This window comes from Flagellimonas amphidinii, from assembly GCF_013090115.1.
GTDB classification, from domain to species: domain Bacteria; phylum Bacteroidota; class Bacteroidia; order Flavobacteriales; family Flavobacteriaceae; genus Flagellimonas; species Flagellimonas amphidinii.
Map to the genome: position 1 here is coordinate 1 of NZ_JABFNN010000041.1, position 57,671 is coordinate 57,671.

Consider the following 57,671-nt stretch of genomic DNA (forward strand, 5'->3'; position numbering starts at 1 on the left):
GCAATTACGGCGGATTCGACTACGTCCGAATCCACTCGGAATTGCTAAGGCTTGCGACCGAACCGAAAACAAACGCCAAAATCCCGTAACTTCGGTTATACGAACCGTTGTACACAAGCTAAATGAACATTTACAGAATAATTATAAATCGGATTCTATTTCGCTTTCTTCCCATAATAGGGCTTTACATTTTTATTATTTACTACAAGGAAATAACCTTTGATAACATCCTAATAAAGTTCGACTTTATGGACTGGATTGTAATTGGACTATTTGTGTTTTTCTGCTATGATTTGGTAAAACTTATCAATAAAGCAATGGAAAGGAAAAAAAAGCTCCGTCAAGCACAACTAAAGGACATTCCGACTCAAATTGATTTACCAAATAAGTTGAACTTTTTAAATAAAAGGATTAGCATTAACGAAAAGAGCATTGATGTATTTTCAAAAAACAAGGTCATCCTTCATTTAAGCAAGGTCAAAAATCAAATAGAACTTAGAAAATCAATGGGTAATAAAATATTGAAATTCAACGACATACATTTTCTATTTCTTGAATACAATCAATATGAAAAAGACACCTTAATAGACTCTTTTTCCTCTGGTTCATCGTATGACAAAAACGTTTGGAATAATTCAATAATGGCTATGCTCAAAAACGGACAACAAGTAAAGCTTTTTGAAGCTAAACTGGAGGAAACCAATTATGAACAATTGGTCGATTATCAAATATCGGGTAAATACGAAGAGAAATCGTACTTAGAGAATGGAAAAAAAATAGTATGTCTTTTTAGTCACTATACGAACAAAAAATATTTGATAGTAAATAACACTGTATAGAAAGCCAGTGTACAACACAACCTATAAACAATACGGACTTCGTGCTTAATCGCAGGGGTTGTGTATTTTTATGATGTCCGAAAAATCTTTGGGATTTTGCTTTTTAGTGAGACAAAAAAAAAAAAAAAACCAAAAGATTTCGCTATGTGAGTGGCGGAAAGCTAACGTTAGTTTGCTCCCGTACTGTTCATAGCTAAACCGTTGTACGTAAGCTGAAAAGAACAGCTAGTAGAATTTATGAGTTTAGAAAAACAAATAGCACAAGTTTTTAACCTAAAAGGAGACAGTTGGTTAAAACACGCAAATCCTTGGTCTATATGGACAAGGTTTGCCACTTTGCCATTTATAGTTTTAGCTATTTGGTCAAGAGTTTGGTTAGGTTGGTATTGTCTAATTCCAATATCAATTCTCGTTATTTGGTTAATCATCAATCCGACATTATTTAGCAAACCAAAAAGCCTTGAGAGCTGGGGCTCAAAATCAGTATTAGGCGAAAAATATTGGTCTGAACGCAAGGAAAATCCAGTTCCGAAACATCACAATACACCAGTTCTTATTTTAACAGTTTTGCAAACGATTGGCGGAGTTATTCTAATCATTGGATTATGGAAACTTGAAATAAACTGGACAATTATCGGAACAATAACTGTGTATCTAACTAAAATGTGGTTTTTAGACAGAATGGTTTGGATATTTGAAGATATGAAAAATGAAAAAACAAAATTATAGGCTAGAGAGCGGAAAAGCATACGCACGACAATACGTATAGTGCATAATGCCACAACACCATACACGAACCGTTCGTGGCAAATTGACTGCGTCACGCACTAGTATTTTTGCAAGCAAAAACACCCCCAGTGCTAATACGCCACTCTAACGGCATCTGACACTACTCCCCGTTGGCCCCAAATCCAAGAAGATTCCATAATTTAGTGCGTGAGCAGTAATACAACAAAACAACTTGCCACAACATTGTATATGACCTACGGGACGCAGTGATGACGACCTCCGAGGCTGTGCCCCACTCCCCATATACAGGTGGTGTTAGCTGTAATTGACCAAAAATGAAAGAACAACATAAAATATGGCAAAATGAATGGAGACAGATTATGGGAAAAACTATAGATGTTGACGTTGAGCCTGATTGTGATTTTGATTTGCATTTTGATATTTGGGATTTAGAAAAAAAGGATTTTTTTAAACTCTTTGAGAGATTTGTCAATGGTGCTGAAATAGCTCAGCGAGCCTATCAATTAAGATGGGGGGATTTAGGAGATTTGAATAAAAAAATGACTGATGAAGAACTAATTCAACAGACAAAAATGACTATTGAAATATTACAGAAGATTCAACCATCTGACGAATTAATTGACCCAAAAATCATTATTAAAAAAGGTGATGACAAATTGCGTTTAGACTTATTAAGTCATGCGGATTCAATATCAAGTGAAGTAGATGATGAATTTTCGACATATGTTAAAAAATCAACTGGTGACCTAGGGCATAATGCATACTTCTTTTTAAAAGAACCAATGTATCGAATGTCATCTTCCTATATTCCATGTAATTGGATTTTATGGTGTTTAACTGATTATCATAATCTAAATCCTTACACTCCATTATTGAAAATGGAATACAACGGATGCGATGTTGCTTTAACAAATGATGGAGTCTTGATTTATCAATTAGTAAATGAAAAATAAAAACACCTAACACTATGTAAAAATGCATTAAAACTCATTTTATATTTAACGTTGTACACCATTTGTTTCTAAATCTTTCCTAAAATGTTTTAGTTTTCTTTCTTAGTAAATATCAAATTATTGAAACTGATTTGATGACATTCTCTAAGGTTTCCGATGTATATAAAACATCCTTTTATGAAAACCAAAATTATTTTATTAGCTCTATTAGTCATCGGAATTTGTTCTTGTTCTAAAGACGATAATTCTGAATTAGTATCTCAACCAAATCTCACATTAAATGTATCAGGTATGCCAGAAATAGTTCTGGAAAATGTTGGTGGTCCAGTTGTTGGAAGTAATTATGAAGCTGGAAATACGGAATCTGTACAAATAATTGCTACGAATGATTCTAATGATTTAACAGTAACTATCAACTTAATTGACAACGATAACAATACCCAAGCTATACAATCCGGAAATACAATATCAATTGACGCTACGCAATCAACTGATATATTTGCAACCTTAACCATTATTGATGGCATGACATTATATGAGGCAATATCTGGAACTGTAAGTATTTCATTTTACGATTTGCAATCGCCAAATTCCAATATCATTGTCATCTCTGGAAGTTTTAACACTTCTGATGGAACTAATTCTGCTACTGGAACATTTTCTAATATAGAGCTAATATGCTCCGAATGTGGTGCATAGTAAAATGAAGATCAATTATTCTTAATTAAAAGTTTCAAATCATTAAGAAATTAGGCTTTATTATTACTTAACTAAACAGGGTACAACAAAGAACATAAAGTCATAGTGGACAAGTGCTTCACTATGGCTTTTTGCATATTAAAACCAAAGTATTATCCTTCTCTTCTAAGGATGCAATTTAGAATACGCCTCCAAAGCCTGCTGAAGACTATCTTTCCAATGTGGAATTGCAATCCCAAAAGTATTTTTGATTTTTGATTTGTCCAACACACTAAATTTTGGACGTTGGGCAGGTTGTGGATATGCTTCAGAACGAATGGGTTTCAGGTCAATATTGATACCTGAACCTTCAAAAATGGCTTGGGCAAAATCATACCAACTGGCCACTCCTTCGTTGCTATAGTGGTACAATCCATAATTGTTGCTTTCGGCATGAATAATTTGAACTAGCACACGGGCAAGGTCTAATGCGTAGGTAGGTGTTCCAATTTGGTCAAAAACCACCGACAGTTCTTCACGCTCATGGGCCAAGCGAATCATGGTTTTCATGAAATTATGACCATATTCTGAGTACAACCACGAAGTTCTCAAAATAAAATGCTCTTCCAACATATTGATGATTGCCCGCTCTCCCTTGTATTTGGTGTCACCATACACTCCAATGGGCCGGGCAATATCTTCTTCGGTATACGGGGTCTCCTGAAAGCCATCAAAAACAAAATCCGTGGAAATATGAATCAAGATTGTGTTGTTTTCTTTACAGCCAAGGGCCAAATTCTTGGTTCCAACCACATTGACTTGATGGGCCAGTTCTTTATGGGTTTCGGCATGGTCCACAGCTGTATACGCCGCACAATTGATGCAATAATCGTAGTTCTTGGACTTCAGCTCCTCCTTTACGGCTTGGTAATTGGTAATATCCAATTCTTTGGCAGATCTGAAATCGAAAACTAGATTTTTGGCCAATCCCTTTTCTGCAAGTAGTTGAATACAACTTGCCAATTGTCCACTGCCCCCGGTTACCAAAACATGCTTCATACCTAATAGTTTCACTTATAAATTATCCAACTCTTCCTTTAGTTTTTTTGTCAAGCCTGAAACCACCAAATCATAGGAATGTCCCATCAACTCTTGAATCAAATTTGGAGATAGATTATCTAGAAAAAGAGTGTTCCAATGTTTCTTGTTCATATGATACCCTGGGATAATATCTCCATCATATTCTTCTCGAAGCTCAATGGCTTTTTCAGGGTCACATTTAAGATTGCATTGTGGTGGCAAACGGTTTAAGGCCACTAAGGCAAACATTTTGCCCATAACCTTAAACACCAGTGTATGTTCATCAAAAGGGAATTCCTCTGTAACTCCTTTTTTTAGTAGGCAAACATGTCTAAATTCTTCTACGTTCATTCAGGCAACCCGTAAGAATCATACACAATAACTTTTTCCCATAAATCTTTACATTCTTCAATAAAAATCAAGTGTGCTTCTTCTGCTTGGTAGGCAGCTTGTGCTTCAGCAGATTCAAACGTAACAATAAGGGAATAGGTAAAAGATCCATCCACCACATCGCGTATGGCCTTTGGTGGAGTACCAATGAAATTGGTCTTTGCGTATTTCGAATTTTTCAAAAACTTTTTTAACGAAGCTTCAAATTTGGTTTTATCCGCATGGTTATCCGGATTTTTGAACCAGAAATAGACCGTATGCGCAAAGGCTGGATCAAAGGTTTTCATGTTGTCTTTGGTTTGTGCAAAACTGATGGAAACCATTCCCATCAATAGCAAGGTTATGATCTTTGTTTTCATATTGGTTTTATTCTTCTAAAAAGTGCTTTTCCCTATTTGAAATTTCCAGTGCAGAGTAGTCCAGCGTCCAACCGATGGTCTCCACGATCTTCTCTACCAAAAGTACCGCTTGTAATGCTTCTTTCTTTGCGGTTTCCATTAGGCCACTTTCTGGTATTTTTTGTTTGATATGCTCCTTGGCCTCTTGATTCAAGTTAGTTAAATCATCTGGCGAAAAACTGTTGAAAAGGCCATTTTTGATATCATAAAACTGTAGATCAGGCTCAATGGACAACACTTCTGGTTCTGGAAAATTGCCTAAGATAATTTTCCTGTTTTTATTATCTGCCTTTAAATCCAACTTGGTCAGATCATACCCGATCTGGGCCTTTGCATTTACTACGATAAGTGCCTTTTTCTTGCTTCGCAAGAGACTCATCAGGCCTTCCTTGGTGTTTTCATAGTGGTAAATTTCAGCAAACTCGCCTTCAACAGAAACCAATTTGCAAACACTACGGATTTTGTCCAACAAAACCGTGGATTGCTGTTTGGTGAGTTCCTTGTTCTTTTTCTTTCGGAATAACGAGAAGAGCCAATACATCAATATTGCCCCTAGAACAAGACCCAAAAACACTTCTATAATATCATGCATCTTTTTTACCAATTTCCCCTAGATGGGTGTACTTGAAGCCTTTGTCATATTTTAATCCATAACCCAAAGCTCTGTCAAAAGCTGAATGGGAGAAAATGATTATTCCCACTATCTGTAATAGGGTTGAATCAAACAGCAACGCCCCCATCAAATAGAGCAATATCCCAACCCCTTTGTGATGAAACAGATTGTACAGGGCCGCTCCCACCTTATTACCGAAAAGATAGCCCATCATGCCTATATCCGGAGTCAAAATCAACACTAAAAACCACCACCACTGCACATCTAATTGCATGAAGATGTAGCATCCCAACAATAACATCATTACCTCTTCGAGCTTCAAAAGTGTTTTCATTTTAATTTTCAATTTTATAGAGCACTGGCCTGCTTGGACTGGCATCATTTTCAAATGGAGCCACTTGAAGATTCAAAAAATAGGTGCCATCTTCCACATCATTGGGCACATATATGAATTCTGTAATGGTAGCCGGTATTCTTGGCGCACCCTTAATGTCCCAAAAAGCATTATGCGCCAACAAAGCGCCACCATCTTTTTCTTTGTCCACCGATGGCAGGTCTACCAGAACATGTTGAATCTCCTTCTTTACCATGTATATTGCCGCCTTTTCTAAAAGATAGGGTGGGTTGGCATTCGAATATTTTTTGGAACATTTATCCTCTAAATTAGGCAATGTTCTGATTACCAAAGCCTCTCTTTTCTTATTGCCCAAAGCATATTGCACCTGTTTTTCTGAAATTACAAAATCCTCCCCCATTTGCTCAGGGGCTACGGTTATCACTTCAGCCAAAAAGAAAAATTGTCTCAACTTTTGGTTTACGGAATGAAACTCCTCAGTAATATGACCCAAACATTCGGTGTGTGTCACATGAGAGTGCGGGTTGAACCAAATATCATTGAAGTTGGTAGAGCCTCCTTCAGAAACCTTCCCTATAAATCCATCTTCCCGATGTGGTTCTATATTGGGACTGTCCAAATACCATGCATTTATATTTTCTTCTCCACCTTTTAAAGGAATGGAGATATCCAAAGGTTTGGACAAATCTATTTTATAGTTTCGGGAGTTGTGTTTAATCGTGGTAATCATCATCCCAAGTTAACCATAAAAAGGTCGGAAGCAATCCCGTCCACCAAAAACTTTCCTTTTTTGGTGGCCAGTAATTTTCCATCTTTCTCAAAAAGCAAATCTGATTCTATGTGCTTTTTGGATTGTTGGTGCAAGTACTCCAAATAGTTGCTGCCAAAATCCGCTTTGATTTTTTCCAAAGCAACACCCCAAATGGTCCGGAGGCCGGTCATTACGCATTCATTATATCTATCCGTTTTGGACAAGGTTTCCACTTCACTTGGGAGTTCATTTTTTTCCAGCGCTTTAATGTATTGTGTATTGTTACGCACATTCCAACTTCTATGCTCACCATCAAAAGAATGGGCAGAAGGCCCAATACCCATATATTTCTTTCCTTGCCAATAGGAAGTATTGTTTTTTGAAAAGAAGCCCGGTCTTCCAAAGTTGGAGATTTCATAATTTACAAACCCTTCTTTGTGTAGTCTGTCCACCAATATGTAAAACTGTTCTTGTGCCTGTTCGTCATCCACATCCTTAACTATACCTTTTTCTATAAACGATTTTAAAGCGGTTTTGGGTTCCACCGTCAATGCATAACTGGAAATATGAGGAAGTTGAAAATCCAAGGCCTTTTCTATATTACTCTCCCATCTTTCGTTGGTCATTCCAGGGATGCCATAAATAAGGTCGATAGTGATATTCTGAAAATGTTCTTGAGCTTCTTTGATACAATTTTCAGCCTCTTGGGCATTATGCGCCCTGTTCATAAACTTCAAATCTTCTTCAAAAAAGGATTGAATGCCTATACTTAATCTATTTACACCTGCGTTTTTGTAGGCCTTCAATGGACCTCTCGACTGTGCTCGAGGTGACATCAAATCATCAGGATTGGCTTCCAAGGTGATTTCCGGACTGCCAATCACATCGTAATTCTGGTATACCGATGCGATTAAGCCTTCTATTTCCTCTGTATTCAAAATAGATGGGGTACCTCCTCCAAAATAAATGGTTTCAATTTGTTCATTTTGAAATTCCTCTTTGCGCAGTTCCATTTCTTTTTGAAGCGCAACAATCATAGCTCCCTTTTTCTTCAATTTGGTAGAGAAGTGAAAATCGCAATAATGGCATGCCTGTTTGCAAAAGGGGACATGGATGTAGATTCCGCTCATATCAATGAAAAATTATCAATTTATAATGACCAGTCGACAATTATCAATCATCAATGTACAATGAATCATTTATTAATTCTTGTAGTTTTAAGAATTGCAAACATTATTTTGCAAAGTTCATCGGCATCTTCAAATTAATCCATCAGCTTCTGAAACATTTGCTCCAATCGAGGTTCCCGACCGCAACTACTGTTTGGATAAAATGTATTCTCTTTTTTTCTTTATTTAGTCTTTTGTGCAGTTGGATAATTTTCAAAGCAAAATCATAGGATTTTTTCCATAATACGTTCTCTGATTCCATAATAGTAGGTTTGACTGGGATGTATTATTTTATTCTTGATTACTATTCATTGGCAATTGCCCATTGTTTACTTTTCATTGTTACTTTACCTTATTGGGATTTTGCTTTACAAAAGCCTCCCAACCCGTATAGCTTTTGCCTACATTCAATTTTCCTTCATTGTAGTAATGACAAACAGCAGCTGCCAGCCCATCCGTACTGTCCAAGTTTTTGGGTAAGGTCTTTAGTTTAAGCATACCCTGTAACATTTTGGCCACTTGCTCCTTACTTGCATTTCCATTACCGGTAATGGACATTTTTATTTTCTTGGGCATGTATTCGGTAATAGGGATTTGACGGGAAAGTCCGGCTGCCATGGCCACACCTTGCGCCCGACCTAATTTTAACATCGACTGTACATTTTTACCATAAAAGGGAGCTTCAATGGCAATCTCATCTGGGTGATAGGTATCGATCAACTCCAATGTACGTTCAAAAATAAGCTTGAGCTTGGTATAGGGGTCTGCATACTTTTTGAGCATGAGTTCATTCATCTGCACAAAGTGCATTTGTTTATTGACCACCTTAATGATACCAAAACCCATGACTGTTGTCCCTGGGTCAATCCCTAAAATAATTTTTTCGCTTGCCAAAGGTTTAATTGGTGTTAATAACAATGGGGAGCTTAAATCGCAAACTTACAGGGTTCCCTCGTTTTAAAGCTGGGGCAACCGTTAAATCTTTCAATCTACTTTTGATTTGGATATTGAAATTCGAAATTTCATTCAGAATCTCTGGACTGTCCTTTATTTGTTCTACGGTAATAAAGCCATGTTCGTCCACTTTGAATTCTATGACCACTGTATCATTCAAATCATTTTGAACTTCAAACTGCAAACTATCCAAGGCTTGTTCAGCAATCCGTAACATACCGTTCTCAAAACACTCTCGCTGGATTTGTTTCGGCGCTGTTTCGTCACAATTGTCAAAAAGTGGGTATTGATCTACATCATTCCAATCTATGGCCAAAAGTTCATCATTGACCAATTTTTGGGTCTGTTCTTCCTTGGACATGAAAAGCTCGCAAGAAGCAAACAAAGCAAAACAGGAAAAGAACAAAAACTTCCGCATGATGACCCCAAAGAATTTGGCTGAAATTACGATTTTTTTGACGAAGAATGACAAACAACAAAAGGCCTGAAACAAATTCAGACCTTCTATCTTAGCTATACTTTTAAAATTATTGTAGCTTAAACGTAATTGGAATGGAAAATGGCACCTCTACCAATTTACCTTCATGTTTTCCGGGTTGCATTTTTGGAAGTCTCTTGATGATACGCTCTGCTTCGGCTTCCAAAATAGGGCTTGGCCCCCGGGTTGCAATATCAACAATATCTCCATTCTCATTTATAATGAAAATTAAATTGACCCTTCCCTGTATCCCTTGTTCCTGTGCTTCCTCTGGGTAATTAAAATGTTTGCGGATATGTTCCTGGATTTTGTCCCTAAAACAGTCCCGAGTGTCCGAAGCATCTTCGCAACCTGGAAAAATGGGAGATTCATCAACTTTTGCAAATGGTATTTTTGTGGCATCGGATACATACTTTGCATTACTATTTTTATTCACAATAACACTCTGTACCACACCATTTTCAACTTCAATCTTAATGGTTTGCCCTAACTTATCGGTCATTTCTATTATGGCCGTTTCCTTATCTTCTTCTACACTGTTTAAAAGTTCCGCCTGTTTTTTCCTATCCTCCTCGGTCAATTCATTCAAATCATCAACATCAAATGAAAACGTTTTGATGTTGTCCTTATACCCCACTTTGACCTCTTCTTCTCCTGAAACGCTTCCAAAAAAATCTTCCTTACTGTTTTCTTTCTGGGTCTCGCAAGAAGTATACAGCAACATTCCCAATACCAAGGGTAATAACAATGCATACTTTAGTTGATAAATTCTTTTTGATTTTTCTTTAGTTAACATGACTATTCGTTTTTTGATTAATGATTGTTTAAAAAATTGATTGACAAAACTGATATATGGTGTGCCAAATGCTTCTGACAACAAAAGTTGATATTGCTTCTTTTTATCATTTTTAGCCACTTGGGCATCTGCGATAAATTCATGAAGTTCTGAAATACGACTTTGGTAAACATAGACCAAAGGGTTGAACCAAAAAGCAATACGAGCCAATTCGAAAAAGAGCAGATCCAACGAATGCCATTGCTTTATATGCACCAATTCATGGGCTATGATATCGCTCTCCTTTTCTTTTTGAATATCTCTACCAAGGAAAATATTTCGGAAAAATGAAAAGGCAAGCTCACTTTTTTCAACGGTCACTTTAGTGAAGTTGGGAAATTTACTGACCAGACCATTTGCTCTCAATTTTTGAATTTGGAACAATTTGTATCCAAACCATATAGTGGCAACCAAACTTCCAAAAACCATCACCCAATAATACCAAGGCAATTGCTCCAAAATATTGACTTTAACTTCCTCAGATTCCAATACCACTTCATCTAACTGAACAAGAAATACAGATACGTTTCCAAGTTCGAAAGGGACTGTGGTTTTAAGAGTTTCCAGCTTAACCCAAGGTAAAATCAGGGAGCATATAAAAGTGATTATCAAATAGACCCTGTTCCACTGAAAAAAAGTCTCTTTCTTTAGAAAGAGGTCGTATGTCAGCAAAAAGATTAATTGAAATGCAAGTATTTCTAATATGTACTGTACCATGACCCAATTTTGTTTGTCATTTCGAAATGAACGTAGTGATTGAGAAATCTCCACTGGATTTCTCACATTCGCTCGAAATCACACTTATTTTTCTTCTTTAATCTTTTTCATGATTTCTTCCAGTTCGGCCAAGCTGATGTCGTTCTTTTTCATAAAAAAGGATACCATGCTTTTAAAGGAGCCCTGAAAATACCCATCAACCAACTTGTTGATACTTTGATTACTATAGTCCGATTTTTTGACCAAAGGGAAATACAAATGTCCTTTCCCCACTTTTTCATGATCCACAAAACCTTTGTCCTCTAGAATCCTTACAATGGTAGAAACGGTATTGTACGCCGGTTTTGGCTCCGGCAATTCATCTAGTATGGCTGCTACGTTGCACTTTTCCAGTTGCCATAAAATTTGCATGACCTCCTCCTCTGCTTTGGTAAGTTGTTTCATTTTTTAACTAACTTTTTAGTTCATTATGAAACAAATATAACTAAATATTTAGTTTAAACTATTTTTTTAGTTAAAAAAGATGAAGAAATATCCGCTGGGGCATGCCCCAGCGGATTTCTCATTAAAAGGTAACGGCTATTTTTCCTCTTAAATAAAAGGGCATTCCCGGTGTAAAGTGAATTTCTTCCACAGATGCTGTCTCATTAAAGAGGCGACTCTCGGTAGCAAATTGTGTTTCGTTCCATTCCGTATCAAATAAATTCTCCACAATCAAACTGAACGTCCAATTCTTAGAAGAATAATTCAACGTAGCATCGGTAACAAAATATCCTTCTGCCACTATGGAGTTGTCTTCATTTGCAGGTCTGTCATCCACATATCTATAGTTGATTCCTCCTGAAAATCCTTGACTTTTACCCAAAGACAACCCACCCACCATGGTGAAATCCGGGGCCAAAGGAATATAATTTTCCCCATCTGGCTCCTCAGTACTGCGTCCATGGGTAAAAGTGGCATCCGTATAAAGGTAAACCCCGTCCGTAGGCTGGTACCTTCCACCTATCTCAATTCCCAATCGTCTTGTTTTTCCACTGGGTTCCACAATACCTGCATCGCCCACATACACAAACTCTTGGTCCAAGAACAACGTCCATATTGTGGCATTCACCACCAGTTTATCCATTGGCTTTAAAATGGTCCCAAAATCCACCCCGTAGGCCGCAGGCAGTATCTCCTGACCCTCATTGGCCACCACCACCCTGGTATCGTTGGAGTGGAAACCAATTCCTGTCTTTAAGAAAAGCTGTGCATTCTCATTTAAACTATAGATGGTATTGAACTTAGGGCTGAATGCCACTTTTTCTTCACTTTGGCTATCGTATGTTCCGCTCATTTTATTGATATAATCAAACTTAAAGTAATCCATACGAATTGCTGGCTCCAAAGTAAACTTGCCCAATTTAAAATCTGCCATGGCAAATGCATAGGTATTAGTCTCATCCACATCACCAAAAGCCAATCTGTTCAGCAATTCCTGTCGGTTTCTGGTATGTGAAAGTTCATTATCATCAATATTATCGTATCTAAAACCGATTCCTGCTTTATACTTAAAATTAAGTGTTCCCAATTGGGCCGCATTGTTTTCATATACGGTCTTAGCTCCCAATAGCAACCTGTTTTCCTTTTGTTTGATTTGATCTCCATTTACAGGGTCTTCCAAGAAAAAAGTGAAGTTGGAGTAGAGTTCAAAATCATAATGAGAAACAAAGGCCATGGTATTCAATGTCTTTCCATCCCCTAAATTTTTACTGTGATCCAGCACAAAATTTGTTCTACTTGTCTGACCACCTTCGGTATCGTCTACGGCTCCAAATCGACCTATCAAACCTTGGTCAATGGCTCTTTGTGGAATCTGTCCGGATGCATCCCACTTACTTGAAAAATGCGACGCTGTAAGCAATAATTCTTGCTCCCCTGGCACTGTAAATCGGTATCTTCCCAATATATTGACACGGTTAAAGTTCTGGGGAGATTCAAATGGCCCATCCATCAGGTACAGTTCCGTGGCCAAATACGCATTGCTGTTCTGGTTTTCCAGAACATTGAACATCCCCATAAGCCTCCGTGCTCCAAATTGCCCTACTTCAGCAGACAATATACTCTTGTCCAAACTTTTTCTCAGCTTTAGATTTACATAGCCTGCCGTATTAAAATCACCTTGATCGGCATAATACGGTCCCTTACCAAAATTTATATTCTCAATAGTTTCTGGAATCACAAAGTGCAAATCGGCATAACCTTGACCATGGGCGTGGGATACCATATTTACCGGCATTCCTTCTACTCCTATGGCCACATCAGTTCCATGATCCACATCAAAACCACGCAAGAACAATTGTTCTGCCTTTCCTCCTCCGGCATGCTGACCAATAATCAATCCTGGAACTTTTCTTAGGATTTCTTGTGATGATTTCACTGGATTTGTTTTTAGATCCACATCAACAACTTTGTTAAATGCATCCACTTTTGAAACCAATACCACTTGATCTAATGAAATGGCACTCTCGTTAAGTATAACGTTTATGGAATTCTCAAAATCTGATGAGTTTACCACATAGGTTTTTGTTTCATATCCCAATCGGGAAAAATAAATGGTATCATTAACCGAAGTTTGGTCCAAAACAAAATGTCCAGTACCATCTGAATGACTATGTTGCCCTTTGTTTTTATTGAAAATACCAGCATCTTCCAAAGGAAACCCCATTTCATTGATTACCTGTCCTTTAATTTGTTGTGCGGTAAGTGTACCCATAAAAAGCATGGACAAAACCGCCATAAAATATTTCATGTCGTTATTGTAAAAAATTGAATTATTAAAACGTATGTAAAAAATCTAATACAGTAGGATACCAAGACCCTATTCCAAAACCAGATGATTCAGGAACATAGCAATTATAATTGGGCTTGGTCATTTTATACACTCTTGGGCGGCGGCAGAAAACTATTTGGACACCATTTGGGTTGTAAAGGAATATACACCCATTGTTTTTTTATAGTACAGATTGAAAAAACTTTCACCTCAAAATCAGCAATAATGGACAAATGCTTATCAAACTGAAAATTCAATGCGGCTTCAGAATCCTGATTACTTTGCTGGTTGGCTTCCAACAATTCCTTTAGAGCCTCCAAGGCTTCATGGGAGTGCCCCGCCATGGCTTCCAAAGAAGAATAATCAATTTCCTCATGATCTGTAAAAAAACTATGATCATGGTCTGTTGTGGCAAAAATGTGCGAAGCCTCATGCATCACTTCCAACACAATGTTATTAAAAAGACCAAGCAAATAGCATAAGGAAAGCATCAAGCATCCCCATTGTATTTTCCAACTTTTATAATATGTGATGTTCGTTTTCAAAAACCAGTGACAATCTTTTTCAAATCTACTTACGTTTTTTCAGAGGTAAAGATTTATTTCGATTTTGTTTGTAACATTTGTAGGCTAAATTTGTCTAACAACCAAAAAGGAATATGGATATTGCCTTGACGACAATAGGTTTTCTTCTGATGCTCATCGGCATCTTGGGTAGCTTTTTGCCTGTTTTACCTGGACCACCCGTAAGTTGGTTGGGATTATTGCTGATTTATCTCACCAAAGCCATCCCAGACGATTGGTGGGTACTCGGAATCACCTTGTTCATCGCTATTTTCATTACGGTAATGGATTATGTGATTCCCGCTATGGGCACCAAAAAGTTTGGAGGTAGCAAAGCTGGCATGTGGGGAACCATTGTTGGACTTTTGGTTGCCATTATTTTTCCCATTTTTGGCCCATTTGGCATCATCATCTGGCCCTTTGTTGGAGCTTTGGTCGGGGAATTGCTGAACAAGGCCAACCAAAAAACCGCATTGAAGGCGGCTTTTGGTTCCTTTTTAGGATTTCTTACAGGCACTTTTATAAAGTTGGTCGTCACTATTTTCTACGCCATATTTTATGTTTATCTGGCTGTAAAATATGCCGAGGAAATATTTACCTTTTCCTAATCCAACCACTCAACCTTATCTTCGATGGGGTTTCTAGTAGAAGCTTCCACTTTTCCGTCATAATAACCCATATAGAGAAAGCCCAAACATTTTTCTCCTTCCTTTAAGTCGAAAAAATCATCCATAAACTTGATGAGCCCCGGGGAACTCCAGTAACAGCCTATCTCCAGTTCTGTGCAACACAGCCACATATTTTGTACCGCCATGGCCGTAGCGGCCAGTTCCTCCCATTCCGGTAAACTTTCATTGGGATCCCGTTGCATGCAGATGGCAATCACGGCAGCTGAATTTGTGGGGTTGTCCTTTAATTTTTTGATTTTGACCTGTTTGGGCTTCGGGTCGACCTCTTGATATTTTTTAGAAAGAAACTCCCCCAGTCCCTCTTTCTTTTTGCCCATCAACACCTTGAATCTCCAAGGTTCTGTTTTCTTATGGGTAGGTGCCCAATTGGCTGCTTCCAAAATTTGCTCAATGGTTTCTTTTGCAATGGGCTTGTCATTATATTGAACCGGAAAAATACTACGTCGATTCTTGATCAAATCAAATATCATAACTGTTTTTTTGAGCTTATAAAGTTAAGCTATGCTTCGCTTTTCTTTGGATTTCCAAGGAGCAAATCCAAACAATTTTGCAAGGCGGGGTTTCTATTATCAACTTTCCAGACCATGGAAAGCACCGCGCGTTGCTTGATTCTCTTTAGCTCAATGAATTTCACCTTCATTTGGAAACCATATTGCAATGCTGTGGGCACAATGGCAATGCCTAATTTATTTTCCACCAACTTGAAAATAGTCTGCGCATGCACCGATTTATGCGAAACATTTGGGGAGAAGCCTCCATCCTCGCAAATACTCATCACGGTATCAAAATATAGCGGGCTATAATCTTGGGAAAAAAGGATAAAATCGTCTAAAGCCACCTGTTGAATCCCCTTAAAGTTTTTTCCATCCAAAGGATGGTTCTCTGGCAACACCAAAGAAAATGTGTCTTCAAATATGGGTTTTATTTGAAGTCCCTTGGGCACTCTGGCCATACGAACAAAACCCAAATCCAATTTATCTTTCAATATGGCACTTATTTGAGCCCTATTGGATAGCTCTTCCAAACTTGTATGTATCAAAGGATGTTTCTTTTTCATCTCTAGAAGCAGCTTGGGAACCACATTCTGCATGGCAGAACCCAAAAAACCAATGCGAACTTCTCCCATATGCCCTTTATCAACCAATTTTAACTGTTTCTTGGTCTGCTCCAAATGGTTAAGGATAAATTCCACTTCACCTTTTAAATAATTCCCCGCAGGGGTCAATTCCACTTTCTTCTTATCACGAACAAAAAGTTGGGTTTCCAGAATTTCTTCCATTTTCTTGATCTGGGTGCTTAATCCAGGTTGGGAAATGAATAGCTTTTCAGCTGCCTTCCGATAATGCAACTCTTCAGCTACGGCTAAAAAGTAAATGAAGTGTCGTAGTTCTAATTGATAATTCATAATTATTAAATACTACAAAAATAAGTATTGGTAATTATTAATGAAGCATGGTAATTTTATCTTATTCAAATTAGTAACATGCAATTACCTAAAACCTTTCATTTTGGCGAGCACCATCTTACCGCTGGCATTGCCATTGGCATAGCTGAGCACAAGGTAAAGGCCATTCTCACCGACTCCTGTTTGGAAAAAATAAAGACTAGCTGTAATCGAGTTCAAGCTATTGTGGACAAAGGAGATACTGTATATGGCATCAATACTGGGTTTGGTCCTTTATGCAATACCAAAATTTCAAAAGAAGACACCAGAATATTGCAATCCAATATTTTGCAAAGCCATAGTGTGGGCGTTGGCCCTCCCATTTCGGAGAAATTGGCCAAGTTGATGTTGATTCTTAAAATTCATGCTTTATCCAAAGGGTATTCTGGTATTGCCGAAGCAACCATACAACGAATGCTGTGGCATTTGGAGAACGATGCTATTCCGGTTGTTCCCAGTCAAGGTTCCGTAGGGGCATCAGGCGACTTGGCTCCATTGTCCCATCTGTTTCTTCCTTTGATTGGTTTGGGCAAAGTAACATATCAAGGAAAAACCATAGCAACCCGAGAACTTTTTAATACAACTGGACTAGCCCCATTGGAATTAGGACCTAAAGAAGGTTTGGCTCTAATCAACGGCACCCAGTTTATCGCTGCCCATGCTGTATTGGTCGTTCAAAAGTTACAGCATTGCCTTAGACATGCTGATATTATCGGGGCTATGATGATAGAAGGGTTGCAAGGTTCCATAAAACCATTTTTTGAAGAGCTACACCAGCTACGTCCCTTTAAGGGCAACCAACATGTGGCTGGCAGAATCAGAACTTTACTGCAAGGCTCGGAAATTTTGGAAGACCATATTGATTGTGAACGGGTACAAGACCCCTACTCCCTTCGATGTATTCCACAAGTGCATGGAGCTTCCAGAAATACTTGGTTGCACCTGAAAGAGCTTTTGGAGATTGAACTCAATTCCGTAACGGACAATCCCGTCATCATTAATGATGAACTCACCATCAGTGGGGGCAATTTTCATGGACAACCTTTGGCCATGGCGCTGGATTATGCGGCTTTGGCCGCTTCCGAACTAGGCAACATCTCCGACCGAAGAATCTACCTCGCCCTTGAAGGCAATAGCCCTGGGGTTCCCAAATTATTGATGGAGGATACGGGAATCAATTCAGGATACATGATTCTGCAATACACCTCTGCGGCATTGGCCAGCGAGAACAAGAGCTTGTGCTTTCCAGCTAGTGCCGATAGTATTCCCACCTCCTTGGGGCAGGAAGATCATGTGAGCATGGGATCCATAAGTGGTCGAAAAGCCCTTCAAATTATTGAAAATGTTGAAAAAATATTGGCCATCGAACTATTGACCGCCGCCCAAGCTTTTGAGTATAGAAAACCGCTAAAGTCTGGCGTTTTGTTGGATGAAATCCATAAATTCCTAAGAACCATGGTTTCCTTTGCTGAAAGTGATCGGGTTTTTGCCGATGATATTGAAAAGGGAATAGAAATCATCCAAAAAAATGACATCATTAGCTTGGTGGACAAAACCATGGTGGACAAAAAACTGCAATGGGATTCACCCCATTTGAACGAATTTGAAACGTATTGATATGAGTAGAGCTGTATTGATCGGGCCATTTGCCCAATTGCTTCCCATGACCGGTTTACCTTTAAAAGGTGCATTGGCCGATGAACAATTGACCATCATAGAAAACGGTGGGCTAATTGTTTCCGATGGAAAAATCCAAAAAGTCGGTGTTTTTAAAGATTTAAAATCGAACGACGTTGATGTTCATCGCATTGAAGGCAAAAAAGTGTGCCTCCCCGGATTTATAGATGCCCATACCCATATTTGTTTTGGTGGCTCGCGCGCTAAGGACTACGCCCTTAGAAATGCCGGGAAATCGTATCTGGAAATTGCAAAGGCAGGTGGAGGAATTTGGGATACCGTAACCCAAACCCGAAAAGCTTCCCAAGAAGATTTGATCGAAGGAATTATTTCCAGAAGCAACACCCATCTTCAAAATGGCATTACAACCCTTGAGGTAAAAAGTGGTTATGGTCTTTCTGTGGATGAAGAACTAAAAATGCTTTGGGCCATAAAACTGGCCAATGAAAAATCTCAGGTGGATTTAATCCCAACTTGTTTAGCGGCACACATCAAACCCAAAGACTGGAACCAACAAATTGGTTATCTGGAAGAAATTGCCTCAACGCTATTTCCAATACTGAAATCAGAAAATTTAGCACATAGAATTGATGCCTTTGTAGAGGACAGTGCTTTTTCTGAAGAGGAAATCACCCCCTATTTTCAAAAAGCGAAAGCTATGGGGTTTGATATTACTGTGCATGCCGATCAATTCACTACAGGCGGTAGTAAAGTCGCTGTTGACTTTGGAGCGGTCAGCGCCGACCATTTGGAAGCTAGTACAGAAGAAGAAATTCAGCTTTTGGCACAAAGCAACACCATTGCTACGGCACTGCCTGGAGCTTCCATTGGGTTGGGGTGCGATTTTACCCCGGCCAGAAAACTCTTGGATGCCGGAGCGGCCTTGGCCATTGCCAGTGACCATAATCCTGGGTCAGCACCCATGGGAGACTTACTGACCCAGGCCAGTATTTTGGGCACTTTTGAAAAACTCTCCAATACCGAGGTGCTGGCAGGGATAACCTTTAGGGCAGCTACAGCGCTTCGCTTGAGTGACAGAGGGAGCTTGGAAGAAAATACACTTGCCGATTTCATCGTCTTCCCAACGGACAATTACCAAGAAATCACCTATCACCAAGGACAATTAAATCCCAGTGAAGTTTGGAAAAATGGAAAACAGGTAACGTCATTCTGAACTTGTTTCAGAATCACATGAACAAAATAATGAGACCCTGAGATAAATTCAGGATGACCAAAAGAAATCATGACAACACAAGAGTTTAAAACCAGCATTTTGCAAGGAATTCCTTCGGAGTTGCCTTCAAAAAAAACATATCCAGAAACGGGAAACCCAGCTCCCAAGCGAAAGGACATCCTCTCCAATGCCGAAAAAAAACTGGCCGTACAAAACGCCTTGCGCTATTTTCCAGAGGCTTGGCATGCGGAACTCGCCCAAGAATTTGCCGAGGAGCTAAAAACCTATGGCCGAATCTATATGCACAGGTTCAAGCCTAATTATGCCATGTATGCCCGGCCCATTGCAGAATACCCTGCAATATCCAAGCAAGCTGCGGCAATTATGCTGATGATTCAGAATAATCTTGACCCTGCAGTGGCACAACACCCCGAAGAATTGATTACCTACGGGGGCAACGGAGCGGTATTTCAAAATTGGGCGCAGTACTTGTTAACCATGAAATATTTGGCCGAAATGACCGAGGAACAGACCCTGCACATGTACTCGGGCCACCCCATGGGGCTCTTCCCTTCTTCCAAGGAAGCACCAAGAGTGGTGGTGACCAACGGCATGATGATTCCCAACTATTCCAAACCCAATGATTGGGAGAAATTCAATGCGCTGGGCGTTACCCAATACGGGCAGATGACCGCTGGTTCCTATATGTATATCGGTCCACAAGGAATCGTTCACGGAACCGCCATTACGGTCATGAATGCCTTCCGAAAAGTGTTGGACAAGAATGATTCCCCAAAGGGGAAAGTATTCCTGACTGCTGGATTGGGAGGCATGAGCGGGGCCCAACCCAAAGCGGGAAATATTGCAGAATGCATAACCGTTTGTGCCGAAGTCAATCCCGAAGCAGCTAAAAAAAGACATCAACAGGGATGGGTGGATGAACTTATTGAGGACATGGATTCCCTTGTTTCCAGAACAAGACAAGCCATCAACAACAAAGAGACAGCCTCCTTGGCCTATATTGGCAATGTTGTGGAAGTATGGGAACGCTTCTTCGAAGAGGAAATTTTTGTTCATCTGGGGTCGGACCAAACCTCTTTGCACAATCCTTGGGCGGGTGGTTATTATCCCGTTGGACTTTCTTTTGAAGAAGCCAACACCCTAATGGTTCAAAATCCATCAGCTTTTAAGGAACAAGTACAAGAATCCCTTCGGAAGCAAATCAATGCTATCAACAAGCATACTGAAAAAGGCACCTATTTCTTTGATTACGGTAATGCCTTTTTATTGGAAGTTTCCCGCGCTGGAGGCGATGTGATGGCCGATAATGAGGTTGATTTCAGGTACCCCTCCTACGTTCAGGATATTTTGGGGCCCATGTGTTTTGATTATGGTTTTGGCCCCTTCCGATGGGTCTGCACTTCTGGCGACTCAAAAGATTTGCAAAAAACGGATGCCATAGCCCTAGAGGTGATGAAAGCTATCAAGGCGGAAGCACCAGAGGAAATCCAACAGCAGATGCAGGACAACATCAAGTGGATTGCTGAAGCCGAACAGAATAAACTGGTGGTGGGCTCCCAAGCCCGTATCCTATATGCAGACGCTGAAGGAAGAAGCAAAATTGCCGAAGCCTTCAACAATGCCATTGACCAAGGAGAAATTTCTGCTCCTGTGGTTTTGGGTAGAGATCACCATGATGTGAGTGGTACCGATTCTCCCTTTAGGGAGACCAGTAATATTTACGACGGAAGCAAATTCACCGCCGATATGGCCATCCATAATGTGATTGGCGATAGTTTCAGGGGTGCAACCTGGGTATCTATCCACAATGGTGGTGGTGTTGGTTGGGGCGAGGTCATCAATGGTGGTTTTGGAATGGTTCTCGATGGATCTGAAGAAGCTTCCATCCGATTGAAACGTATGCTCTTTTATGACGTGAACAACGGTATTTCCCGAAGAAGTTGGGCGCGGAACAAGGAGGCACTTTTTGCCATCAAACGTGAGATGGAACGAACTCCAGATTTAAAGGTAACTTTGCCCCATATTGTTGAATCGGATATTTTGGACAATCTTTTTTAATCCAATGAAGCATTACAAAGCCCCCATAAAGGACATTTGGACAGGACGGGTCTCCAATAAATGGCTGTATCTTCATGAAAAGGTGCATTGTACCCCATTGACAGAACTTCCCGAAGCCCAAAAAAAGTCCATTGCCCTATTGGGCTATGCTTGTGATGAAGGCGTAAAACGAAACCAAGGTAGACCGGGAGCCATTAACGGTCCGGATGCCATCAAAAGTAGCCTTGGAAAAATGCCCAATCATCTTCCAGGGCAGGTTCTTTTGCATGACGTTGGTAATATTTCCTGTGAAAACAGCGGTATGGAAACCGCCCAAAAGACGCTTAGCGATGCCGTTTTCAATCTACTGAAAAAAAAACAGTTTCCCATTGTTCTGGGTGGCGGGCATGATGTGGCCTATGGTCATTATCATGGCATTGAACGCTATTTGGACACCAAAAAAGAGGTACAGACCATTGGTATCATAAATTTTGATGCCCATTTCGACCTTCGGAAAAATACAGAACAGAGCAATTCTGGAACTCCGTTTTACCAAATTGCCATGGAATGCCAAAAAGAACATACGGATTTTAATTACCTCTGTTTGGGCATACGAAAAGATGCCAATGACAGAATTCTTTTTCAAACGGCCCGCGACCTAGATGTTACTTATGTGACTTCAGATACTTTTCAAATACCGTATTTGGAGGAAATCAACACTTGGATCCATGCCTTCATCAAAAATGTGGACCACGTATATGTGACCATCGATCTGGATGGATTTTCTTCGGCCTATGCGCCAGGGGTCAGTGCGCCCTCTCCCATGGGTTTTACCCCCCATATTGTTCTGGAATGCCTGAAAACTATTATGGGTTCTGGAAAACTCATCAGTTTGGATATTGCAGAGATGAATCCCAAGTATGATATTGATGGTCAAACGGCCAAACTGGCCGCTTCGTTGGTCCATCATGTGGCCCACAGTGTTGCTGGGAGTTGATTCCAAACAAAAAAAGCCTTCCAAATGGAAAGCCTTTCATTGGCGAGCATCACTTGATGCCCCAACTTGATTCCAATCTTTGGATTGAAATCCAACACAACGTGACAAAGATAGTAAAGGTTTTGGATTCGCAATGAGTTCAATCAATCAAACTGACTTGATCACATAGGTCACAATGCCCCAAATCAACAAATCACTGTCCTTTGGGACTTGTATGGGTTTGTACTTTTCATTTTCGGGCATCAATGTAATTTTTCCTTTTTCTAGATGCAGTCTTTTCACAGTAAATTCTCCATCTAAAAAACACACGGCTATCTTACCATGCTCCGCCTCCAAACTCCTATCGATCACCAGTAAATCACCATCATCCAATCCCGCCCCAATCATAGATTGACCGCTTACTCTTGCATAAAACGTAGCTTCCTTGTTTTGAATCAACGTGCGATCAAGACTAATGCGCTTTTGTTTAAAATCGTCCGCAGGCGAGGGAAATCCAGCCGATACCCTATTGTTGGACAAGGGAATTTCTTGACCTTCATCTTCATTTGGCCCAAAAAAAGTAAGAGAATTGATTTCTGGCGTTTTTTTAGGGGTCATTTTACTGTAATGATATCATCAATATCCGTAGTATATCTTGGGGAAAGGTGCTCTTGGCGCATTTTCCATGTCCGTTCCAAATCCTGATTGGCTATTTTGATCTTATGTCCGTATTTGTCGTTTACCCTGTCCATGACCTTCATGATTTGATGATGTTTTGGATTTTCGGTCAAAAACAAATCCAACTGCCTTTCATTGGTAGGCACCAAACCGGATACGATCACCCCTGCCCTTTTGTATTTGATGCCAGGTTTAAAAATGGAAACTGCTGCCTCAACGGCATAATTGCTTATGGTCAAACTGGAATCAGTGGCATAGGGCAATGTAACGATCACACTGCTTCTGTCCTGTGGTTCGTCCTTTTTGTGCCTATTGCTTCTTAAAAGTACCACAATATGGTTGCAACTACTGTTTTGTACCCGCAATTTTTCGGCACAACTGGATGCAAAAGTGGATATGCGTTCCTTAATATCTTCAATATTGGAATAGGTGTATTCAAAACTTCGAGTGGTGGCAATGGCTTTTTTATCTCGAGTATCATCATCCAAATCCAAGGTTGCAACACCTTCCAAATCCTTTTTCAACTTCAACCCAATAATCGCCATTTGTTTTTTGACCCAATCATCAGATAGTTGGGTAAAATCATAGGCTGTTTTCACATTCTGGGTCTGTACTCGCTTTAGATTTCCATGTCCAATTCCCCAAACCGTCTCGATTCTTGTCCATTTTAGGGCTTTAAGACGTCTTTCTTCCGATTGAATTACATATACCCCTCCTGTTTTTGACCTTAACTTTTTGGCAATCTTGTTAGCAACTTTGGCCAAAGCTTTTGTTGGTGCTATTCCGATACTAATCGGAATTCCGGTACACTTCTGAACCGTTCGCTGAATTTCTTTTCCATAAGCTTCAAAATCATAATTTTGAAAACCATCAAACTTTAAAAAGGCCTCATCTACACTGTACACTTCCATATCTGGCGTGAAAGTCCCCAAAATATTCATAACTCTTGTACTCATGTCGCCATATAAAGGATAGTTGGAGGAAAACACCTTTATACCATTGTCCTCACAAAATTTTCGGTATTTGAAGGCAGGAGCGGCCATGGGAAGGCCCATTTTTTTGGCTTCATCACTGCGTGAGATGAAACAACCGTCGTTATTGGATAATATTGCAACGGGCACATTATTGAACTGAGGCTGAAAAGCCCGTTCACAAGAGGCATAAAAATTATTGCAATCCACCAAGGCAAACATGTTGTAAATTACTTGATTTTTATAGAAATGTATATATAATCATATCGAAAAACCTATATTTGTATATATAAAATATATACAATGGAAAAAATTAGAAAATTGATTGATCTTGATGAGAATACGCTAAGTATACTAGAAATAGAAGCCAAGAAACAGAAACGCTCTTTAAAGAGTTTTTTGGAATACAATTTGGAGGAAATGGCAAGAAAACTCGAATCACCTTCTGAGGAGTACAAAGCTATGATGGATGATATGTTGGCCCGTGTTGCCGAGGGAAAAGTTGAATATATTCCAATTGAGGAAATAGAAAAAAAGTATGGCTTATAAAGTCCATATTTCAAAAGAGGCGGAGATTGAATTGCACGTAGCAGAATGTTTCTTTACTGCAAAAAACTTGTCCAAGGAATTTTTGGCCGATTTTTCCAGACAGCTCCAATTTTTAAAGACAACTCCTTACTCCTTTCAAATCAAATATCGTGGAATCCGTATCATTTGCTTTGAAACCTTCAATTATTCCATCCACTTCTTAATTAGGAATAACGAAATCATAATTTTAAGAATATTGAACCAACGCCAGAATTTTTAGGCTACTTACTACTTAAAAGCAGGTATTCCTGTAATGTCTGCGCCCGTAATCAATAAATGGATATCATGGGTGCCTTCGTAGGTGATCACACTTTCCAAATTCATCATATGCCGCATAATGCTGTACTCACCAGTAATGCCCATTCCCCCTAAAATTTGTCGTGCTTCGCGAGCAATTTTAATGGCCATATCCACATTGTTTCGTTTGGCCATGGAGATTTGCGCTGTAGAGGCCCTACCCTCATTTTTAAGCTGTCCCAATCGAAAAGCCAACAATTGTGCCTTGGTAATTTCGGTAATCATCTCGGCCAATTTCTTCTGTTGCAACTGATAGGCAGCAATAGGTTTTCCAAATTGGATACGTTCCTTGGCATATCGCAAGGCAGTATCGTAACAATCCATAGCGGCACCTATGGCTCCCCATGCAATTCCGTATCGAGCGGAATCCAAACAACCGAGCGGTGCACCCAGTCCGTTTTTCCCTGGCAATAGGTTTTCTTTGGGCACTTTTACATTGTCAAAAATCAATTCTCCCGTGGCCGAAGCCCGTAGTGACCATTTGTTATGGGTTTCTGGGGTGGAAAATCCTTCCATATCGCGTTCCACAATAAGACCGTGTATTCTTCCCTCTTCATTTTTGGCCCAGACCACAGCAACATCTGCAAATGGTGAGTTTGAAATCCAGAGTTTAGCTCCGTTCAGTAGATAATGGTCTCCCATATCCTTAAATTTGGTCTCCATTCCTCCAGGATTGGAACCATGATTGGGCTCTGTGAGTCCAAAACAACCCATCCATTCCCCTGAAGCCAATTTCGGTAAATACTTTTTACGTTGTTCTTCGGTACCGTAGGTATAAATAGGGTACATGACCAAAGAGGATTGTACTGAAGCTGTTGAACGTACTCCACTGTCCCCTCTTTCAATTTCCTGCATAATCAAACCGTAACTAATCTGATCCAATCCAGCTCCACCATACTCCTCCGGAATATACGGTCCAAAAGCACCGATTTCCGCAAGACCACCAATAATCTGCTTAGGAAATTCCGCTTTCTGGGCATACTCTTCAATAATTGGAGAGATGTCCCTTTTTACCCATTGACGAGCAGCATCACGAACTAATTTGTGCTCATCGGAAAGCAAATCATCCAAATTGTAATAATCAGGGGCTTCAAATAAATCAGGTTTCATACAACGTAATTTTGGTTAAAGGTAATGATGAAATATAACAATTTAGATAGGTATTGTTACATTTTTATATAAAATGCTTTGGTAAGTTCAATATACTCTTTTGTGTATTGATGTCGGTCCAACTCTATCACCAATTCTGAATACTTTGGTTTTGTTTTAAAAAATCCGAATTCCATTAGGCTTCGCTTAGCTTCTGAAGAAGGGGTTCCTTTTACCCTAGCAATTCGGATTGGGTTTAAACCTACTTCCTCTGCCGTACCAATAAATTTTTCTTCTTCCTTAAAAGGAAGAATAACGGAAAAAACGCCCGTTTTTGACAATAGCTTTGCTACTCCATTCAACAATTCATCAAACGGAAGCGAGTTATTTTGGCGGGCCAAATCCCGTGAAGTGTTTCCGCTTGTCATCTCCTCGGAATAGAAAGGTGGATTGGAAACAATCAAATCATATTCATCATCTACCTCATCCACAAATTCATCAAACCCAGCATGATAGCAAAACAATCGATTTGACCACATTGACATCTCAAAATTTTGGACGCATTGCTCATAAGCATTTTCATCCAACTCAATGGCATCAATAAGTTCGGCGTTGGAACGCTGTGCCAATTGCAAAGCGATTACTCCAGTTCCTGTACCAATGTCCAAAATGGATTCTGGGCCGTGTTCCAAAGAAGTCCAAGCCCCTAACAACACTCCATCCGTACCCACTTTCATGGCACATTTATCTTGTTCAATTGTAAACTCCTTGAATTTAAAGGGCTTGCTCATCCAATCTTCCGGGCTCTCTTGTTTCTGTTCCTTCCAATTCCAATAAAGAATCCCCTAATCGTTTCCTCATAGTATTGGCCAAATATTTGATTTTAGCGACCACTTCCGGGTTCTCGTCAGCTACGTTTTTAGTCTCACTGATATCGTTCTCCAGGTCGTACAATTCGATTTCCTCCAGATTAATCATACGATAGTTCCCTGGCAATCCATCCTTGCCCGGTTCTTGCCCATCCATGGTCCTATAGCGGTGTGGAAAATAGAGTTTCCATTTTCCATAGCGAACACCGAACATTTCATTTACTCGATAATAAAAAAAATAAGCTTCCTGGGGACTCTCTTTGCTCTCTCCAGTCAAAACCTTCAGTACACTTTTTCCATCAATGATTTTCTTTGGCAATTCTGCATTGGTAAGCTCAGCTATGGTGGGCAGTATATCGATGGCCATAATAGGGACATCAATAGTACTTCCAGGTTTGAACATTCCGGGATATTTCATAATGAACGGTTCCCGTTGCCCGCCTTCCCAGGCCGTACCTTTTCCTTCCCTTAAGGGAAAGGCACTACCAGCATGATTTCCATAAGATAGCCACGGGCCATTGTCCGAAGTGAAAATAACAATAGTGTTTTCTTCCAGATTATTTTCCTTGAGAGTCTCAAGAATCTGCCCAACAGACCAGTCAATTTCCATGATGACATCGCCATACAGACCACGTTCAGATTTTCCTTTGAACTTTTCGGAAACGAACAGGGGAACATGGGGCTGTGGGTGTGGCACATACAAAAAGAAAGGCTTGTCTTTGTTTCTTTGGATGAAATCCACGCTTCGCTTCGTAATCTGGGTAGTCAGTTGGGATTGTTCCTCCAAGGTATCAATTATCGTTTCATTTTCATATAAAGGCAAATCTGGAAAATTGAAGATGGGTCCCTGTTGTGGATGGTAGGGCCACATATCATTGGAATATGGAATCCCAAACCACTCATCAAAACCATGTCTTGTCGGCAAAAACATAGGATGATGCCCCAAGTGCCACTTGCCAAAAATACCGGTTGCATATCCTCTTGCCCTGAGCATTTCCGCCAAAGTGGTTTCAGAAGCATTTATTCCATGGGTATTGTCCGGCCCCAACGCATTGTGAATCCCTATCCGATTAGGGTAACAGCCTGTTAAAATCCCTGCCCTTGACGCAGAACAAACGGCTTGAGCTGAATAATAGTTGGTGAGTCTAATTCCATCGGCTGCCATTTGATCCAAATTTGGCGTTTTAATATTTGGGGAACCAAAGACACCTACATCTTGGTAACCTTGATCATCAGTAAATATCAATACCACGTTTGGAGGACCCTCCCTTTTTATTCTTTTGTTCTTTTTATCATGACAGGAGAACAAACATAAAAGAGTCAAAACAAGAAGTATTCGGTGCATATTTTGGACTTAACGGTATTGTAAATATAATTCTTATTGTTTCGTGAACTTGTTTTTAGGATTCATGAAGTCAAACAGGTCATTCATTAGATAGGGGAAAAAAATTCCCTGTAACCACAATACATTCGAGGCCAATTCAAAACACCTAAACATATATTATGAAAAAAGTTTTTCTTGCCATTATTATAATGGCCTCTGTTGTACAATTTTCCAACGCCCAAGAACAAAACAAATTCCGTGTTGGTTTAGATTTGGGATATGCCATGCCAGATGGTGGCGGCGGAGTCCTTATTGCTCTTGAACCCAAATACAATATAGCAGCCAACATGAACATTGGTTTACGTATTGAATCTGCCGCAATGGCCAAAAATATTAGTGCAGCTGGGCTATCCGTGGAGAGTAAATTGGCTGCGAGTCAATCCTTCACTGGAACGTTTGATTACTATTTTAATTCTGGAACATCATCTTTTGCTCCATTTTTAGGAGCAGGAGTTGGCTATAGTTCTTTAGCCAATATTGAAGTCGAATTCGCCGAAATTGAAGGTTCAGCTAAAGCTGAGGTAGACGGTAAATTTGGAGGACTTATCAGAGCAGGTTTTGAGCTAGGCAAACTACGATTGGCAGCAACTTATAATCTCATCGGCAAATCAGAAATAGAGGACTCTGAAATCAAAAACTCTTACTTAGGTATTTCCTTAGGGTTTTATGTTGGCGGAGGAAAATGGAAAAAATAGATGTTTCCTATCTTACAAAATTGATTCAAAAAGGAAAGCTTATAAGCTTTCCTTTTTTTCATGAATGAAAAGAAAATTCTTTTTATAACCGATAACAATGGTATTCCATCGATTTATCAACTGGGCAATAGCAATCATAAAATCCAAAGCCCCATTCATTAGTTCCGCAACACTCTCCTCAACACATCATTCTACATTCGCAACATATTATTCAATTTAACCCTTATGAAAAAACTATTTTTAGCAGTTGTTGTTCTAGTAATGACAACACAATTCACAAATGCACAGGAACAAAATAAATTCCGTGTAGGAATCGACTTTGGATACGCCACTCCGCAAGAAGGAGGTGGTGGTGCCTCTATTGCCTTGGAACCAAAGTACAATATTGCGGATAACATGAATGTTGGTTTACGCATAGAATCTGCTGCCATGGCCAGACAAATTGGTTCCACAGAAGCTGATGTATCCTCTAGCTTTTCCTACACAGGTACTTTTGACTATTACTTTAATTCAGGAAACTCAATCTTTGCTCCATTTATTGGAGCTGGTGTAGGGTATAATTCCTTAGGTAAAATTGGCGGTCTGGGTTCTGAAACTTTTGGGGAAGACAACTCATTTGCTGCCGAGGAAATAAAAGTTGATGGAAAATTTGGTGGCCTTTTGCGTGCCGGTTTTGAGCTTACAAAATTTCGCGCTGCATTTACTTATAATTTAATCGGTAAAACAGATTTTGTAGAAGGTTCAAAAATCAACAACTCGTATTTTGGAATTTCCTTTGGATTCTATCTTGGCGGAGGAAAATGGAAAAAATAAATTACCATCATAGTTTTCGTCAAGAAAGAATTTATTTTTAGACTCAGATGTCATCCTGAATGAGGCACGAAGAGGGATTCCATAATCCTAGATTTAGAATAACATTTCTCACTTCTTTTGGAAATGACAACCAACGTGAAAACAGGTTATGGAAACCAAAATAATCGCTATGGCATTACAAGGTTTTAACCCTTAAACAGATAATAAATCCTATTTTATTTACAATCAAGGGGAAGTTTAATACTTTCCCTTTTTGCTTTGGACATAGCGTAGCTTAGTCATCGCCCAAGTACAGCTCCACCAAACCCTCAGGAGTTTTCACATGAATGGTTTTGGTTTCCCGGTCTAATTTGGTAATAATATCGTCGGTAATGGGAATCAACAATTCCTTACCATCTTTCTCAGCTTCAAAAAGTTCCTGTGATGCGCTATCATTAACTGCTCTAATGACTCCTATATTACCATGAACCTCATCCATCAGCGTGTAACCGATCACTTCATGAAAATAAAATTTGTTCCCGGATAATGGCGGGAGCATTTCCAAAGGAAGATATAATTCCGAACCAACAATTTTATCTGCAGAGGATTCATCTTTTACATCTTCAAAATCTATACGCAGCAACGCCGATTTATGCAATCGGCAACGGTCAATAAAAAATGGAACCAGATTGTTTCCCAATGAAACAAAAACTGATTCCATGTTTTCGTAGATTTCGGGTTCATCGGTATCGAGTTTTACCAATACCTCACCCTTAAAACTATATTTTGATACGACTTTGCCCAGGTAGAAGCAATCCTCCTTGCGCATCGTCTGAAGTCTTATTCTTTTTCTTTGCCGGCCTCAGCCTCTGCAGCTGGAGCAGCTTCCTCAGTTGCAGGCTCTTCAACAGCAGCAGTTTCTTCTGCAGCCGCCTCTGCTCCTTCAGCAACTTCTTCCGCAGCCTCTTCTTCTACTTCTGGCAAAGCAGCAGCAGCTCTTTTATCGCTAACCTCTTTTTCAGCTTCCAAAGCTTTGGCCTTAGCTTCCGCTTCAGCTTTGCTCAAACCATCTCTTTTGGCTTGAACCGCTTTTTCTTTCTCCTCCAACCAAGCGTTGAACTTTTCTTCCACCTGCTCTTCTGTCAAAGCTCCTTTACGAACCCCGCCCAACAAATGGTGCTTCATCAAAACCCCTTTATAAGAAAGAATAGCTCTGGCAGTATCTGTAGGTTGCGCTCCATTCTGCAACCATTTTACAGAATCATCTACGCTAAGATCGATGGTAGCAGGATTGGTATTGGGATTATAAGTTCCCAATTTTTCCAAAAATTTACCATCTCTTTTTGATCTTGAATCAGCGGCTACTATCCAATAGAAAGGTTTTCCTTTTTTACCGTGTCTTTGAAGTCTAATTTTAACTGGCATATCACATTAATTTGTAGGGTGCCCGACCCTGGTTATTAATTCTTTTTAAAGTCAAAAAAACATTTCCGAGAAATCGGAAACAAACCGCTTTCTGTTTAAGCGGGTGCAAATATAATTCAAATCCCCTAACAACCAATAGATTTCGCCCTTTTTTATTCGTTGATAATTCGTTAAAACTCTTTTTTAGAAAATCTGTCTTCTTCTGTATTTTTATCCATTGCTTTTTTTGATCGATATACTCATATATGTACCTAATCTTTGACACCGAGACCACAGGCTTGCCCAAACGTTGGGACGCCCCTATTACCGATACGGACAACTGGCCACGATGCGTACAGATTGCATGGCAGTTGCACGATGAAATGGGAAACTTGGTGGAACATCAAGATTTTTTGATTCAGCCTGAAGGTTTTAACGTGCCTTATGAAGCGGAACAGGTACACGGAATTTCCACGGCACTTGCGGAACAGGATGGAGCAAAACTTACCGAGGTTCTGGAAGCATTCAATAAAGCCTTGGCACAAACAAAGTTTGTGGTCGGCCAAAATGTGGATTTTGACATCAACATCATGGGCTGTGAATTCCACCGAATGGGAATAGAGAACTCCTTAGGTAATCTTCCCGTTTTAGATACTTGTACCGAGGCTACTGCAGAAATGTGCAAAATTCCCGGGGGTAGAGGTGGCAAATTTAAATTGCCCACCTTAACAGAACTGCATCAATTCCTATTTGGAGAACCATTTGCCGAGGCCCACAATGCCACCGCAGATGTTGAGGCCACTACCCGATGCTTTCTGGAACTGGTTCGGAAAAAGCATTTCACTATTCAGGAGCTGGATGTACAGCCCGATTATTACGAGCAATTTTCCGAGGCCAATCCCCAAGAGATTGAACTCATCGGGTTAAAACACATCAACCTTAAAAAGGCTTCAAAAGCTATTGCTGATGCCCTTTGGGAAAAAGATACCGGTGATGTTTCCGAAGCGGAAATCAATGAAAACATTGAAAGCCTTGCCAATGCCACATTTGCGCATTTGCACAACCACTCCCAATTTTCGGTGCTTCAATCCACCATCAATATTAAAAGTTTGGTCAAAGCTGCCGCCGAAAACGGAATGCCTGCGGTCGCCCTTACGGATCATGCCAATATGATGGGTGCCTTTCACTTTGTGAAAGAAATAAAAGGCCATAATAAAGGGGTTCAGGAAAGAAACAAAGAATTAGAAGAAAAAGGAGAACCAGCAGCCGAGCAAGAAATAAGCCCGATCATTGGGTGCGAATTTTATGTCTGCGAGGACCATTCCAACAAAAGTGTAAAAGATTACGGATATCAGATTGTGTTATTGGCCAAAAACAAACAAGGCTATCTCAATCTGGCCAAAATGTCTTCCAAGGCCTATACGGATGGGTTCTATTATGTACCACGAATCGATAAAAAGATTGTGGAACAGTACAAGGAAAATGTAATCGCCCTCACAGGAAATCTATATGGAGAAGTCCCCAATAAAATTCTAAATGTTGGTGAAAAGCAAGCTGAAGAAGCGCTACTTTGGTGGAAAGAGCAGTTTGGAGAGGACTTTTATATTGAAATGATGCGCCACGGTCAAGAAGACGAAGACCGTGTAAATCAAGTTTTGACACAACTGGCCAAAAAACATGCTGTAAAACTAATAGCCACCAATAACACTTATTATTGTGATAAAAAAGATGCAGAGGCCCATGACATTCTTCTTTGTGTAAAAGATGGGGAAAAACAAGCCACGCCAATAGGTCGAGGTCGTGGCTATCGGTATGGACTCCCCAACCAAGAATACTACTTCAAATCTTCTGAAGAAATGAAGGAGCTGTTCAAGGACGTTCCCGATGCCATTCTCAATATTCAAGAAATAATCGACAAGGTTGAAGCTTTTGATCTAGCACGAGATGTTCTACTGCCCAAATTTGACATCCCAGATGAGTTTAAAGTCGAAGAAGACCAACTTGATGGAGGCAAGCGAGGAGAAAATGCCTATTTGCGACATATAACCTATAAAGGTGCTGAAAAACGTTATGGCGAAATTACCGATGAGATTTCTGAACGTATCGATTTTGAATTGAGCACCATTGAAAACTCAGGTTACCCTGGCTATTTCCTGATTGTGGAGGATTTTATCCGCGAAGCTCGAAATATGGGGGTTTCCGTTGGACCAGGCCGGGGTTCAGCCGCAGGATCTGTAGTTGCGTATTGCTTGACCATTACCAATATCGACCCCTTAAAATACGATCTTCTTTTTGAGAGATTCTTGAATCCAGACAGGGTTTCCATGCCAGATATTGATATTGATTTTGATGATGAAGGACGGGGCAGGGTCATAGACTACGTAATCAATAAATACGGCGCCAATCAGGTGGCACAAATCATCACCTACGGTACCATGGCAGCAAAATCTTCCATTCGAGACACTGCGAGAGTTTTGGATCTACCTTTAAATGATGCCGACCGTATTGCCAAGCTCATCCCCAACATGTCCAAACTGGGCAAAATTTTTGGCGTAGACGAATCTGACCTGAAGAAAAAGTTCCGTTCAGATGAGTTGGACAAAGTTCATCAATTGCTGAATATTTCCGAAGGAGATGATTTAGAGGGTCAAACCGTGAACATGGCCCGCGTTCTGGAAGGCTCTTTGCGAAATACCGGAATACATGCCTGCGGGGTCATCATTACTCCAGACGACATCACCAATTTTGTTCCTGTGGCCACCGCAAAAGATTCCGATCTCTACGTGACCCAGTTTGATAACTCTGTGGTAGAAAGTGCCGGGCTCCTAAAAATGGACTTTTTGGGACTGAAGACCCTGACACTCATCAAGGACACCGTTAAAATTGTAAAAGCCCGCACAGGAGTCGAATTAATTCCAGATGAGTTCCCTTTGGATGATGAAAAAACCTATGAACTCTTTCAACGAGGAGATACCGTAGGAATATTCCAATATGAATCTCCTGGGATGCAAAAACATATGAAAAACCTAAAACCTACGGTTTTTGATGACCTTATTGCCATGAATGCCCTCTACCGCCCAGGCCCCATGGAATACATCCCCAGTTTTATTGCCAGAAAACATGGCGAAGAGGAGATTACCTATGACCTTCCGGATATGGAAGAGTACCTGAAAGAAACCTATGGGATTACCGTATACCAAGAGCAGGTAATGTTACTTTCCCAAAAATTGGCAGGATTCTCCAAAGGTGATGCGGATGTATTGCGTAAAGCCATGGGGAAAAAGATTTTTGCCTTGCTACAAAAATTAAAACCCCAATTTTTGGATGGTGGAGAAAAGAACGGTCACCCAAGGGACATTCTAGAAAAAATCTGGAAGGATTGGGAAGCTTTCGCCTCCTACGCCTTCAACAAAAGTCACTCCACTTGCTACGCATACATTGCTTATCAAACTGCTTATTTGAAAGCCCATTACCCTGCCGAATATATGGCCGCGGTACTTTCCAACAACATGAATGACATTAAGCAGGTAACATTCTTCATGGAAGAATGCAAACGTATGGGATTGGAAGTATTGGGTCCTGACGTAAATGAGTCTTACTACAAGTTTGCGGTGAACAAGGACAATGCTGTTCGATTTGGCATGGGGGCTATTAAGGGCGTAGGTCGTTCTGCAGTAGAGACCATCGTAGAAAACAGGAAAGAAGATGGCTCGTTCAAATCTGTTTTTGATCTGGCCAAACGGGTCGATTTACGATCAGCCAATAAAAAGTCTTTTGAAAATCTTGCTTTAGCAGGAGGATTTGATTCTTTTGGAGACACCCACCGCGCACAATATTTTCATCATGATGGTGATGGCATCACTTTTTTGGAAAAAGTCATTAAATCGGCTTCAAAATATCAAGAAAATCAGAACTCTTCGCAGATGGATATGTTTGGCGGCATTAGCGAAGCCCAAATTGCAGAGCCTGTAGTACCCCCATGCGAGGATTGGAGTACCATGGAAAAACTCCGAAGAGAAAAAGAGGTTGTGGGCATCTACATCTCCGGACATCCCTTGGATGATTTTAAAAAAGAAATCAAAGCATTTTGCAACAGCAGTGTTTCGGCTTTTACGGATTTGGAAGGCTATGTCAACCGAGAACTATCAGTTGCAGGAGTAATTACTGATGTTCAGCATCGAGTTTCTAAAAACGGTAAAGGTTGGGGGCTGTTTACTTTGGAAGATTACAATGACACCCACGAATTCAGAATTTTTGGTGAAGAATATCTCAAATTCCGACACTTTTTAATGATCAATTCCTTTGTTTACGTGAAAGCTTACGTGCGTGAAGGATGGGTAAATCGAGAAACCGGGAAGAAAGGGGAACCAAGATTACAGTTCAATGATTTTAAACAGCTTCAAGATGTGATGGATGCCTATGCCAAAAAGCTTACAATTAAGTTGAACATTGATCGCTTGCAGGAAAATAGAATTCAAACCCTTAAGGACACATTAAAAACACACAAAGGAGATCACCCCCTTAATTTTGTGGTATATGAAATGCAGGATGAAATCAAACTGAGTCTGTCCAGTAGAAAACAAAAAGTAAAAATCAATAGTGAGCTCCTCTCCATGTTGGAGGCTCATGAAATCCACTATAAACTAAATTAGGCCTATAATTTATGCCAATGGCACCATAATTAAAATGAATGTCATGACAGTAAGGAACATGGGCTTTATTTGACTAACTTTGCGAATATTAAAACTAATAAAATGGCACTAGAAATAACAGATGCAACTTTTGATGAAGTAGTACTAAAAAGCGATAAACCTGTCGTTGTGGACTTTTGGGCGGCATGGTGTGGACCCTGTAGAATGGTAGGCCCAATTATTGAGGAAGTAAGCACAGAATATGAAGGCAAGGCCGTTGTTGGAAAAGTGGACGTTGATGCCAATCAGCAATATGCCGCCAAATATGGAGTACGTAACATCCCTACTGTTTTGGTCTTCAAAAATGGTGAGATTGTAAATCGTCAAGTTGGAGTATCTCCCAAGAAAGTTTACACTGACGCTATAGAAGCTGCTTTATAAAATTATCCTCATTGGATTTTAGAAAAGGTTTGGCAATTGCCAAACCTTTTTTGTTTTATCTTGGTTCTTCAATCTGACTATGGATTTACGATCAGAACTTCATAAAGCACCACTTTTTCAAAATCTGGAACTTACGGCAAACCAAATTGTCGAGGGATTTATCAGTGGTATACACAAAAGTCCATTTCATGGGTTTTCCCCCGAATTTGCCGAACATAAAATTTACAATCCTGGTGAGAGCACCAAACATATAGATTGGAAATTGTTTGCGAAGACAGATAGGCTTTATACCAAACGATATGAAGATGAGACCAATCTACGGTGCCATATGATTTTAGATAATTCTTCCTCTATGTACTATCCAGAGGTGAAAAATCTTTCCATTGACAATCTGAATAAAATCGGTTTTGGGGTTTTGTCCATTGCCGCCCTAATGCAACTTCTTAAAAAGCAACGGGATGCCGTTGGTTTGAGTATTTATTCAGATTCCTATAACTTTCATGCGACAGAAAAAAGCAGTGAACGACATTTTCAGATGTTGTACGCCAAACTGAACCAAGTTACAGAAACAAAGAGTGAATCACAAACCACTAAAACGTACACTTATTTACATCAGATTGCAGAGAAAATGCACAGAAGAAGCCTTATTTTTCTGTTTTCTGATATGTTTCAGACCGAAACAGAAGAAGCCCAGCTTTTTGATGCGTTACGTCATTTAAAATACAACAAACATGCTGTTGTACTTTTTCACCTATTGGATGAAAAGCACGAATTCAATTTTGACTTTGAGAACACTCCCAAACGATTTGTGGATTTAGAGACAGGTGCCCATATAGATTTATACGCTGACAATATTAAAAAAGCATATCAACAGAAAGTAGCTGAATATCAAGAAAATTTAAAGTTGAAATGCGCTCAATACAAAATAAAATATGTTGGGATAGATGTGCATTCTGGTTTTGCCCAGGTCTTTAACACCTTCATGATTGAACGGCAAACATTCGGGTAATTTTATTTTTAAAAAATCTTTTGTTGAATCAAAAAGGACAATGTATATTTGCACTCGCTTGTAAAAAAGCAAATGTAACAAGATTTGAATCTGACTGTTGTCAGAGTCTATTTTAGATAAAATCATTGGTCTGGTAGTTCAGTTGGTTAGAATACCTGCCTGTCACGCAGGGGGTCGCGGGTTCGAGTCCCGTCCAGACCGCTCTAAAGACTCAACAAGAGTCAAAAAACCCTGATAAACAATTAGTTATCAGGGTTTCCCTTTTTTTGGCAATCATATGATATCAGATGGAACCAATAAAATAGGTGACCAATTCGGTTACCATCGTTGCCGCTATTTATAAAATCCTCAAAACTTAGGGAATATCATGTTAAAACAATGTACATCAGCCTTTTGTACCTAAAGGATTGGTGAAATTAACTGTAAAGACCAAGTTATGAGACAGAAATTTTCATTGTTGTTCTACCTAAGGAACAACAGAATGGATTCCAACGGTATGATTCCCATATTTATGAGGGTGACCGTCGATGGAAAACGTAGCGAGGTGAGTACCGGGAAAAAGATAAGGCGGACATCCTGGAACCCACAAGCAGGGAGGGCCAAGGGATATGGCCAAGAAGCACAGGAGATAAATGGCCATCTCCAACAAATGGAATCAGGAATCTGTAAGATACAACAGCAATACGTTGATCAGGGGAGAATCTATACTGCAAAGGTATTGTCCAACACCTTTTTGGGAAAAGGCGAACAACCGAAATTACTCCTTGAAATCTATAAGGGTCACAATAACGATCTTAAGAACAAAGTAGGTTCTGGATATTCCCATAGCGCATACATGAAGCACGTAAGAACGTGTCTACACCTTGGTACATTTTTAGCAAAAGAATATGGAGTGAAGGATATCCGTGTGGGCCTGATCGACCTTATGTTCGTGAAACGTTTTGAAAGGCATCTGAATGACCAAAAAATAGGACAACAGAATACCATCACCAAATATGTGACCAACTTTAAGAAGATAGTACGGATTGCCCACGCCCATGGATGGATCGAACGTGACCCCTTTTACCATTGGAAAGCCGTATGGATCCCGGTACAAAGAGAGGCGTTAAGCGAATCAGAATTGCAAAGTTTAAGTGAGGCCCATATGGATATCCAACGATTGGAAGAAGTAAGGGACGTATTCCTGTTCTGCTGTTTTACCGGATTGGCCCACTCCGATGTAAAGCGACTTTCTGAAAACGATATGACCATCGACATAAAAGGTAAGAAATGGATTCGGATAAATAGAAAAAAGACCAAGGTCCGATGCGATATCCCGCTTTTGGGACTCGCAGAGGAAATCATTCTTAAATATAAAGATAGAAATACAAGGAAAGGAGATACAGGTTTACTTCCAGTGATCAGCAATCAAAAGACCAACCTGCACCTAAAGGAAATAGCTAAACGAAGTGGAATAAAAAAGAACCTTACCCATCATCTGGCAAGGCATACCTTTGCCACTACCGTAACACTCTCCAATGGCGTGCCCATAGAATCCGTTAGCCGTATGCTTGGCCATCGTTCCCTTAAGACCACACAGATATATGCCAAAGTGGTGGACAGGAAACTTCGAGAGGATATGGACGGCCTTCAGGAACGACTGGTCGGAAAAAGTTTTATGGGTTGGACAAATCCAAGACAAGGCAATATATAATGTCCCAAATTTACCCCAAAACTTTGCGCATGGATCCTATCGGGTTTTTGTAGTGTTCCGATAGATAAACGTAAAGCAAAAACACGATAGGGCGCAATCTATTTTTCGCAAGGCCGAAGGTATATCGAACAACGACCGAAAAGGGAGTTGAGAGGTATAGCGAGAGGGCAGCACGGCAAGCCGGTGCTACGTTCAACATTTTTTCGCCAAAAGGCCTGTAAATCCAGTACTTTTGAATAATTTTTTGCAGTGTGCAACTGGAGTAGAATTGTGACAATTCCACTCGAAACCCCTATAAACACAGGAAAATATTGTCACAATCAGTATAAGAGTTTTGAATTATTATAATTCTAATCTCATTTTTATTTTTTCAGATACATCCTCGGGTTTGTTGGTGGAATATTAGGGAAAATTGGGTCAAATTCTCTTGAAAGCCTTATAAACAGTATAAAAAATTGACCCATTTTTGCTTTAAAATAGAATCTATGCCTCGCTCAGTAAATTAGTTTGGCAAGTATTTGGGACCTTGCAGCGTGAGACTTCGTTTCACTCGCTATCCATACCCAAGGCTATAGATTAATCTCATACCTAGTGCTTCGACCGCCACCTATGGGTTTAAAAATCAAAAGTTGGATGATATTTTGAAAGAGGTAGGCGTATTTATTAATGTTAAGTTTCCTGGTCAATGGTTTAAGATTAACAGAAATTCCTTAATCAAGGCTTGACATATCTCCCCATTTTGCCAAAAGTGCTTCTTTTTCTCTTTTGGTAATGGGAATGACCGAACCATGACGTGGATGAAAATTCATACTAACCACATCATCCACCACTTCAAAATGCTCTAAATCAGTAGATTTACAGAACTGATATTTGCCCGTTGCATACACATCATACATCAATATATAGTTGTCCGAATCTATTAGTTTAAAAATTCCAGAACCTTCAACAGGGTCATCGGTTTGATCTACGTACCCGTCCTGGACAACATAACCTTGATTGATCTTATCCGAGACCGCTTTCATAATACCTTTTGCGTCTTCGTCCTCATTTTTAAAAAACAAATGATACTTATTATCCTTTAATACAATATCACCGTCTATGCACGCCCCCTTTTTGTAAAGCAATTGTCTAGGCTCGGTCTCAAAAGCAGTAAAATCTTTATTTACATAGGCATAGTAAATAATATCAGCATCTTGATTATGACGCATTGACCAATAAACCATATATTTTTTTGCTTTATTATCATAAATGGTCTGGGGCGCCCAGACTCGGTTCACATCGCCAAATTTGTTGGGAAATGTTTTAGGCACATCGATAACACTGTGCGACCAATGGATCAAATCGGTAGATTTCAACAAGACCATAGCAGTATTTTCCCATCCCATTTTGGGTACATACAAATCCGTTAGCACCATATAAAAATTGCCGTCCTCTCCCCTTAGAATATGTGGATCCCTTACTCCTCCACTGACACTGATAGATTTACTGTCCATAATCGGCTTATCATGGTTAAGTGCCCAAAAGTTATATCCATCGGAACTAAGTGCATAATACACCTGTTCTTGATTGGGGCCATTGCCCGCAAAATATGCAAATAGGTATCCAACATACTCATCTTCGCCTCTTTTATTTATATTACAAGAGATAAAGCTCACCACCATAATGCTAAGTAAAAAAGAAAACAGAAAGCGTTTTATTAGATTTGTCATTTATGTTATTTTGGTTTATTGAGATTCATACAAAACGCCACCATCCGGATTGACAGCCAACATTTGCCCTTCCTTATCAAAATTCAAGCTATCAATCGCCAATTCACGCAACAGGGTATTGTTGTTATCCTTTATTCGATGATATAAAATATAATCCTGATTTTTTATTTTAATCACTGCATGATGGCCCGGTCCCAAGGGGATGGAATCTGCTGCGGTTGATAATATTGGGCTATTTTTCTCCTCAACCCATGGGCCATATGGCGTATTACCAACTGCACTACGCACCATATAGGTGGCATCAATGCATTTTCCTTGTGAATACATCAAGTGATATTTATTGTTTCTTTTTAACATAAACGGAGCCTCAAAATAGTTGGGAGGGGTAACATCCTTTATCATTGATTCGTTAAAGGACACCATATCGTCTTGCAGTTCAACCATAAAACAGCGACTCTCTTGTTCCCAAGTCAAAGCGGAGCCCCAATACAAATAAACTTTCTCATCGTCATCAATAAAAACCTCCGCATCAATCATGTGGTAATCTGGTCGTACATTTTTACCGATTATAGGTGTATTGTCAGCTTTGGCATTTTTCCATGGACCTAAAGGATTATCGGCAACACCTAACCATATTTCACTGCCCACGGAAACATACATATAGAATTTTTTATTTTTTCCTTGAATTACAGAAGGTGCCCAAACCCTTGCTCCTGAAGAGTTTTCTGTCTTACAAGCTTCCAAGGTGGGCCAGTTGAGGTGTTTTTGTTCCCAATTCTTAAAATCTGAAGATTCAAAAACCGCTAATTCGTCACCACCCCAAGGATCTACAGTGGCATAGATATAATATTTACTATTATGCTTTACCATCGAAGGATCTGCAAAAAAACCATCAACTATTGGATTTCTAATTTTTGTTTGTACAATCTTATTCTTTCTTAATTCTTCATTTTCACGTACTTTGTCTTTACAGGACATTAGACAGAATGTAAAAATGATACCAGCTGCCATAACCATCAGTCTTTGAATCATTGGAGTTATTTATCGTTTTTAGTTAGTACACATGTTGTTATCGATTTTGTAGGAATAATGATTTTATCATCAACATGCAGTATGGCTGTTTTTTTTAAATCAAGAGTTTCTGAGGTTTGATAAACTTCCATTTCATGAAAACCATTTGGGATTCCAGAGAGTGCGATTTCTTTTGAAGTATTCAATTGATTGACCAGCACAACCACAATTTTATCATTGGACATATATGCTGATGGCAGCACACCTTTGATGGTCTCTTCAAGGGATTTGTCATCAGACCTGGATAAGTGGATGCGTTTCATCCCCGGACGGATAAACCTGGAATAATTTCCCAAGGCCCAAAGCATTTTAGAATCCAAGTAATTGCCTCCATATTTATTTTCGTCCACATACACCAAACCATCTTTAAAATCATAAGGACTAACTGCAAGCCACCAATGCCATGCAGAGGCATTGGCAAAAACCAAATCTGAATGAATGACCTTGGCCATATACAACGCAGGAGCTATGCTTAAATCTTGACCTTTCCCCTTGATTTCCTCATTATCTTCCAAAATGCAATACTCGGACATCCAATATTCTATAGAAGAATCAATACTGTCAATTTTTTTGTCCAATTGTTTTCTACTGTTGATGAGTTTGTCTAAATCCCATGTTGAAAAATAACTGTGCCCAGCCACTTTTCTTGCTACAGATTTCAAGTCTCCTACAAATGTTGGAGAAGTAGGGTCAAAAAAATATTGAATTTGATTTTGTCTTTTCTCATTATATGTAGATTCATATAAAAATCCTATAGAAGCTGCTTCAGTAATTTCAAGTTTAGATGGCACTTTGTATTTGGCAAAGGATGCATCCATCTTTTTTATGATTTTGTACATTTCATCATTATTCCATGGAGTACCTTCTTGTTTGCAACACTTCCATTCCCATTGAGGTTCATTAAAAGGACTTATATAGTCAAACATTACGCCAGTCTTATCAGCCACTCCCAAGGTCACTGTGGAAAGAAAATCAGCATATGCATTATAATATTCCTCTTTAAGATTGGAGGAAATACCATCATTTGAATATGCTTTGCCATTTTTGGTAAAATAAACTGGAGGACTGTTAACAAAACCAATGAAAGTACTGACCCCTTTTTTCTTGGCTTCCTCTAAGAACCATAGTTGTCCAACTTGTTTATCCCAATTATACGTTCCATCCTTGTTCAAAAAACATTCTGCCCTACGCCACTCATGAATAATTTTACTTGCCTCACCCTGCTCTGAGCTCCCAGCCCCAATATTAAATCGCCAAGCACTAAGTCCAATTCCTTCTGGACTTCCATCTTTTTTGTTCAATGTACTGAAAAGTAGTGTAGCTATTTTTTCCTTGGTTTTATTGGGCCACTTACCTACAAACTGTGTTGCCCAAGCATCTGAAGCGCCAAAATTATGTATGGTTTGATACGTTTTTTCAGTATCCAATTGAATTTTTAGGGCATTCGGCCCTGCTTCTACTGAATGTATATTTTGAGAATACCCCTTGTATCCCACGATAGAGAAAAAACAGAAAAAAAAGAGTATTAAAAATTTTACACATTTCATTTGCATGTATATTATCTTAATTCATACAGTTGTACAAAATCATTATTCTTAACGGCAACCAATGCTTTATTGTCATTGGCCATATTCATAATCCTAGTTTTTTTCACATCTCCTTTTAAATATAGGTTACTGATAGTGGCAGGCACCTCCCTGAAGTTTCCTTTTCCATCTCCTCTAAGATACACCCCTACACTTGCATCATTTCTTGGAGTTTCTACTTCTGAGACATATAAATTCCCGGACAGTATCATATCCATATGCCCATCTGCATCAAAATCATCAATATTGATTGAGTTAACCGAAGATCTTTGCGATAGGCTGCCTAATTCCTTGACCAAAAAGGTACCGTCTCCTTGATTTTCAAAATAAGAGCTTGCAAAATTGGACGCTTTATAATGTACCGCATTTTCTAGGTTTGCACTACCATAAACGTCTACTAATGTGGCTTGGGCAAAAGCATCGTAATTGTTGAATTTTTTCTTGATAAAGGGCATTTGGTCTGAAGAGCATTGTCTTCCTCTTAGTGGATACAAATTTCCCAAATCATAATATCCCAATACAATATCTAAGGTTCCATTGTTGTCAAAATCTTTTTGATACACTTGAAAAGGCTCATCGTATGTTGCTTTATATTTATAGTTCAGGCCAAGGTTTCCTGCAACCAAATCTTGGTCCCCATCACCATCAAAGTCTGCGGATGCAATACTGAACCACCAACCAGTTTCTTTTGAAAGCCCTGACTTTTTTGTAATATTTTCAAATTTACCTTGATTGTTTTTTAAAACAATAGGTGACATCCATTCACCAACCACCACCAAATCCTTCCAAGAGTCATTATCCACATCTACCCATAATGCATCAGTTACCATTCCCACTCCCAATAATTCTTTGGCTACCGCATCTGTAACATTTTTAAATCTTATGTTTCCCAACCCACTTTCATTTTGCAAGATATAGCTGCTTACAGGCTCTGGATAATGTCCAGGTTTTTGACGCCCACCAACAAACAAATCCAAATCACCATCTTTATCAAAATCACAAGCTTTAACTCTTGAACCGCTTTCTCCCAATTTGGGCAAAGCTTCAACCAACACAAAATTTCCATTACCATTATTTTCGTATAATCGGTCATTTAATTGTTGACTTCCATTGTTGTTTTCGTTTCCTCCACTGACCACATATAAATCAATATCCCCATCCCCATCAGCATCAAAAAACAAGGCATCAACATCTTCATACATTTTGTCTTTAGCAAAAGCAGCTATATTTTTTTGTTTGAACTTCCCTCCATTTTGTTGTACAAATAATTTAGCCTCATAACCTAAAGCCCCACCTATATATATATCTTCCAACCCATCTCTATCTATGTCGCCAGTTGCCAATGCTGGACCAAATTGTGACATTTTATGGGGAAGAAGCAATTCTCTTGAAAAATCATCAAAATTATTTTCTTGGTGTTCAAAAATCAACTGTGACATCTTTGTAATATCCCTGAACAATCCATTTGGTTTTTCAGGAACCTTATACATTTCATTAGCATTTTCATAATCAAGTTCAATGGTCTGTCCAGCCTTAATATTCCTATAAACCTTGAATTTTGAATCTGGCCAAATTATCGCGAGCTGTTCTACAAATTTTTTTTCTCCGAGGCCAAAATGCAATATAGATCCAGAAGCAGATTGAAAACCCCGAGTAGAATAATTTTCAAGAACCTGCATTTGCCCATTGTTTTCAACAACCAATCGAGCTCCTATCCCCATTATATTGTTATTTGAACCTTTTAGTCGAACCTTTAAATAATTGTTATTGTTTTTCTCATTAGATAAATTCTCGTAAATCATTGCATAATCGTCTGTATTATTGACAACTATATCTTGGTCTCCATCATTGTCCAAATCTGCATAAGCCGCTCCATTGGAACTTGTTGGCACATCTGGTATCCAAATTCCGTTCTTTTTGGAAAAGCCGTTTCCCTTTTGGTTATGATAAAAATAATTGGGTCTGTCACGAACAGGCATTTTATTGATCAAACTTGCAACCAAGTCACGCATCCGTTGTTGATTTTCAACATTTTTCTCTCCATACTGAGTAAAAAATTCATCATATTTTGCCTGTTTATATTTGTTGAAGTCATTATTTCTAAAATCTCTTTTTATTCCATTGGATATGAAAAGGTCTTTCCAACCATCATTATCCATGTCAAAAGCCAATGGCCCCCAGCTCCAATCTGTACTGGACATTGCATTCATTTGTCCCGCATCAGAAAATATGGGGACTCCGTTTGTAACATCTTCAACACCATTGTTCAATTGTAATGTATTGTACATATATTGGTGATGTAGTCCTTTGCTTGTAAGATTATAAAAGCGTTCTATATCCATTCCGCTCATTGAGGTTTTAATGTCATAATTATGTTCAGACATCATATCCAAGGACACAAAGTCCATCCATCCATCATTGTTCAAATCGGCAATTTCATTGCCCATTGAATAAAATGAAATATGGTTGGTAGCTTCATTGATCACCTCTTTGAACGTACCATTTTTTTGGTTTAAATAGAGATAGTCCTTTTCTGAGAAATCATTGCCCACAAGAATATCTGGCCATGTATCGTTATTAAGATCCCCTATGGCCACCCCTAATCCAAAGCTAATGGCATTGTTGATCAATCCACTTTCTTCTGAAACATCTATATAAAAACCGTTTTCATTTTTATACAGTCTGGAACTTTGCAATGGACTTTTGATCTCCATTAACGTCTGCAACATACTGCTTTCATAGATTTGAAGGCCATGATTTAGCAAGAACAAATCTAGATCCCCATCCTTGTCATAATCAAAAAAGGCGGCTTGTGTGGAGAAGTTGGGCAAATCAAGTCCATATTGAGCAGCCTGTTCAATAAAAATAGGATTTCCGTATTCATCATTACCTTGATTTACATAAAGTTCATTTCTTGTCTTATTGATATCTCTGTATTTTCCTGATTTACTAACATAGATATCTTGTTTTCCATCCGAATTGATATCGACCACCGTAACCCCTGTTGAAAAACCTCCTTTTCCAGAAACATTAGACTTTTTTGTAACATTATCAAACTTGAGTTTGCCCTTATTTAGATAAAGTTGATTGGATTTTAAACACGAAACAAAGTAAATATCCTGCAAATCATCATTATTGAAGTCCGCAATAGCCACACCAGCTCCATTATAATAGTATTCATACAAGATTCCGTTTAACTGTCTTGTGTCTGGAAGCATATTTTTAAATGCTATTCCCGTCTCATTATGGGGCTTGATGGCAAATAGAAGGGCATTGTCCTGAGTTAATTTCTCATTTTCTTTTCCCAAGGTTTCATCACCGTTTTTACATGCAAAAACTATGACCAAAAAAATTGCACAAGTTTTTTTGAACCTTAATAGAGTATTCCAAAATTGTTTAACCGCATTCATTCAACAAGTGATTAAAATGTTAAGAGCAAAGGAGGTTAACTACTTCTCCTTTGCTCTTTGACTAACATTAAATTAAGAACTAACTCAAATCAATTAACTGTATTTTTTAAACCCCTACCAGCCATTGATTTGTTTGGCCGCAGGATTTTTATCTATCTCATCTTGAGGTATGGGCAAGACATATAATTTTTCTGGGAAACCACGGGTTTCCACTTCAAATTTTGAGTACGTTAAAACTCCTGTGTCCGGATTCTTGTCTATTCGCATTCCATAAATTGGTTTTCCATCCAATAGGTCCTGCGCAATTCTCCATCTTCTGATATCAAAGAACCGATGTTCTTCAAAGGCCAGTTCTATACGTCTTTCATTCCTGATTTTGTCTCGCATTTCAGATTGCCCAAGGCCTGCTTCCAAATCTGGGAGCCCCGCTCTTTGGCGAATTTGATTGATTGCGGCATACACGGTTCCATCAGGACCCGAGGCTTCATTTTGGGCTTCGGCATAGTTTAACAATACCTCGGCATATCTCATAAAAATCCAATCTTGTGTACTAGATTGTGAATAAAGGACCAAATCTTCGTTATGGTATTTACGTAGAAAATATCTTGTGGTCATAAACGCTCCTCCATCACCTTCTCTACCACCTTCAAACATTTCTACTTCTCTTCCTCTAAAAGTAGATCCATTATGTACAACGGTAGCTTCAAATCTAGGATCAAGATTGTCATAAGGATTATCTGGGTCAAACAGTGACGATTCAAACTGTGAATTACCGTCGATCATATCATATGCATCTACGAAATTCTGAGTTGCAAGATTACCACCCCATCCACCATCGCTTGGACCTCTATAGGTATTGGGAGAGTTGTACACATCCCATCCAGCTCCTGGAGTACCACCTCCACCAGTTTGGTGATGTCTATCAGGATAACTGAATTTTTTTGCGAAAATAATTTCACTATTATCCTTGTTTTCTTCTTTGAACAAAGGTCCATATTCTGGAAACAGGGTATAGCCCGTAACTTCGTTTGCCGCAGCAGCGGCTTCAGACCAGCGTTCCGCATAGAGCAATACTCGGCTTTTAAGGGCATGGGCCGCACCTACGGTTGCCCTACCTGTTTCTATGTTGCCAACGGAAGGTAATAGACTGGCAGCTTCATCCAAGTCATTTAAAATAAAATCTACCACTTCATTATAGGTTGCTCTCGGAATTTCAAGGTCATCTTCTAGTGTTAAAGGTTTATCTATAAGAGGTACGCCAGTAGCTTCTGACCCTTCAGATTTTAATCCAAATAACCTTAGCAGCTCATGATATATAAAAGCCCTTAAAAAATAGCTTTCACCTTTTAAACGGTTTGCCAGTTCTTTGTCTTCAAGTGTATCCAGATTTTCCAATGCTGAATTTGCTTTTCGTAGTAGTCCGTAATAAATGGACCATTGGTTTCCCCAAGGCACATTACTAGGTTGAAAGTCTCCACTTTGCAATCTTCCGGAATGTGTCCATCCCATACTTACATCTCCATCATCAGTACAGCCATCCAGTATATAAAGACCCCTTGCCCATCCGTCATAATTACGATCAAAACCAGAGGGCATATCTCCATAGATACCGTTTACAAACTGTATTGCACCTTGAGGGTCTGTCCAGACCAACTCTTCATTAAGGGAATCTTTAGGAGTTTGGTTCAGAAAATCCTTTTCACACCCCAATAGTGAAACGAAACAAACTAGTGTACAGCCTAATTTAATGCTGCCTTTAATTTTTATTTTCATCATGCAAAATTTTAGAAGTTAACGTCTATACCAAAGTTCCAAATCCTCAACTGGGGATAGCCCCAACCTCTACTTTGGCTATTTTCCGGGTCAAAATCTTTAATTTTTGACCATGTATATACATTGTTGGCATTAGCATAGATACGTATACCTTGAACAAAGCCTTTTCCAAATGTTTCAACAGGAACATTGTAGGCCAGTTCCACATTTTTAAGACGTAGATATGAAGCATCTTCTGCCCAAAAAGAAGAGAACCTATGATTGTTTTGGGCACCTTCACCTATTAATACCCGTGGCTCACTTGCATTAGGGTTGTCTAGTGTCCAACGATCCAAGTTTCTTTGATAAGCAGGGCCTGTACCTAGGAAAAATGGATATACTCCCTCTCCACTATAGTACTGTTGCACACTGGCAGCACCTTGGAGTAAGAAAGAAAATTCAAAATTTTTGTAATAGACATTACCTCTATATCCAAAAATTATCTCTGGAGCTGCCGGATTGTTGTCTGTACTTAAGATACCTAATGAAGTACGGTCATAATCATCAATAACTCCATCCGGAACCCCATCCGGACCGTTTAAATCAGCATATCTTATGTCTCCAGGGCCGGTAGTACTAAAATGTGTTGGCGCATTGTCAATTTCTTCCTGTGACTGAAAAATACCCAAAGCGATTAGTCCAAACTGCGTCCCCAAAGGTTGTCCTGTTCTACGAATATTCTGGTTGTCAGATTCAGCCTCATCTATAAATAGGACTTTGTTTCTTGCATAGGTAAAATTGGCATTCATGGAATACCTAAAATCCTCATTGACTTGCTTTGAGTGCCCTAGTTCAATTTCAATACCTTGGTTGTCTACTTTAGCCAAGTTTTCAATAGGTAAGCTTACCCCTAAAAGACTTGGAACGGATAGATCCCTATTTCCTAAAATATCACTTCGCTTATCATTGAAGTAGTCAAAAGATAATGATATATTGTTGTTAAAAAGTCTGGCATCAAAACCTACATTTAGTTTTTTAACAGTTTCCCAAGTTACATTTGGACTGGGCAGGCGCCCCTCATTTATGGTTTGCTGTGTGCCGCTTCCAAAAATGGCATTATCTCCTAAGCCATATTGCTGTATGTAAAGAAATATTTGGTCCGTACCATTAAGTCTTAAGCGGTCATTACCAAGTACCCCGTAAGACCCCCTAAGCTTTAAAAAGTTGATTATAGATGAGTTTTCCAAAAATGATTCCCTTGAGATAATATAGGCTGCAGAACCAGATGGAAAAAAGCCCCATCTATTGCCCGGAGCGAACTGTTCCGAACCATCAGCACGGAAACTACCTTCAAGAATATATTTGTCATCATAGGTCCAATTCACCCTACCTACAATACCTTGCCTTGCCGAATTAAGTGAATAGCCGTCATTTACTGCTCCATCCAAGCTGCCAAACTTCAACTCATCAACATCTAATTTAAAACCTTCTCTCTTTGCATAGAGTTCATTGTACACTTGCTTTGTTTGTGTGTATAATAATAAACCGGATACATTGCTTTTGCCAAAGGTCTTTTTATAGTTTAAATGGGCTTCAAGTGTAAGTGATTGATTATCTGAATTTTTTTGTTCTAAAAAGTTGGCTGCATCGCCACCAATAGGTTCAAAGACAGAAACACCGTTAACTGGGGCGGTAGAAGAATAGGGCACTTTTAAGAAGTTCCAGTTTTTATCATATTTTATGGTTTTATCATAAGCTGCTATCCCCTTTAAAGAGAGCCCGTCAATAGGCAATTGTTGTTCTATTTGAATACGTCCAAGAAATACTTGGCTTCGCTCTCTTCTATATCCATTTTCTTTTAGGGCCAAATAAGCTGGCCCACTGGAATATACGCCATTGGACCATTTTATTGGAGCCAAATTGGGCTTAGCAGACATTAGCCATCTAAACACCTCAGGATCTCTTGTGGCGTCTATATTTTCATCCCTACCTGAAACATCAAAAGATAATCGTGTTGTTTTGGTGACATTGGCATCGATATTCGATCTAAAATTATACCGCTTAAAATTATCGCCAGGGATAATACCATCTTGATCTAAAGCCCCAAAGGAAACTGCATATTGTACGTTTTCAGAGCCGCCATTTGCAGCAATGTTATAGGTTTTAATGATCGCAGATTTGTTCAATACAGATAGCCAATCTACATTTGGATGTGTATCGGGGCTACTACCATCTTGGTATTTCTGTAGGTCTTCGGCAGAATAGGTCGCCTCATTACCTTCATTGATATTAGCCTCGTTAAAAAGTGTGGCATATTCGTAAGAATCCAATAAATCTGGATCACGTGTACGCTCTTGAATACCAAGGGAAGAAGAAAAATTAATCTGCATTTTACCTGCTTTACCCCTTTTTGTTGTAATCAAGATAACACCGTTACCACCCCGTACACCAAACACGGCAGCACTTGAGGCATCTTTAAGTACAGAGAACGATTCAATTTCATTGGGGTTCAGTTGACTAAAGTCCCTGCCGGTGCGTATAATACCATCGATCACATATATGGGTTCAGCGTTACCGGTGGTGCCTATACCCCTAATTAAGATATTTGACCCATCCTTACCCGGTTCCCCTGAACGCTGCGTAGCTATAATACCGGTGGTTTGTCCCACTAATGCGTTACTTATATTTGCCGCTGGGTTTCTGGCAATTTCTTTTTGTTTTATTCCAGACACTGCGCCAGAAATGTCGCTACGCTTTTGTTCACCATATCCAATGACCACTACTTCATCCAAGGCAGCGGTATCTTCTTTTAGGGCTACTTGTATATTTGTTTGTTGACCTACTGTAATTTCTTGAGGAAGAAAGCCTATGTATGAAATGACCAATATTGCATCAGTACTAGAAACAGTTATGGAAAAATTACCATCAAAGTCAGTCTGTGTACCATTCGATGTGTTTTTTTCAACGATATTGGCACCAGGCAAGGGCTGTCCGGCTTCATCGGTAACTAATCCTTGAACAGTATATTGCTCTACTTTTTCAATATTAATTTTATCATTTACAAGCTTTGGCAACTGCTTAATAACAATAGTGTTGTTATTGGAAAGTTCAAAATCAAAATTTTTGTTCGACAAACTTTTTTTCAATAGTTCTGTAACAGATATTTCCCCTTTTTTGAGCTGAACTCTTGGAGCATTTCTGAATGCATCCCTAGGATAAAGAAAACGATAATCTGTCTGCCTTTTGATTATTCGGAAGACCTGATTAATACTGCTCATTTGGTCATGTTCAATATGAACTATTTCTTGCGAAATCGATTTCGATGAATTAAAACCGAATACCATGGTGCACAATAAGAAGATAAATGTTCTCATAATGGTCATTAACAACCGCTTTAAAATCAAAAAACGACTGCATCTAAATTTAAATACCATAAATTTGAATGTGTTTAGTTAGTTATTTAATTAATTATCACGCTATAGGGCAAGGTACTCTCATCGCCAAATGACATCACTTTGCCCTTTCTTTTTTATTTTAAGAATACTGTTTTTCCATTTATTTCATAAGCCTCGATTATTTTAAAATTTTGTATTGTGATCAGTATTTCATTAATGTCCTGTTCTTTACCCAAAATGCCGTTAAAGGCAACATTTCCAATTTCTTCTTTTTCAAAAACAACGTCCATATCGTACCACCTTGAAAGGACTCTCATTATTTCTGAAAGGGGTTTATCCTCAAAACTAAAGACACCTTCTTTCCAAGAAATTTCGTTATATACATCTACTCTGTTCACTTGAAATGTATTGGCCGTTTTGTTCAATACAGCTTGTTGATTCGGAGTCAAATCTTGTCCGTGTTCTTTTGAAAACACTGTTACTTTCCCTTCTACCAAAGTAGTATATGTACTTGACTCGTCTTCATAGGCCTTAATATTAAACTCTGTACCCAAAACCTCTACTTCTTGGTCTTTGTTCAGCACTCTAAATTTTGTGCCATTATGATTGGTGCTTGGTGACACATCAAAATAAGCCTCTCCGTAGACCAATTCTACTTCGCGGTCCAAACCATCAACAAACACCACTGGGTATTTAAGTTGAGTCTCAGAGTTTAACCAAACTTGGGTGCCATCTGCCAACTTAAGTGAAAACTGTCCACCTCTTGGAATGGTCAAATAATTATAGTTTATCTTATTCTCTTGGGTCTTGGAAGCGTTGTAAACCAATTCTTGTCCGTTGCTACTCAAATTATTCTTTTGTAAACTTTCTCCCTCTCCCAAAACAACGCTGGTACCATCTTCAAGTGTCAAAACCGCTTTATCTGTCCCCTTTTTAATTGAATTTTCTACTATTGTTGTATTTCCCTCTTCCAAAGGTTTATCAACAAAAAGGATACCCCTAAACAAATATCCAATAGCAATTAGTACAGCTATTGAGGCAGCCCACACATATTTTTGGTATAGCTTTCTTACTGGAACATCAATATGATTGCTTACTTTTCTTAAATCCTCCTGAATATTTATTTGCATACCTTGGTCTTTGCGTTCTTTGATCAAAGACTTATCAGTAAGGTTTTTCAATATATACTCTTTATCATCATCATTAAAAACATTTGAATTTTTAAGAGAAGTAGGATGTTCCTTTTTCAGTAGGGAAACAGCCAGTTGCTTAGACAATTCAAGTATTTTATTAAAAATCAGCATCTGTTAAAGTGTTGATTAGAGCACTGTAAATAAGTGTCTATTTTACACTAAGACGACAAAAATTACGAAGAGGGTTAAGAAATGATTAAAAAAAATTAAAAAAAATAGTTAATTATCAATTTTGAGGTGTCTATTTTAAGATATCGGTAAGAAGCAATAATAAGGCAAGATGCTCTTTCAATAATGGTTTTAGCCTCTTATACGCTATTTTCTTTTGTGCTTTAATGGTATTGATTGAGACTCCCAATTCTTTGGCTATTTCCATATTGGTAAAACTTCTGATACTCATCCTAATAATTTCAGCACATCTGTTTGGAAGCGTATTTATAGCTTCTTCTAAAATATTTGAGGTTTCTAAAATCAATACCTCTCTTAAAAAAAATGGTTCTGTCTCAAGTTTTTCAATCTCTTGTATGGGTAAGGATTGTGTTGACCTATAACGCTTGCTTTTTAGATAATCCAGAGATTTGTTTCTTACTGCGGTATATAGATAGGCTTTAATGGTATTTTCATTTTGGAACTCTATCTTATCCTCCCAAACTTTAATGAACACTTCTTGAACAAGATCTTTGGATACTTCCAAATTTTCAACATACTTGTTTGAAAACAAGCATAAGGAGGTATACAGCTTTTGGAATAGTATTTTGTATTCTTTTAAAGTCAGCATAGCTAATTCTTGAGGAATCATTAAATGATTTTTGGATTCCTTTTGTATTTCCCGTTCTAAATGAACCTTCGGCTATATACCTCAATCTAATTACTTGTTAATTTTTTCAAGGCCAGGATACAATTCAACTAAAAGTAGTGAAATTATTTTCTATTTTCCAAAACAATGAATATTCCGCTCCATCGAATTCTTGAAAATTTATTAAAGAAACACTTCGATAAAAACGACAAGAAGGCTACATAAGCTAATGGGATTTTTAATCTCTTCATTGCAATTTTGCTAGCCCCTTTCCAAAAGATTTGCCTACTTTTACCTTGTATTAATGTTCTTTTAGTTTTGGCACTTTATAAGTGACCATTTCGGTTGCCACTTAGATGACGCACCTTATAAGTGATTGTTTTTCAGAATGATAAAATCAAGGTTTGGGGGCCGTCCAGACCACCAGTAAAATCAAGCCCTCACAGATGTGGGGGCTTTTTTGTTCTAAAAAAATGCATACTTTGTTCATAGTTTTTGATTTCACTCTAAACTTTAACATCTTTTAACTCAAGAGGCAGTAATCATAATCGAAAACCATTGTAGGCTTCCACATTTTCCAGAAATTTTGAAAATCCTTTTAAAATCAATTGGCCAAAAGGCTTTACTTATTCTGAGGGTACCCATTGCCACTCAATCATATAAACAAGAACCTATCCAAAAGAATAGGCTCTTGTCATGATTTTTAATTATGATCAATTTTGGGGAGTACATCCCAAAGTCGCTTGCCAACCATCTGCAGTTGGACTGTAGGAATAATTAGGTGGGTTCTGGGTCTCTACCTTTAACTTATAAATGTTAACAGTGGCACTTTTTGTAAAGCTCAAAGTGGCCGTATTCGATGTGCTCAACGACATTCCCCACGGGCCGGGGTAATTGGCAGTTCCCATCCATCCGGTATAGGCCACTGTATTCCCATTGGAGTCCTTAACCGTAAACCTATTGGGAATATCAAGTGCCGTGACAGATACCTGGATGGTAGATCCCGTTGCAACACAATGTACATCTAGGTTTTTATCAGGATACGTATAATAATTATTTATAGTATAATAATTTCCTGTATATAAGTCGCCACAATTGTTAGGGGTGGTACATCCCGTACCACCGGTACCGGTACTACATCCAGGGGTTGAACAGCACGAACAGCTTGTGGTCGCACCCCAGCTGTCATAGGTTGGGTTATATGAATAGTTGGGTGGGGTCTGTGTCTCTACCTGTAACTGATATGTTTGCGTAGTCTTGGTAAATGTCATGGTCTTGGTATTAGTTGTACTTAGGGAAAATCCCCATGGGCCAGGATAATTGGCCGTTCCCATCCAACCACTTGACTTTACAAAGCTTCCATTGGCATCTCGAATAGTAAACCTATTTGGGATATCGTATGCAACAACAGATACTGTAATAGTAGACCCCATAGCTGCACAACTTATGTCGATGGATTTATAGGGCGTATAGTTATGGTACGAATTGATGACACTATAACTGCCACTCACATAACCCCCACATGAGGATTTTGATGTCAAATCTGTTGTCGTACCTTTACTGGTAGAAATGGATTTGGAATCTTGTCCTTCCAATCTACCTGAATTGATTTCATCGACCTCTTGGATTGTGGAATCCGTTTCACAAGAAACCAAGGCAAAGATTAAGAAAAGAAATACTGATAATTTTTCAATGATTTTCATTTTTAATGTTTTTGTTTTATGTATATAAACAACCATCACCCAATGGGATAAAGCCTCTTAGGGTGTAAACTCATGTCTGGCGGCAAGTATACTTTCCAACATTATAAATGTAGTATTAATCTTTCTTTTATTTATGTATTTTCTTTAATAATTTTGGCGTGAATGGCAAGAATTATATAACGGATTGTCAATATCTAATTACTAATTGAAGCTAATCCATTAAGGTTCAAGATAGGCATAAGAGTTTTAAGTAACCGTTTTATTGAACTTTTCTAGCTTAAGGATACAAAGTCAGATTTCTTCTGGGTGGTATCAATTCAATAATGTGCATGGGAGCAAGACTAAGGATGAAAAACTACTTAATGGTCTAACATCCTTGTTCGAGACGTGAATTTCTATTTACACTTACAGTAATTTTATAGGTTTTAGGAAACTAGGATATTTTCGAAGGTTTCTACTATTCTTTAACGGTTACAATATTTTTGGAATCTGGATTCACAACAAAAGGTAAATGAATCTGTTGAACTCTATTTTGCCAATAGGTCATTTTATATTTGCCAGGTTTTAGCTTCCTTGAGAAAGGGAATTCAACTCGTTTTAAGGTAAATTCCGTTGGTCCTAACACAGAGAATTTATTCTTTGTAGTACAACTTTCACATTTAAAAGTCACTAAAACCAATTCCTGTTCTAGTAGATTATTATTCTGCTTAATATTTTTCACAGAGGATATCGTCACAAGAAACATTAAAAAGAGTGCGCTTATTATTTTCATAACTGAAACAATATATTGAACAAGGTTTACTATTAATATTGACGTTAGATTTTATGAAATAGTTGCCTGAAGCTGCACTATTTCAATATTTGTTTCAAAAAAGTGCATAGTTTTTGTTCTCCCACTCTGTAAATCTTCAACTAAAAGTGGACTGAAATAGGGGTAAAAGATTTACTTTTCGTTACAGAAGAATTTGCGGTTAAGAACCCAAAGGAATTTTAGAGGATGTGCAAAATTTGATTCTAAAATGGGTAAACATTGTTACTGAATTTTAAATTTCGATAAATATCATCGAAAGAATAGTACAAGGTTTGGTAAGGTTTTCGTAAGCAAATTACGCTGTTTAGTTTTGTCGCAACTATATCTAAATAAGCATGGTTATTAATATATGTTGAAAGGTTGGCACCTCGATTCGCATTGATTATTTCGAGGTTTTTTTTGGGGAAAATTGGAATTGGAGCATTCCACCAAGGATATGTAAAGAACATAAGTTCCTTTATGTCATTAACAATTTAAATAGGTTCTTTTTTAAATACTCCAAAATACATTTTTGTCCATAAAGCATTCAATTTCTTTTAATTACAATGTTTTACATTTAAGTAATATAATCTACTATTGTTTTTGATTACTTTGTGTTATGCCAAAAAGCACTGATGAGAGCATAACAAGTATAGGGGAATTGACCAAAAAAGTTGCTGTTTCTGACCAAAAAGCCTATAACAAACTGTTCAATGTTTTGTGGGATGCTTTATATCCTTATGCGGCTTCATTAATAAGGAACGAAATCGCAGCCAAAGATTTGATTCAGGATATTTGGCTAGACTATTGGCAACGAAGGAACAGTATTGACCCTAAGCACATCAAAGCGTACTTATCCAGGGCTGTTCGTTATAAATGCCACAACTATCTACGTAACAATAAATTTAACAATGCCCAACTAGAGACCACGAACATTATTATAAGTCCAGGGCTCAACGTGGTTTCCGGGGAATGGATACCCATCAACGTATTGGAGAACCGGGAGGACCGTTTTTACAGCAACACCAAAAAAATCAAACTTATCGATACAGTGAGTTGGTGGTATAGTCTGGCACTGGCCGATTTTGACCACGATGGCGATATCAAACACCTCACAAAAATGGAACATACCACCAACGGCAAAAAGTACCTGCTCTTTGCCAAGAATGATGGGCCTATACAGCTTGTAAAATATGAATAAACCAACTTTCTACGAAATGAAAAATACAATGGCTTTACTTTGTCTGACACTGGGTCTGTTTGTAAATGCCCAAGCTGTACAAGATTCCTTGTTGGTCAAACCCTATCTACAATATGCCACCCAGCATGGCATTACCGTGCTTTGGGAAACCACTTCGGAAAGTTCGGCCAT

General features: G+C 38.9%; 49 protein-coding genes and 1 tRNA gene (1 of these 50 running past the window's edge). 19 read left to right on the forward strand and 31 right to left on the reverse strand.

Translation table 11 applies throughout. The annotated features are described in order from the left end of the window. The first annotated feature begins 248 nt into the window (after positions 1-248). The 4 genes from HJC33_RS15420 (at position 249) to HJC33_RS15435 (ending at position 3,241) form a co-directional block, all read left to right on the forward strand. Positions 249-839, forward strand: a complete 591-nt coding sequence (locus HJC33_RS15420) for a hypothetical protein (RefSeq protein ID WP_171659745.1) — start codon at positions 249-251, stop codon at positions 837-839. Between the two features lie 237 nt (positions 840-1,076). After that, the gene (locus tag HJC33_RS15425) at positions 1,077-1,568 is read left to right on the forward strand and encodes a DUF6653 family protein (protein WP_171659746.1); all 492 of its coding nucleotides are present in this window, start codon (positions 1,077-1,079) and stop codon (positions 1,566-1,568) included. 335 nt (positions 1,569-1,903) lie between these two features. Further along, entirely contained in the window at positions 1,904-2,542 is a 639-nt protein-coding gene (locus HJC33_RS15430) for a hypothetical protein (RefSeq protein ID WP_171659747.1), read from the forward strand. A 177-nt stretch (positions 2,543-2,719) separates the two neighbouring features. After that, on the forward strand, positions 2,720-3,241 hold the full coding sequence (locus HJC33_RS15435) for a hypothetical protein (protein WP_171659748.1): 522 nt from the start codon (positions 2,720-2,722) through the stop codon (positions 3,239-3,241). 165 nt (positions 3,242-3,406) lie between these two features. Here HJC33_RS15435 and rfbD read toward each other — a convergent pair whose 3' ends face one another. The 13 genes from rfbD to HJC33_RS15500 all read right to left on the reverse strand — a co-directional run bounded on the left by rfbD (position 3,407) and on the right by HJC33_RS15500 (position 14,317). Further along, positions 3,407-4,279, reverse strand: a complete 873-nt coding sequence (gene rfbD / locus HJC33_RS15440) for a dTDP-4-dehydrorhamnose reductase (protein ID WP_171659749.1) — start codon at positions 4,277-4,279, stop codon at positions 3,407-3,409. Positions 4,280-4,294: 15 nt separating this feature from the next. Then, positions 4,295-4,651 carry an MmcQ/YjbR family DNA-binding protein gene (locus HJC33_RS15445; protein ID WP_171659750.1) on the reverse strand — a complete coding sequence of 119 codons (357 nt, stop codon included), beginning with the start codon at positions 4,649-4,651 and terminating at the stop codon, positions 4,295-4,297. Then, a complete protein-coding gene (locus HJC33_RS15450) occupies positions 4,648-5,049 on the reverse strand; it encodes a Dabb family protein (RefSeq protein WP_171659751.1) in 402 nt (133 codons plus the stop codon). The genes HJC33_RS15445 and HJC33_RS15450 overlap by 4 nt, the downstream gene beginning before the upstream one ends. A gap of 7 nt (positions 5,050-5,056) precedes the next feature. Further along, positions 5,057-5,680 carry a DUF4230 domain-containing protein gene (locus HJC33_RS15455; protein WP_171659752.1) on the reverse strand — a complete coding sequence of 208 codons (624 nt, stop codon included), beginning with the start codon at positions 5,678-5,680 and terminating at the stop codon, positions 5,057-5,059. Then, positions 5,673-6,035: a DUF4260 domain-containing protein gene (locus HJC33_RS15460; RefSeq protein WP_171659753.1), complete on the reverse strand. Its 363-nt coding sequence runs from the start codon at positions 6,033-6,035 to the stop codon at positions 5,673-5,675. The genes HJC33_RS15455 and HJC33_RS15460 overlap by 8 nt, the downstream gene beginning before the upstream one ends. Position 6,036: 1 nt before the next feature. After that, positions 6,037-6,786 carry a cyclase family protein gene (locus HJC33_RS15465; RefSeq protein WP_171659754.1) on the reverse strand — a complete coding sequence of 250 codons (750 nt, stop codon included), beginning with the start codon at positions 6,784-6,786 and terminating at the stop codon, positions 6,037-6,039. Beyond that, entirely contained in the window at positions 6,786-7,937 is a 1,152-nt protein-coding gene (gene hemW, locus HJC33_RS15470) for a radical SAM family heme chaperone HemW (protein WP_171659755.1), read from the reverse strand. The genes HJC33_RS15465 and hemW overlap by 1 nt, the downstream gene beginning before the upstream one ends. 381 nt (positions 7,938-8,318) lie before the next feature. After that, positions 8,319-8,870 carry a crossover junction endodeoxyribonuclease RuvC gene (ruvC, locus tag HJC33_RS15475; RefSeq protein ID WP_171659756.1) on the reverse strand — a complete coding sequence of 184 codons (552 nt, stop codon included), beginning with the start codon at positions 8,868-8,870 and terminating at the stop codon, positions 8,319-8,321. A 4-nt stretch (positions 8,871-8,874) separates the two neighbouring features. Further along, positions 8,875-9,348 (reverse strand): hypothetical protein, encoded by a 474-nt coding sequence (locus HJC33_RS15480; protein WP_171659757.1) that lies wholly within the window; start codon positions 9,346-9,348, stop codon positions 8,875-8,877. 109 nt (positions 9,349-9,457) lie between these two features. Continuing rightward, on the reverse strand, positions 9,458-10,960 hold the full coding sequence (locus tag HJC33_RS15485) for a M56 family metallopeptidase (RefSeq protein WP_171659758.1): 1,503 nt from the start codon (positions 10,958-10,960) through the stop codon (positions 9,458-9,460). Between the two features lie 84 nt (positions 10,961-11,044). Continuing rightward, positions 11,045-11,404 (reverse strand): BlaI/MecI/CopY family transcriptional regulator, encoded by a 360-nt coding sequence (locus HJC33_RS15490; RefSeq protein ID WP_171659759.1) that lies wholly within the window; start codon positions 11,402-11,404, stop codon positions 11,045-11,047. Positions 11,405-11,525: 121 nt separating this feature from the next. Further along, on the reverse strand, positions 11,526-13,751 hold the full coding sequence (locus tag HJC33_RS15495; protein WP_171659760.1) for a TonB-dependent receptor: 2,226 nt from the start codon (positions 13,749-13,751) through the stop codon (positions 11,526-11,528). Positions 13,752-13,876: 125 nt separating this feature from the next. Further along, the gene (locus HJC33_RS15500; protein ID WP_171659761.1) at positions 13,877-14,317 is read right to left on the reverse strand and encodes a hypothetical protein; all 441 of its coding nucleotides are present in this window, start codon (positions 14,315-14,317) and stop codon (positions 13,877-13,879) included. A gap of 113 nt (positions 14,318-14,430) precedes the next feature. Between HJC33_RS15500 and HJC33_RS15505 the strand changes: the two genes are divergently transcribed. Then, on the forward strand, positions 14,431-14,943 hold the full coding sequence (locus tag HJC33_RS15505; RefSeq protein WP_171659762.1) for a DUF456 domain-containing protein: 513 nt from the start codon (positions 14,431-14,433) through the stop codon (positions 14,941-14,943). Here the strand turns inward: HJC33_RS15505 and HJC33_RS15510 are convergent. Both HJC33_RS15510 and HJC33_RS15515 read right to left on the reverse strand, forming a co-directional pair. Next, positions 14,940-15,494, reverse strand: a complete 555-nt coding sequence (locus HJC33_RS15510) for a nitroreductase family protein (protein ID WP_171659763.1) — start codon at positions 15,492-15,494, stop codon at positions 14,940-14,942. The two genes, HJC33_RS15505 and HJC33_RS15510, sit on opposite strands and share 4 nt — an antisense overlap. A gap of 29 nt (positions 15,495-15,523) precedes the next feature. Further along, positions 15,524-16,429 carry a LysR family transcriptional regulator gene (locus HJC33_RS15515; RefSeq protein WP_171659764.1) on the reverse strand — a complete coding sequence of 302 codons (906 nt, stop codon included), beginning with the start codon at positions 16,427-16,429 and terminating at the stop codon, positions 15,524-15,526. 78 nt (positions 16,430-16,507) lie between these two features. On the opposite strand from HJC33_RS15515, the gene hutH reads away from it, so the two are divergent. From hutH to hutG, 4 genes are all read left to right on the forward strand, one after another. After that, positions 16,508-18,085, forward strand: a complete 1,578-nt coding sequence (hutH, locus tag HJC33_RS15520; protein WP_171659765.1) for a histidine ammonia-lyase — start codon at positions 16,508-16,510, stop codon at positions 18,083-18,085. Between the two features lies 1 nt (position 18,086). Further along, positions 18,087-19,319, forward strand: a complete 1,233-nt coding sequence (gene hutI / locus HJC33_RS15525) for an imidazolonepropionase (protein ID WP_171659766.1) — start codon at positions 18,087-18,089, stop codon at positions 19,317-19,319. Between the two features lie 69 nt (positions 19,320-19,388). Continuing rightward, entirely contained in the window at positions 19,389-21,398 is a 2,010-nt protein-coding gene (locus tag HJC33_RS15530) for a urocanate hydratase (RefSeq protein ID WP_171659767.1), read from the forward strand. Positions 21,399-21,402: 4 nt separating this feature from the next. Continuing rightward, positions 21,403-22,374: a formimidoylglutamase gene (gene hutG, locus HJC33_RS15535; RefSeq protein ID WP_171659768.1), complete on the forward strand. Its 972-nt coding sequence runs from the start codon at positions 21,403-21,405 to the stop codon at positions 22,372-22,374. 147 nt (positions 22,375-22,521) lie between these two features. Here the strand turns inward: hutG and HJC33_RS15540 are convergent, their stop codons facing one another. Beyond that, positions 22,522-22,971: a LexA family protein gene (locus HJC33_RS15540; protein WP_171659769.1), complete on the reverse strand. Its 450-nt coding sequence runs from the start codon at positions 22,969-22,971 to the stop codon at positions 22,522-22,524. Beyond that, positions 22,968-24,224, reverse strand: a complete 1,257-nt coding sequence (locus HJC33_RS15545) for a Y-family DNA polymerase (protein ID WP_171659770.1) — start codon at positions 24,222-24,224, stop codon at positions 22,968-22,970. The genes HJC33_RS15540 and HJC33_RS15545 overlap by 4 nt, the downstream gene beginning before the upstream one ends. A gap of 81 nt (positions 24,225-24,305) precedes the next feature. Between HJC33_RS15545 and HJC33_RS15550 the strand changes: the two genes are divergently transcribed. After that, positions 24,306-24,551 carry a hypothetical protein gene (locus HJC33_RS15550; protein WP_171659771.1) on the forward strand — a complete coding sequence of 82 codons (246 nt, stop codon included), beginning with the start codon at positions 24,306-24,308 and terminating at the stop codon, positions 24,549-24,551. 267 nt (positions 24,552-24,818) lie between these two features. Here HJC33_RS15550 and HJC33_RS15555 read toward each other — a convergent pair whose 3' ends face one another. From HJC33_RS15555 to HJC33_RS15565, 3 genes are read right to left on the reverse strand one after another with little or no spacing between them, the layout of a single operon-like run. Beyond that, a complete protein-coding gene (locus HJC33_RS15555; protein WP_171659772.1) occupies positions 24,819-25,997 on the reverse strand; it encodes an acyl-CoA dehydrogenase family protein in 1,179 nt (392 codons plus the stop codon). 56 nt (positions 25,998-26,053) lie between these two features. Further along, positions 26,054-26,767 carry a tRNA1(Val) (adenine(37)-N6)-methyltransferase gene (locus HJC33_RS15560; RefSeq protein ID WP_171659773.1) on the reverse strand — a complete coding sequence of 238 codons (714 nt, stop codon included), beginning with the start codon at positions 26,765-26,767 and terminating at the stop codon, positions 26,054-26,056. Next, positions 26,751-28,190 (reverse strand): sulfatase family protein, encoded by a 1,440-nt coding sequence (locus tag HJC33_RS15565; protein WP_171659774.1) that lies wholly within the window; start codon positions 28,188-28,190, stop codon positions 26,751-26,753. The genes HJC33_RS15560 and HJC33_RS15565 overlap by 17 nt, the downstream gene beginning before the upstream one ends. Before the next feature lie 158 nt (positions 28,191-28,348). On the opposite strand from HJC33_RS15565, the gene HJC33_RS15570 reads away from it, so the two are divergent. Together HJC33_RS15570 and HJC33_RS15575 are read left to right on the forward strand one after the other, a co-directional pair. Continuing rightward, positions 28,349-28,924: an outer membrane beta-barrel protein gene (locus tag HJC33_RS15570; RefSeq protein WP_171659775.1), complete on the forward strand. Its 576-nt coding sequence runs from the start codon at positions 28,349-28,351 to the stop codon at positions 28,922-28,924. A gap of 225 nt (positions 28,925-29,149) precedes the next feature. Then, complete coding sequence (locus tag HJC33_RS15575) at positions 29,150-29,737, forward strand: outer membrane beta-barrel protein (RefSeq protein ID WP_171659776.1); 588 nt, start codon at positions 29,150-29,152, stop codon at positions 29,735-29,737. 274 nt (positions 29,738-30,011) lie between these two features. Here the strand turns inward: HJC33_RS15575 and rimM are convergent, their stop codons facing one another. Both rimM and HJC33_RS15585 read right to left on the reverse strand, forming a co-directional pair. After that, complete coding sequence (gene rimM / locus HJC33_RS15580; RefSeq protein ID WP_171659777.1) at positions 30,012-30,545, reverse strand: ribosome maturation factor RimM; 534 nt, start codon at positions 30,543-30,545, stop codon at positions 30,012-30,014. 11 nt (positions 30,546-30,556) lie between these two features. Continuing rightward, on the reverse strand, positions 30,557-31,141 hold the full coding sequence (locus HJC33_RS15585; RefSeq protein ID WP_171659778.1) for a 30S ribosomal protein S16: 585 nt from the start codon (positions 31,139-31,141) through the stop codon (positions 30,557-30,559). Between the two features lie 245 nt (positions 31,142-31,386). On the opposite strand from HJC33_RS15585, the gene dnaE reads away from it, so the two are divergent. The 5 genes from dnaE (at position 31,387) to HJC33_RS15610 (ending at position 38,894) form a co-directional block, all read left to right on the forward strand. Further along, positions 31,387-35,772 carry a DNA polymerase III subunit alpha gene (gene dnaE, locus HJC33_RS15590; protein ID WP_171659779.1) on the forward strand — a complete coding sequence of 1,462 codons (4,386 nt, stop codon included), beginning with the start codon at positions 31,387-31,389 and terminating at the stop codon, positions 35,770-35,772. 87 nt (positions 35,773-35,859) lie between these two features. Continuing rightward, positions 35,860-36,192, forward strand: a complete 333-nt coding sequence (gene trxA / locus HJC33_RS15595) for a thioredoxin (RefSeq protein ID WP_335341465.1) — start codon at positions 35,860-35,862, stop codon at positions 36,190-36,192. A 79-nt stretch (positions 36,193-36,271) separates the two neighbouring features. Then, entirely contained in the window at positions 36,272-37,201 is a 930-nt protein-coding gene (locus HJC33_RS15600) for a DUF58 domain-containing protein (protein WP_171659781.1), read from the forward strand. A 127-nt stretch (positions 37,202-37,328) separates the two neighbouring features. Continuing rightward, a tRNA-Asp gene (locus HJC33_RS15605) sits at positions 37,329-37,402 on the forward strand. Between the two features lie 235 nt (positions 37,403-37,637). Then, on the forward strand, positions 37,638-38,894 hold the full coding sequence (locus HJC33_RS15610) for a site-specific integrase (RefSeq protein ID WP_171659782.1): 1,257 nt from the start codon (positions 37,638-37,640) through the stop codon (positions 38,892-38,894). A 710-nt stretch (positions 38,895-39,604) separates the two neighbouring features. On the opposite strand, the gene HJC33_RS15615 is transcribed toward HJC33_RS15610, so the two are convergent. The 9 genes from HJC33_RS15615 to HJC33_RS15655 all read right to left on the reverse strand — a co-directional run bounded on the left by HJC33_RS15615 (position 39,605) and on the right by HJC33_RS15655 (position 55,509). Beyond that, a complete protein-coding gene (locus tag HJC33_RS15615; protein WP_246245581.1) occupies positions 39,605-40,603 on the reverse strand; it encodes a glycoside hydrolase family 43 protein in 999 nt (332 codons plus the stop codon). A gap of 15 nt (positions 40,604-40,618) precedes the next feature. Then, positions 40,619-41,635, reverse strand: a complete 1,017-nt coding sequence (locus HJC33_RS15620; RefSeq protein WP_171659783.1) for a family 43 glycosylhydrolase — start codon at positions 41,633-41,635, stop codon at positions 40,619-40,621. A 5-nt stretch (positions 41,636-41,640) separates the two neighbouring features. Then, positions 41,641-43,170, reverse strand: a complete 1,530-nt coding sequence (locus HJC33_RS15625; protein WP_171659784.1) for a glycoside hydrolase — start codon at positions 43,168-43,170, stop codon at positions 41,641-41,643. Positions 43,171-43,232: 62 nt separating this feature from the next. Next, complete coding sequence (locus HJC33_RS15630; RefSeq protein WP_171659785.1) at positions 43,233-46,607, reverse strand: VCBS repeat-containing protein; 3,375 nt, start codon at positions 46,605-46,607, stop codon at positions 43,233-43,235. 177 nt (positions 46,608-46,784) lie between these two features. Further along, positions 46,785-48,446: a RagB/SusD family nutrient uptake outer membrane protein gene (locus HJC33_RS15635; protein WP_171659786.1), complete on the reverse strand. Its 1,662-nt coding sequence runs from the start codon at positions 48,444-48,446 to the stop codon at positions 46,785-46,787. A gap of 8 nt (positions 48,447-48,454) precedes the next feature. Next, positions 48,455-51,796, reverse strand: a complete 3,342-nt coding sequence (locus HJC33_RS15640; protein WP_171659787.1) for a SusC/RagA family TonB-linked outer membrane protein — start codon at positions 51,794-51,796, stop codon at positions 48,455-48,457. Positions 51,797-51,951: 155 nt separating this feature from the next. After that, positions 51,952-53,094 carry a FecR family protein gene (locus tag HJC33_RS15645; protein WP_171659788.1) on the reverse strand — a complete coding sequence of 381 codons (1,143 nt, stop codon included), beginning with the start codon at positions 53,092-53,094 and terminating at the stop codon, positions 51,952-51,954. Between the two features lie 157 nt (positions 53,095-53,251). Continuing rightward, entirely contained in the window at positions 53,252-53,809 is a 558-nt protein-coding gene (locus HJC33_RS15650) for an RNA polymerase sigma-70 factor (protein ID WP_171659789.1), read from the reverse strand. 710 nt (positions 53,810-54,519) lie between these two features. Then, positions 54,520-55,509 carry a hypothetical protein gene (locus HJC33_RS15655; RefSeq protein WP_171659790.1) on the reverse strand — a complete coding sequence of 330 codons (990 nt, stop codon included), beginning with the start codon at positions 55,507-55,509 and terminating at the stop codon, positions 54,520-54,522. Between the two features lie 1,409 nt (positions 55,510-56,918). Here HJC33_RS15655 and HJC33_RS15660 point away from each other — a divergent pair. Further along, the gene (locus HJC33_RS15660; RefSeq protein WP_171659791.1) at positions 56,919-57,500 is read left to right on the forward strand and encodes an RNA polymerase sigma factor; all 582 of its coding nucleotides are present in this window, start codon (positions 56,919-56,921) and stop codon (positions 57,498-57,500) included. 16 nt (positions 57,501-57,516) lie between these two features. Then, positions 57,517-57,671: the 5' portion of a metallophosphoesterase gene (locus tag HJC33_RS15665; RefSeq protein ID WP_171659792.1), read on the forward strand. The gene runs 1,729 nt beyond the window's last position; 155 of the gene's 1,884 nt are visible here — the first part of the coding sequence; it begins with the start codon at positions 57,517-57,519; its stop codon lies off the right edge, out of view.

What these genes read in the sequence shown, in the direction of transcription:
- HJC33_RS15420 (WP_171659745.1), top strand. Translation starts at nt 249, where the DNA reads ATGGACTGGATTGTAATTGGACTATTTGTGTTTTTCTGCTATGATTTG.
- HJC33_RS15425 (WP_171659746.1), top strand. Translation starts at nt 1,077, where the DNA reads ATGAGTTTAGAAAAACAAATAGCACAAGTTTTTAACCTAAAAGGAGAC.
- HJC33_RS15430 (WP_171659747.1), top strand. Translation starts at nt 1,904, where the DNA reads ATGAAAGAACAACATAAAATATGGCAAAATGAATGGAGACAGATTATG.
- HJC33_RS15435 (WP_171659748.1), top strand. Translation starts at nt 2,720, where the DNA reads ATGAAAACCAAAATTATTTTATTAGCTCTATTAGTCATCGGAATTTGT.
- rfbD (WP_171659749.1), bottom strand. Translation starts at nt 4,279, where the DNA reads ATGAAGCATGTTTTGGTAACCGGGGGCAGTGGACAATTGGCAAGTTGT.
- HJC33_RS15445 (WP_171659750.1), bottom strand. Translation starts at nt 4,651, where the DNA reads ATGAACGTAGAAGAATTTAGACATGTTTGCCTACTAAAAAAAGGAGTT.
- HJC33_RS15450 (WP_171659751.1), bottom strand. Translation starts at nt 5,049, where the DNA reads ATGAAAACAAAGATCATAACCTTGCTATTGATGGGAATGGTTTCCATC.
- HJC33_RS15455 (WP_171659752.1), bottom strand. Translation starts at nt 5,680, where the DNA reads ATGCATGATATTATAGAAGTGTTTTTGGGTCTTGTTCTAGGGGCAATA.
- HJC33_RS15460 (WP_171659753.1), bottom strand. Translation starts at nt 6,035, where the DNA reads ATGAAAACACTTTTGAAGCTCGAAGAGGTAATGATGTTATTGTTGGGA.
- HJC33_RS15465 (WP_171659754.1), bottom strand. Translation starts at nt 6,786, where the DNA reads ATGATTACCACGATTAAACACAACTCCCGAAACTATAAAATAGATTTG.
- hemW (WP_171659755.1), bottom strand. Translation starts at nt 7,937, where the DNA reads ATGAGCGGAATCTACATCCATGTCCCCTTTTGCAAACAGGCATGCCAT.
- HJC33_RS15480 (WP_171659757.1), bottom strand. Translation starts at nt 9,348, where the DNA reads ATGCGGAAGTTTTTGTTCTTTTCCTGTTTTGCTTTGTTTGCTTCTTGC.
- HJC33_RS15485 (WP_171659758.1), bottom strand. Translation starts at nt 10,960, where the DNA reads ATGGTACAGTACATATTAGAAATACTTGCATTTCAATTAATCTTTTTG.
- HJC33_RS15490 (WP_171659759.1), bottom strand. Translation starts at nt 11,404, where the DNA reads ATGAAACAACTTACCAAAGCAGAGGAGGAGGTCATGCAAATTTTATGG.
- HJC33_RS15495 (WP_171659760.1), bottom strand. Translation starts at nt 13,751, where the DNA reads ATGAAATATTTTATGGCGGTTTTGTCCATGCTTTTTATGGGTACACTT.
- HJC33_RS15505 (WP_171659762.1), top strand. Translation starts at nt 14,431, where the DNA reads ATGGATATTGCCTTGACGACAATAGGTTTTCTTCTGATGCTCATCGGC.
- HJC33_RS15510 (WP_171659763.1), bottom strand. Translation starts at nt 15,494, where the DNA reads ATGATATTTGATTTGATCAAGAATCGACGTAGTATTTTTCCGGTTCAA.
- HJC33_RS15515 (WP_171659764.1), bottom strand. Translation starts at nt 16,429, where the DNA reads ATGAATTATCAATTAGAACTACGACACTTCATTTACTTTTTAGCCGTA.
- hutH (WP_171659765.1), top strand. Translation starts at nt 16,508, where the DNA reads ATGCAATTACCTAAAACCTTTCATTTTGGCGAGCACCATCTTACCGCT.
- hutI (WP_171659766.1), top strand. Translation starts at nt 18,087, where the DNA reads ATGAGTAGAGCTGTATTGATCGGGCCATTTGCCCAATTGCTTCCCATG.
- HJC33_RS15530 (WP_171659767.1), top strand. Translation starts at nt 19,389, where the DNA reads ATGACAACACAAGAGTTTAAAACCAGCATTTTGCAAGGAATTCCTTCG.
- hutG (WP_171659768.1), top strand. Translation starts at nt 21,403, where the DNA reads ATGAAGCATTACAAAGCCCCCATAAAGGACATTTGGACAGGACGGGTC.
- HJC33_RS15540 (WP_171659769.1), bottom strand. Translation starts at nt 22,971, where the DNA reads ATGACCCCTAAAAAAACGCCAGAAATCAATTCTCTTACTTTTTTTGGG.
- HJC33_RS15545 (WP_171659770.1), bottom strand. Translation starts at nt 24,224, where the DNA reads ATGTTTGCCTTGGTGGATTGCAATAATTTTTATGCCTCTTGTGAACGG.
- HJC33_RS15550 (WP_171659771.1), top strand. Translation starts at nt 24,306, where the DNA reads ATGGAAAAAATTAGAAAATTGATTGATCTTGATGAGAATACGCTAAGT.
- HJC33_RS15555 (WP_171659772.1), bottom strand. Translation starts at nt 25,997, where the DNA reads ATGAAACCTGATTTATTTGAAGCCCCTGATTATTACAATTTGGATGAT.
- HJC33_RS15560 (WP_171659773.1), bottom strand. Translation starts at nt 26,767, where the DNA reads ATGAGCAAGCCCTTTAAATTCAAGGAGTTTACAATTGAACAAGATAAA.
- HJC33_RS15565 (WP_171659774.1), bottom strand. Translation starts at nt 28,190, where the DNA reads ATGCACCGAATACTTCTTGTTTTGACTCTTTTATGTTTGTTCTCCTGT.
- HJC33_RS15570 (WP_171659775.1), top strand. Translation starts at nt 28,349, where the DNA reads ATGAAAAAAGTTTTTCTTGCCATTATTATAATGGCCTCTGTTGTACAA.
- HJC33_RS15575 (WP_171659776.1), top strand. Translation starts at nt 29,150, where the DNA reads ATGAAAAAACTATTTTTAGCAGTTGTTGTTCTAGTAATGACAACACAA.
- rimM (WP_171659777.1), bottom strand. Translation starts at nt 30,545, where the DNA reads ATGCGCAAGGAGGATTGCTTCTACCTGGGCAAAGTCGTATCAAAATAT.
- HJC33_RS15585 (WP_171659778.1), bottom strand. Translation starts at nt 31,141, where the DNA reads ATGCCAGTTAAAATTAGACTTCAAAGACACGGTAAAAAAGGAAAACCT.
- dnaE (WP_171659779.1), top strand. Translation starts at nt 31,387, where the DNA reads ATGTACCTAATCTTTGACACCGAGACCACAGGCTTGCCCAAACGTTGG.
- HJC33_RS15600 (WP_171659781.1), top strand. Translation starts at nt 36,272, where the DNA reads ATGGATTTACGATCAGAACTTCATAAAGCACCACTTTTTCAAAATCTG.
- HJC33_RS15610 (WP_171659782.1), top strand. Translation starts at nt 37,638, where the DNA reads ATGAGACAGAAATTTTCATTGTTGTTCTACCTAAGGAACAACAGAATG.
- HJC33_RS15615 (WP_246245581.1), bottom strand. Translation starts at nt 40,603, where the DNA reads ATGACAAATCTAATAAAACGCTTTCTGTTTTCTTTTTTACTTAGCATT.
- HJC33_RS15620 (WP_171659783.1), bottom strand. Translation starts at nt 41,635, where the DNA reads ATGATTCAAAGACTGATGGTTATGGCAGCTGGTATCATTTTTACATTC.
- HJC33_RS15635 (WP_171659786.1), bottom strand. Translation starts at nt 48,446, where the DNA reads ATGATGAAAATAAAAATTAAAGGCAGCATTAAATTAGGCTGTACACTA.
- HJC33_RS15640 (WP_171659787.1), bottom strand. Translation starts at nt 51,796, where the DNA reads ATGAGAACATTTATCTTCTTATTGTGCACCATGGTATTCGGTTTTAAT.
- HJC33_RS15650 (WP_171659789.1), bottom strand. Translation starts at nt 53,809, where the DNA reads ATGATTCCTCAAGAATTAGCTATGCTGACTTTAAAAGAATACAAAATA.
- HJC33_RS15655 (WP_171659790.1), bottom strand. Translation starts at nt 55,509, where the DNA reads ATGAAAATCATTGAAAAATTATCAGTATTTCTTTTCTTAATCTTTGCC.
- HJC33_RS15660 (WP_171659791.1), top strand. Translation starts at nt 56,919, where the DNA reads ATGCCAAAAAGCACTGATGAGAGCATAACAAGTATAGGGGAATTGACC.